Origin of the sequence: Bradyrhizobium sp. Mp27 (assembly GCF_029953005.1) — a bacterium.
Taxonomy (GTDB): domain Bacteria; phylum Pseudomonadota; class Alphaproteobacteria; order Rhizobiales; family Xanthobacteraceae; genus Bradyrhizobium; species Bradyrhizobium barranii.
In genome coordinates this window covers 1-53130 of sequence record NZ_JASAUS010000056.1, presented here as the reverse complement: position 1 = coordinate 53130, position 53130 = coordinate 1, and the positions used below count along the sequence as shown (strand labels likewise).

At 64.5% G+C, this 53130-nt stretch carries 60 protein-coding genes, 1 tRNA gene and 5 pseudogenes (1 of these 66 only partly in view); 32 read left to right on the top strand and 34 right to left on the bottom strand.

Features of this window, described 5'->3' with window-relative positions:
- The 3 genes from QJT78_RS25990 to parE all read right to left on the bottom strand — a co-directional run.
- Positions 1-690, bottom strand: partial view of a hypothetical protein gene (locus QJT78_RS25990; protein WP_038943631.1) — the 5' portion only. It extends 129 nt beyond the left edge of the window; 690 of the gene's 819 nt are visible here — the first part of the coding sequence; it begins with the start codon at positions 688-690; its stop codon lies beyond the left edge, outside the window.
- A gap of 281 nt (positions 691-971) precedes the next feature.
- Positions 972-1757 carry a membrane protein gene (locus QJT78_RS25985; RefSeq protein ID WP_038943632.1) on the bottom strand — a complete coding sequence of 262 codons (786 nt, stop codon included), beginning with the start codon at positions 1755-1757 and terminating at the stop codon, positions 972-974.
- 426 nt (positions 1758-2183) lie between these two features.
- Entirely contained in the window at positions 2184-4229 is a 2046-nt protein-coding gene (gene parE / locus QJT78_RS25980; protein ID WP_028153051.1) for a DNA topoisomerase IV subunit B, read from the bottom strand.
- A 271-nt stretch (positions 4230-4500) separates the two neighbouring features.
- On the opposite strand from parE, the gene QJT78_RS25975 reads away from it, so the two are divergent.
- Positions 4501-5031: a DedA family protein gene (locus tag QJT78_RS25975; protein ID WP_028153052.1), complete on the top strand. Its 531-nt coding sequence runs from the start codon at positions 4501-4503 to the stop codon at positions 5029-5031.
- A gap of 40 nt (positions 5032-5071) precedes the next feature.
- Here the strand turns inward: QJT78_RS25975 and QJT78_RS25970 are convergent, their stop codons facing one another.
- Complete coding sequence (locus tag QJT78_RS25970; protein ID WP_028153053.1) at positions 5072-6073, bottom strand: MBL fold metallo-hydrolase; 1002 nt, start codon at positions 6071-6073, stop codon at positions 5072-5074.
- Positions 6074-6482: 409 nt separating this feature from the next.
- On the opposite strand from QJT78_RS25970, the gene QJT78_RS25965 reads away from it, so the two are divergent.
- The 4 genes and pseudogenes from QJT78_RS25965 to QJT78_RS25950 form a co-directional block, all read left to right on the top strand.
- Entirely contained in the window at positions 6483-7151 is a 669-nt protein-coding gene (locus QJT78_RS25965) for an FMN-binding negative transcriptional regulator (RefSeq protein WP_038943633.1), read from the top strand.
- Positions 7148-8134 carry an N-acetyl-gamma-glutamyl-phosphate reductase gene (gene argC, locus QJT78_RS25960; protein ID WP_028153055.1) on the top strand — a complete coding sequence of 329 codons (987 nt, stop codon included), beginning with the start codon at positions 7148-7150 and terminating at the stop codon, positions 8132-8134. The genes QJT78_RS25965 and argC (QJT78_RS25960) overlap by 4 nt, the downstream gene beginning before the upstream one ends.
- Before the next feature lie 96 nt (positions 8135-8230).
- A complete protein-coding gene (gene argC, locus QJT78_RS25955; RefSeq protein WP_028153056.1) occupies positions 8231-9277 on the top strand; it encodes an N-acetyl-gamma-glutamyl-phosphate reductase in 1047 nt (348 codons plus the stop codon).
- Between the two features lie 44 nt (positions 9278-9321).
- Positions 9322-9486 (top strand): annotated as a pseudogene (locus tag QJT78_RS25950) (N-acetyl-gamma-glutamyl-phosphate reductase); the annotation flags it as partial.
- Positions 9487-9570: 84 nt separating this feature from the next.
- On the opposite strand, the gene QJT78_RS25945 reads toward QJT78_RS25950, so the two are convergent.
- The 3 genes from QJT78_RS25945 to phaC all read right to left on the bottom strand — a co-directional run bounded on the left by QJT78_RS25945 (position 9571) and on the right by phaC (position 12272).
- On the bottom strand, positions 9571-9921 hold the full coding sequence (locus tag QJT78_RS25945) for a hypothetical protein (RefSeq protein WP_155258067.1): 351 nt from the start codon (positions 9919-9921) through the stop codon (positions 9571-9573).
- Positions 9922-10004: 83 nt separating this feature from the next.
- Positions 10005-10403, bottom strand: a complete 399-nt coding sequence (locus tag QJT78_RS25940; RefSeq protein WP_028153058.1) for an MAPEG family protein — start codon at positions 10401-10403, stop codon at positions 10005-10007.
- Positions 10404-10466: 63 nt separating this feature from the next.
- Positions 10467-12272, bottom strand: a complete 1806-nt coding sequence (gene phaC / locus QJT78_RS25935) for a class I poly(R)-hydroxyalkanoic acid synthase (RefSeq protein ID WP_038943634.1) — start codon at positions 12270-12272, stop codon at positions 10467-10469.
- 253 nt (positions 12273-12525) lie between these two features.
- Between phaC and QJT78_RS25930 the strand changes: the two genes are divergently transcribed.
- From QJT78_RS25930 to QJT78_RS25905, 6 genes and pseudogenes are all read left to right on the top strand, one after another.
- Positions 12526-12801, top strand: a complete 276-nt coding sequence (locus QJT78_RS25930; protein ID WP_038943635.1) for a hypothetical protein — start codon at positions 12526-12528, stop codon at positions 12799-12801.
- Positions 12802-13010: 209 nt separating this feature from the next.
- Positions 13011-14231: an LL-diaminopimelate aminotransferase gene (locus QJT78_RS25925; RefSeq protein ID WP_028153061.1), complete on the top strand. Its 1221-nt coding sequence runs from the start codon at positions 13011-13013 to the stop codon at positions 14229-14231.
- 30 nt (positions 14232-14261) lie between these two features.
- Complete coding sequence (locus tag QJT78_RS25920) at positions 14262-15578, top strand: homoserine dehydrogenase (protein ID WP_028153062.1); 1317 nt, start codon at positions 14262-14264, stop codon at positions 15576-15578.
- 139 nt (positions 15579-15717) lie between these two features.
- Positions 15718-16719, top strand: coding sequence for a class II fructose-bisphosphatase (glpX, locus tag QJT78_RS25915; protein ID WP_028153063.1), 1002 nt, complete (start codon positions 15718-15720; stop codon positions 16717-16719).
- Between the two features lie 142 nt (positions 16720-16861).
- Complete coding sequence (locus QJT78_RS25910; protein ID WP_028153064.1) at positions 16862-17581, top strand: haloacid dehalogenase type II; 720 nt, start codon at positions 16862-16864, stop codon at positions 17579-17581.
- Positions 17580-18142 (top strand): annotated as a pseudogene (locus tag QJT78_RS25905) (sulfite exporter TauE/SafE family protein); the annotation flags it as partial. The gene QJT78_RS25910 and the pseudogene QJT78_RS25905, both read left to right, overlap by 2 nt.
- Before the next feature lie 19 nt (positions 18143-18161).
- On the opposite strand, the gene QJT78_RS25900 reads toward QJT78_RS25905, so the two are convergent.
- Complete coding sequence (locus QJT78_RS25900; RefSeq protein WP_157790312.1) at positions 18162-19037, bottom strand: ABC transporter substrate-binding protein; 876 nt, start codon at positions 19035-19037, stop codon at positions 18162-18164.
- Between the two features lie 97 nt (positions 19038-19134).
- Here QJT78_RS25900 and QJT78_RS25895 point away from each other — a divergent pair, with 97 nt between their 5' ends.
- Both QJT78_RS25895 and QJT78_RS25890 read left to right on the top strand, forming a co-directional pair.
- Positions 19135-20061 (top strand): LysR family transcriptional regulator, encoded by a 927-nt coding sequence (locus tag QJT78_RS25895; protein WP_162136523.1) that lies wholly within the window; start codon positions 19135-19137, stop codon positions 20059-20061.
- Between the two features lie 137 nt (positions 20062-20198).
- Positions 20199-21092 carry a LysR family transcriptional regulator gene (locus QJT78_RS25890; RefSeq protein ID WP_212490729.1) on the top strand — a complete coding sequence of 298 codons (894 nt, stop codon included), beginning with the start codon at positions 20199-20201 and terminating at the stop codon, positions 21090-21092.
- Positions 21093-21110: 18 nt separating this feature from the next.
- Here QJT78_RS25890 and QJT78_RS25885 read toward each other — a convergent pair whose 3' ends face one another.
- The 7 genes and pseudogenes from QJT78_RS25885 to QJT78_RS25855 all read right to left on the bottom strand — a co-directional run bounded on the left by QJT78_RS25885 (position 21111) and on the right by QJT78_RS25855 (position 25159).
- Complete coding sequence (locus QJT78_RS25885; RefSeq protein WP_028153596.1) at positions 21111-21320, bottom strand: hypothetical protein; 210 nt, start codon at positions 21318-21320, stop codon at positions 21111-21113.
- Positions 21321-21327: 7 nt separating this feature from the next.
- Complete coding sequence (locus QJT78_RS25880) at positions 21328-21453, bottom strand: hypothetical protein (RefSeq protein ID WP_014495518.1); 126 nt, start codon at positions 21451-21453, stop codon at positions 21328-21330.
- A gap of 4 nt (positions 21454-21457) precedes the next feature.
- Positions 21458-21616, bottom strand: a complete 159-nt coding sequence (locus QJT78_RS25875) for a hypothetical protein (protein ID WP_157790313.1) — start codon at positions 21614-21616, stop codon at positions 21458-21460.
- 27 nt (positions 21617-21643) lie between these two features.
- Positions 21644-23055: pseudogene (locus QJT78_RS25870) on the bottom strand (OFA family MFS transporter).
- Positions 23056-23286: 231 nt separating this feature from the next.
- The gene (locus QJT78_RS25865; RefSeq protein ID WP_028153595.1) at positions 23287-24258 is read right to left on the bottom strand and encodes an MBL fold metallo-hydrolase; all 972 of its coding nucleotides are present in this window, start codon (positions 24256-24258) and stop codon (positions 23287-23289) included.
- Positions 24259-24385: 127 nt separating this feature from the next.
- Positions 24386-24868, bottom strand: a complete 483-nt coding sequence (locus QJT78_RS25860; RefSeq protein ID WP_080586616.1) for a VOC family protein — start codon at positions 24866-24868, stop codon at positions 24386-24388.
- A 141-nt stretch (positions 24869-25009) separates the two neighbouring features.
- The gene (locus tag QJT78_RS25855; RefSeq protein WP_281460354.1) at positions 25010-25159 is read right to left on the bottom strand and encodes an FCD domain-containing protein; all 150 of its coding nucleotides are present in this window, start codon (positions 25157-25159) and stop codon (positions 25010-25012) included.
- 6 nt (positions 25160-25165) lie between these two features.
- Between QJT78_RS25855 and QJT78_RS25850 the strand changes: the two are divergent.
- Positions 25166-25279 (top strand): annotated as a pseudogene (locus QJT78_RS25850) (4-hydroxythreonine-4-phosphate dehydrogenase); the annotation flags it as partial.
- A gap of 10 nt (positions 25280-25289) precedes the next feature.
- Here QJT78_RS25850 and QJT78_RS25845 read toward each other — a convergent pair.
- Positions 25290-25703, bottom strand: coding sequence for a cupin domain-containing protein (locus QJT78_RS25845; protein ID WP_028153593.1), 414 nt, complete (start codon positions 25701-25703; stop codon positions 25290-25292).
- A gap of 50 nt (positions 25704-25753) precedes the next feature.
- Positions 25754-26497 carry an SDR family oxidoreductase gene (locus QJT78_RS25840; protein ID WP_281460353.1) on the bottom strand — a complete coding sequence of 248 codons (744 nt, stop codon included), beginning with the start codon at positions 26495-26497 and terminating at the stop codon, positions 25754-25756.
- A gap of 369 nt (positions 26498-26866) precedes the next feature.
- Here QJT78_RS25840 and QJT78_RS25835 point away from each other — a divergent pair, with 369 nt between their 5' ends.
- The gene (locus tag QJT78_RS25835) at positions 26867-27040 is read left to right on the top strand and encodes a hypothetical protein (RefSeq protein ID WP_155258127.1); all 174 of its coding nucleotides are present in this window, start codon (positions 26867-26869) and stop codon (positions 27038-27040) included.
- Positions 27041-27113: 73 nt separating this feature from the next.
- A complete protein-coding gene (locus QJT78_RS25830; RefSeq protein WP_028153591.1) occupies positions 27114-27872 on the top strand; it encodes a sulfite exporter TauE/SafE family protein in 759 nt (252 codons plus the stop codon).
- A gap of 76 nt (positions 27873-27948) precedes the next feature.
- On the opposite strand, the gene QJT78_RS25825 is transcribed toward QJT78_RS25830, so the two are convergent.
- The gene (locus tag QJT78_RS25825) at positions 27949-29025 is read right to left on the bottom strand and encodes a methyl-accepting chemotaxis protein (RefSeq protein WP_028153590.1); all 1077 of its coding nucleotides are present in this window, start codon (positions 29023-29025) and stop codon (positions 27949-27951) included.
- Between the two features lie 283 nt (positions 29026-29308).
- On the opposite strand from QJT78_RS25825, the gene recJ reads away from it, so the two are divergent.
- The 3 genes and pseudogenes from recJ (at position 29309) to QJT78_RS25810 (ending at position 32955) form a co-directional block, all read left to right on the top strand.
- Positions 29309-31150, top strand: a complete 1842-nt coding sequence (recJ, locus tag QJT78_RS25820; RefSeq protein WP_028153589.1) for a single-stranded-DNA-specific exonuclease RecJ — start codon at positions 29309-29311, stop codon at positions 31148-31150.
- 91 nt (positions 31151-31241) lie between these two features.
- Positions 31242-32051: a glucose 1-dehydrogenase gene (locus tag QJT78_RS25815; protein WP_038943641.1), complete on the top strand. Its 810-nt coding sequence runs from the start codon at positions 31242-31244 to the stop codon at positions 32049-32051.
- Between the two features lie 108 nt (positions 32052-32159).
- A pseudogene (locus QJT78_RS25810) lies at positions 32160-32955 on the top strand (aldolase).
- Positions 32956-33066: 111 nt separating this feature from the next.
- Here the strand turns inward: QJT78_RS25810 and QJT78_RS25805 are convergent.
- Positions 33067-34296, bottom strand: coding sequence for a lytic murein transglycosylase (locus tag QJT78_RS25805; RefSeq protein WP_281460352.1), 1230 nt, complete (start codon positions 34294-34296; stop codon positions 33067-33069).
- A gap of 133 nt (positions 34297-34429) precedes the next feature.
- Between QJT78_RS25805 and QJT78_RS25800 the strand changes: the two genes are divergently transcribed.
- From QJT78_RS25800 to QJT78_RS25790, 3 genes are all read left to right on the top strand, one after another.
- A complete protein-coding gene (locus QJT78_RS25800) occupies positions 34430-34690 on the top strand; it encodes a hypothetical protein (RefSeq protein WP_028151025.1) in 261 nt (86 codons plus the stop codon).
- A 73-nt stretch (positions 34691-34763) separates the two neighbouring features.
- Positions 34764-35015, top strand: coding sequence for a hypothetical protein (locus QJT78_RS25795; RefSeq protein ID WP_281460351.1), 252 nt, complete (start codon positions 34764-34766; stop codon positions 35013-35015).
- A gap of 84 nt (positions 35016-35099) precedes the next feature.
- Positions 35100-35288, top strand: a complete 189-nt coding sequence (locus QJT78_RS25790) for a hypothetical protein (protein WP_028151023.1) — start codon at positions 35100-35102, stop codon at positions 35286-35288.
- A gap of 6 nt (positions 35289-35294) precedes the next feature.
- On the opposite strand, the gene QJT78_RS25785 is transcribed toward QJT78_RS25790, so the two are convergent.
- A complete protein-coding gene (locus QJT78_RS25785; RefSeq protein WP_028151022.1) occupies positions 35295-35825 on the bottom strand; it encodes a MarR family transcriptional regulator in 531 nt (176 codons plus the stop codon).
- A gap of 53 nt (positions 35826-35878) precedes the next feature.
- Between QJT78_RS25785 and QJT78_RS25780 the strand changes: the two genes are divergently transcribed.
- Positions 35879-36358, top strand: coding sequence for a carboxymuconolactone decarboxylase family protein (locus QJT78_RS25780; RefSeq protein ID WP_028151021.1), 480 nt, complete (start codon positions 35879-35881; stop codon positions 36356-36358).
- Between the two features lie 32 nt (positions 36359-36390).
- Positions 36391-36894, top strand: coding sequence for a cupin domain-containing protein (locus QJT78_RS25775; protein ID WP_028151020.1), 504 nt, complete (start codon positions 36391-36393; stop codon positions 36892-36894).
- A gap of 31 nt (positions 36895-36925) precedes the next feature.
- Here QJT78_RS25775 and QJT78_RS25770 read toward each other — a convergent pair whose 3' ends face one another.
- Positions 36926-38521 (bottom strand): hypothetical protein, encoded by a 1596-nt coding sequence (locus QJT78_RS25770; protein WP_038943642.1) that lies wholly within the window; start codon positions 38519-38521, stop codon positions 36926-36928.
- Positions 38522-38565: 44 nt separating this feature from the next.
- A complete protein-coding gene (gene efp / locus QJT78_RS25765) occupies positions 38566-39132 on the bottom strand; it encodes an elongation factor P (protein WP_028151018.1) in 567 nt (188 codons plus the stop codon).
- A 162-nt stretch (positions 39133-39294) separates the two neighbouring features.
- On the opposite strand from efp, the gene epmA reads away from it, so the two are divergent.
- The 3 genes from epmA to QJT78_RS25750 are packed head-to-tail and all read left to right on the top strand — an operon-like array spanning position 39295 to position 41751.
- A complete protein-coding gene (epmA, locus tag QJT78_RS25760; protein ID WP_028151017.1) occupies positions 39295-40359 on the top strand; it encodes an EF-P lysine aminoacylase EpmA in 1065 nt (354 codons plus the stop codon).
- Positions 40356-41450 carry a lysine-2,3-aminomutase-like protein gene (locus QJT78_RS25755; protein WP_038943643.1) on the top strand — a complete coding sequence of 365 codons (1095 nt, stop codon included), beginning with the start codon at positions 40356-40358 and terminating at the stop codon, positions 41448-41450. The genes epmA and QJT78_RS25755 overlap by 4 nt, the downstream gene beginning before the upstream one ends.
- 43 nt (positions 41451-41493) lie before the next feature.
- On the top strand, positions 41494-41751 hold the full coding sequence (locus QJT78_RS25750; RefSeq protein ID WP_028151015.1) for a hypothetical protein: 258 nt from the start codon (positions 41494-41496) through the stop codon (positions 41749-41751).
- A gap of 71 nt (positions 41752-41822) precedes the next feature.
- On the opposite strand, the gene QJT78_RS25745 is transcribed toward QJT78_RS25750, so the two are convergent.
- From QJT78_RS25745 to QJT78_RS25710, 8 genes are all read right to left on the bottom strand, one after another.
- Positions 41823-42908, bottom strand: coding sequence for a 3-deoxy-7-phosphoheptulonate synthase (locus QJT78_RS25745; protein WP_028151014.1), 1086 nt, complete (start codon positions 42906-42908; stop codon positions 41823-41825).
- 231 nt (positions 42909-43139) lie between these two features.
- Positions 43140-43718 (bottom strand): HdeD family acid-resistance protein, encoded by a 579-nt coding sequence (locus tag QJT78_RS25740; RefSeq protein ID WP_028151013.1) that lies wholly within the window; start codon positions 43716-43718, stop codon positions 43140-43142.
- Positions 43719-43787: 69 nt separating this feature from the next.
- A complete protein-coding gene (locus QJT78_RS25735; protein ID WP_028151012.1) occupies positions 43788-44828 on the bottom strand; it encodes a PrsW family glutamic-type intramembrane protease in 1041 nt (346 codons plus the stop codon).
- A gap of 578 nt (positions 44829-45406) precedes the next feature.
- Positions 45407-45664 carry a hypothetical protein gene (locus QJT78_RS25730; protein WP_028151011.1) on the bottom strand — a complete coding sequence of 86 codons (258 nt, stop codon included), beginning with the start codon at positions 45662-45664 and terminating at the stop codon, positions 45407-45409.
- Positions 45665-45802: 138 nt separating this feature from the next.
- Entirely contained in the window at positions 45803-46810 is a 1008-nt protein-coding gene (locus QJT78_RS25725; protein WP_028151010.1) for an acyl-CoA desaturase, read from the bottom strand.
- 122 nt (positions 46811-46932) lie between these two features.
- Complete coding sequence (locus QJT78_RS25720) at positions 46933-47559, bottom strand: PilZ domain-containing protein (RefSeq protein WP_281460350.1); 627 nt, start codon at positions 47557-47559, stop codon at positions 46933-46935.
- A 141-nt stretch (positions 47560-47700) separates the two neighbouring features.
- A complete protein-coding gene (locus QJT78_RS25715) occupies positions 47701-48357 on the bottom strand; it encodes a hypothetical protein (RefSeq protein ID WP_028151009.1) in 657 nt (218 codons plus the stop codon).
- A gap of 100 nt (positions 48358-48457) precedes the next feature.
- A tRNA-Glu gene (locus QJT78_RS25710) sits at positions 48458-48532 on the bottom strand.
- Positions 48533-48756: 224 nt separating this feature from the next.
- Here QJT78_RS25710 and QJT78_RS25705 point away from each other — a divergent pair.
- The 3 genes from QJT78_RS25705 to QJT78_RS25695 are packed head-to-tail and all read left to right on the top strand — an operon-like array spanning position 48757 to position 49486.
- Positions 48757-49011 (top strand): PilZ domain-containing protein, encoded by a 255-nt coding sequence (locus tag QJT78_RS25705; RefSeq protein ID WP_028151008.1) that lies wholly within the window; start codon positions 48757-48759, stop codon positions 49009-49011.
- A 56-nt stretch (positions 49012-49067) separates the two neighbouring features.
- Positions 49068-49313 carry a hypothetical protein gene (locus tag QJT78_RS25700; protein ID WP_028151007.1) on the top strand — a complete coding sequence of 82 codons (246 nt, stop codon included), beginning with the start codon at positions 49068-49070 and terminating at the stop codon, positions 49311-49313.
- Between the two features lie 5 nt (positions 49314-49318).
- Positions 49319-49486, top strand: coding sequence for a hypothetical protein (locus QJT78_RS25695; protein ID WP_014495480.1), 168 nt, complete (start codon positions 49319-49321; stop codon positions 49484-49486).
- A 132-nt stretch (positions 49487-49618) separates the two neighbouring features.
- Here the strand turns inward: QJT78_RS25695 and QJT78_RS25690 are convergent, their stop codons facing one another.
- Complete coding sequence (locus QJT78_RS25690) at positions 49619-50257, bottom strand: glutathione S-transferase (protein WP_028151006.1); 639 nt, start codon at positions 50255-50257, stop codon at positions 49619-49621.
- 338 nt (positions 50258-50595) lie between these two features.
- Positions 50596-51048 (bottom strand): VOC family protein, encoded by a 453-nt coding sequence (locus tag QJT78_RS25685; protein ID WP_028151005.1) that lies wholly within the window; start codon positions 51046-51048, stop codon positions 50596-50598.
- Between the two features lie 302 nt (positions 51049-51350).
- Between QJT78_RS25685 and QJT78_RS25680 the strand changes: the two genes are divergently transcribed.
- Positions 51351-51557, top strand: a complete 207-nt coding sequence (locus QJT78_RS25680; protein WP_028151003.1) for a hypothetical protein — start codon at positions 51351-51353, stop codon at positions 51555-51557.
- A complete protein-coding gene (locus QJT78_RS25675) occupies positions 51554-52276 on the top strand; it encodes a hypothetical protein (RefSeq protein ID WP_157790314.1) in 723 nt (240 codons plus the stop codon). The genes QJT78_RS25680 and QJT78_RS25675 overlap by 4 nt, the downstream gene beginning before the upstream one ends.
- 222 nt (positions 52277-52498) lie before the next feature.
- Here QJT78_RS25675 and QJT78_RS25670 read toward each other — a convergent pair whose 3' ends face one another.
- Complete coding sequence (locus QJT78_RS25670) at positions 52499-52684, bottom strand: hypothetical protein (RefSeq protein WP_028151001.1); 186 nt, start codon at positions 52682-52684, stop codon at positions 52499-52501.
- 164 nt (positions 52685-52848) lie between these two features.
- A partial coding sequence (locus QJT78_RS25665) for a hypothetical protein (RefSeq protein ID WP_281460349.1) occupies positions 52849-53130 on the bottom strand: 282 nt, incomplete at its 5' end.

The window sequence follows — 53130 nt, the reverse complement described above, 5'->3', positions numbered from 1 at the left end:
AATGCGGTCATAGTACGCCGAACGGTATTCGGTTTTCATGAACCAGCCGGGCGCAGCAATTCCGAAGATGTCGAGGTTGTTCTCGACGCCACCGCCAACGAAAAAGCCATCGCGGTGGAAGGAGCCAGTGGTCGTCTGCGTCGCGGTACTCGCGCCCGGTCCCACACCCAGAAACGTCTGCGACGTGCCTGACCATTCCGAACCAGAGTAACCGGCGTTGATGTAGGACAGGACATTGGGCGCAACGAGATAGCCTAGCCGCGCGCCGGCCGTGTAGCTGGTGCGAAGCTTTTGGCGGCCTTCAGTTTGCCAGAAGGCGGGGTCGGTCAGCGAGCCACTGATGTCACCGAACTGTCCGTCGGCGAACACGCCGGCCACCCAGCGGCCGTTGAATTGCCAATCGTAACCGGCGCCGACGGTTCCAAACCAGCCGCTGCCGCCCAGGCGCGTATCGCGGGTTATCGCGGTGCCAGCAGGTCCGAAGGCACCGAACCCTCCGGCAACACCGGTGCTCTGGATGTTGCTGTCAGCGGACCACAGACCGCCGCCGCCGAAGATGTAGAAGCCGGTCCAGCTCTGGACGGGCGCGGGCGCCGGAGCCTTCACATAGGGGCGAGCCCCAAGGTCAGCCGCCGCGGCCGAACCGGTCATCGCCGCTAGTGCCGTCAGAGCGAGCAAAAACTTCTTCATGATCAAATCCCAACCTTGGTCTGTTCGGCGCGAGCGCGCTGAACTTCGAGTCATCGGATGACCAAGCTATAGGCGGTTCCAGCCAAAAAGCTGTTGCCGGTCAGGTACATATGAATTGGGAACGCAGAGCTTCAGGCGACGCCTCCGGACTGGCACGACCCGCTGGGGCACCGCGCACCGGAGCTCTCGATGTATCGAGCCTTGAACTCCGCAAAACAGAAGCCGCAAACGAAAAAGCCCCGGACAATGCCGGGGCTTTGACGTCCGAATTTCAGATCAGATCAGTACTTCGCGACGACCGGACCGGTCCAGTTGAAGCGGTAGACCAGCGAGGTCGAGATCGTCTGGTTCCAGCTGTTGGCGCGGATGCTGTTCCCGGTCGGGAGGTGAACGCCATCGATAAGCTCGTCCTGGGTCTTGGCGTTGTAGAAGGCCGAGCGATATTCGGTCTTCATGAACCAGCCGGGCGAAGAGATGCCGAAGATGTTCAGGCTGTTCTCGACGCCGCCGCCGACGAACCAGCCATTGCGGTTATAGCTGTTGAGGTGGGCACCAGCGGGAACGCCGGCCAGCGTCATGAAGTTGGTCTGGCCGAAGTGAGCGCCGGAATAACCGCCGTTGACGTAGGAGAGAACGTTCGGAGCAACCAGATAGCCGAGGCGCACGCCAGCGGCCCAGGAGTCTTCCAGCTTCTGCGAGCCGGTGATGCCGAAGAAGGGATCCTGAACCGTGCCGCGGATGCTGCCGAACTGACCGTCAGCGAACACGCCGGCGACCCAGGTGCTGTTGAACTGCCAGTCGTAGCCGAGACCGACAGTGCCGAACCAGCCCGAGCCACCCTGGCGCTGGCCGATCGTCAGCGGAACCGCGCCGACTGTGGTCTGGACGGACTGATCGGAGTTCGAGAGGCCACCACCACCACCACCACCGAAGATGTAGAAGCCGGTCCAGTTGGCGACGGGCGCCGGAACCGGGGCCTTCACGTAGGGACGGGCGGCCAGATCGGCCGCCGACGCCGAACCGGTCATCGCGGCAACCGCGGTCAGTGCGAGCAAAATCTTCTTCATTTCAAAATCCCCAAGCTTTGGTCTGTCCGGCAGGCGCGAGCGCACTGAAGTCCGATTGATCTGATGCCCGGACTATAGCTGCTTTCCGCCGAAATGCTGTTGCCGGACAGGCACAGTCGCCGGGAAACGCCGCCTGGCAGCGATTTCGGGCGCGATCTTCGAAATCAGAAATAGCTCTATCATTGCAATGTGTTGCGTCATTTTCCGAAGATCGAATTCCGGTAACTTCTCGTTAGCAAATTCGGCTCTGTCCGAAATGGTAGCAATCCTGCCTCAGCCTTGGCGCCGGTGAGGCGTTGGCCGAGTCGTTCCGCCTCGAGATGAGTCGGGTAGCGGACGCGGTCTGGTCGGGCGCCTCCGCGAGCAGCCGCAAACAAAAAGCCCCGGCAGAGGCCGGGGCTTTGTGCGTGACGTCGGAAGACTGCCTCAGACGTCCAGCAGCTCCTCGCTCGCAAACTCCGCCTTGTCCGAGATGAACGCGAAGCGCGCCTCGGCCTTGGTGCCCATCAGGCGCTCCACCGAATCCGCCGTGGTGTCGCGGTCGTCGGCGAGCAGGACCACCTTGAGCAGCGTCCGCTTGCGCGGATCCATGGTGGTTTCCTTGAGCTGCGCCGGCATCATCTCACCGAGGCCTTTGAAGCGGTTCACCTCTACCTTGGCGTTGGCGTTGAACTCGCTCTTGATCAACGCCTCCTTGTGCGCGTCGTCGCGGGCGTAGATCGACTTCGTGCCATGGGTCAGCTTGTAGAGCGGCGGCACCGCGAGGAAGAGGTGGCCCTCGTCGATCAGCCGCGGCATCTGCCGGTAGAAGAAGGTGATCAGGAGCGAGGCGATGTGGGCGCCGTCGACGTCGGCGTCGGTCATGATGATGATGCGCTGATAGCGCAGATCCTCTTCGCGATATTGCAAAAGCTGGCCGCAGCCGATCGCCTGCACGAGGTCGGAGAGCTGCGCGTTCGCCGTCAGCTTGTCCTTGCCGGCCGAGGCGACGTTGAGGATCTTGCCGCGCAGCGGCAGCACCGCTTGCGTCTTGCGATCACGGGCCTGCTTGGCGCTGCCACCTGCCGAGTCACCCTCGACGATGAAGAGCTCGGAGCCCTCGGTGCCGGCATCGGTGCAGTCGGCGAGCTTGCCGGGCAGGCGCAGTTTCTTGCCGGCGGTCTTGCGTGCCGTTTCCTTTTCCTGGCGGCGGCGCAACCGCTCCTCGGCGCGGTCGATCACGAAGTCGAGCAGCCGGTTGGCCATGTTCGGATTGCCCGACAGCCAGTGGTCGAACGGATCCTTCATCGCCTGTTCGACGATGCGCTGCGCTTCGGCGGTGGCGAGACGATCCTTGGTTTGGCCCTGGAATTCAGGCTCGCGCACGAACACCGACAGCATCACGGCCGCGCCCACCATCACGTCTTCCGACGTAATGGATGACGCGCGCTTGCCCTGGCCGACGCGCTCGGCGTGATCCTTCAGGCCGCGCAGCAGCGCGCTGCGCAGGCCGGATTCGTGCGTGCCGCCATCGGGTGTCGGCACGGTGTTGGTGTAGGAGGACAGGAAGCCGTCGGCATCCGCGGTCCAGGCGACAGCCCATTCGCAGGCGCCATGGGCGCCGTTGCGGCCCGATTTGCCCGAGAAGATGTCCGGATGCACCAGCGTGTCGGCGTGGATCGCAGCGGCGAGGTAATCCTTGAGGCCGCCGGGGAAGTGGAAGGTCGCTTCCGCCGGCACGTCCTCGACGCCCTTCAGGAGCTCGGGTGCGCAATTCCAGCGGATCTCGACGCCGCCGAACAGATAGGCCTTCGAGCGCGTCATCTTGAACAGGCGCTGCGGCTTGAACGCGGCCTTGGCGCCGAAGATGTCGGTGTCGGGCTTGAACCGCACGCGGGTGCCGCGGCGGTTGTTGACCTTGCCGAGATCCTCGAGCTTGCCCTTCGGGTGCCCGCGCTCGAACGTCATGCGGTAGAGTTTCTGGCTGCGTGCGACCTCGACCTCGAGCAGCGAGGAGAGGGCGTTCACCACGGAGATGCCGACACCGTGCAGACCGCCGGAAGTCTCGTAGACCTTGCTGTCGAACTTGCCGCCCGAATGCAGCGTGCACATGATGACTTCGAGCGCCGACTTCTTCGGGAATTTCGGATGCGGATCGATCGGGATGCCGCGGCCGTTGTCGGTGACGGTCAGGAACCCGTCGGCGCTGAGCTCGACTCCGATGAAGGTCGCGTGCCCGGCCAGCGCCTCGTCCATCGAGTTGTCGATGACTTCGGCGAAAAGGTGATGCAGCGCCTTCTCGTCGGTGCCGCCGATATACATGCCCGGCCGGCGGCGCACCGGTTCCAGGCCTTCGAGCACCTCGATATCGGCCGCAGTGTAGTCGGCTTCGCCGCCGGTCCCGCGCGAGGCCGCCTTGGCGGGCGCGCGCGACTTCGGCTCATCGCCGCCGAAAAAATCGTCTTTTGCTTTTGGCTTCAACTGCTTGGACATATATTTTGATGCACTTTGATGGCCGCGATGGCGGCGAATCGGTTCGGCCGACTATGCCACGGCTGGCCTGCAAAGGTCACCGCAGGTCCGCCCGGCGGGTGTGGGTGGGAGCCAATCCCGGCGATTTTACGCCGCAGGCCCCACCAATTCCCGGCAATTTGACTCTGGTCCCGGCTCAGGCCCGGCTTTGTGACTTGATGTCACACAAGTCCTTGGCTTACCAGTCCTTTTATCTGAGAGGACCGTGACGGGGCGGGGAAGGCAATCTGGAATGGAGCAGTACGCGCACGCACTGGCCGATTTCGTGCGTGCTCACCAGGCTTGGGCGGCCCCGATCGTGTTCCTGCTCGCCTTCGGGGAGTCGCTGGCCTTCATCTCGCTGCTGATCCCCGCCTGGGGGGCGCTGGTTGCGATCGGCGCGCTGATCGGGGCGAGCGGCATCAGCTTCTACCCGGTCTGGATCGCCGGCGGCATCGGTGCTGCGCTCGGCGACTGGGTCTCATACTGGTTCGGCTATCGCTACAAGGAGCAGGTCGCGCAGATGTGGCCGCTCTCACGCTATCCGGAACTGCTGCCTAGGGGCGAAGCCTTCGTGCGGAGCTGGGGCGTGCCCAGCATCTTCATCGGTCGTTTCTTCGGCCCCTTGCGCGCCTCGGTGCCGCTCGCAGCCGGCATTTTCGAGATGCCCTATTGGAGTTTTCAGATCGCCAATTTCGTCTCGGCGCTGGTCTGGTCCGCGGCGCTGCTCCTGTTCGGCGACGTGATCGCGACGGTCATGGAATGGATCTGGCACCTGATCTGACCGGGCAGCTCGGCGGCCCGGTCAGCGCATATGGCAGAGCCTAAAGCGAGGCGTTCCAGATCGATGGAATCCAGCGATAGCCCGAACCATCCTTCTCCTTCTCGACGCGGACGAGACCGGGGAAGGCGGCATGGAAGGCCTGGATCGGCATCTTCTCGGCAATCGCCATGTCGTAGAGCTTCCGCCGCGTCTCTTGCGCCAACGGCTTGTCGACGTCGGAGGCGATGTTCCATTCAGGATGTTTCACGAACAGGAACGCTGCGCCTGCGGTGATGTCGACCTGCACAAGTACCTTTTCCGCGCCGGACGCGACGATGAAGGAGTTGTGTCCCGGCGTGTGGCCCGGGCTCGCCACCGAGGTGATGCCGGGCGCGACTTCCTTGCCGGACTCGTATTGCGTGACCTTGCGGCCGAGCGCATCGAACACGCGGCGGATGTTCTTGAAGTTGCTCTCAAGGATCGGATTGCCGGTCCCCTTGCTCATCTCGCCGTCATCCATCCAGAACTTCCATTCCACTGCCGGAACCATGATCTCGGCGTTGGGGAAGGCCGGCTTGTTCTCGGCCGCGAGCAGGCCGTTGATGTGGTCGCCGTGGAAGTGCGAGATGATGACGGTGTCGACTGCCGCGCGGTCGATGCTGGCCGCCGCAAGGTTGTTGTGGAACTGGCCGACCTTGCCCTTGGTCTGCGTGAACTGGTCGGGCCCGAGACCGGTATCGATCACGACGAGCTTCGGCCCGGTGTTGACGACGACCGGATTGAAGGTGTGGGTGACCTTGTCGGTCGGCAGATGGTTCTCGGCGAAGATCTTGTTGATGTCGTCCTTGCTGGCGCCGGCCGCGTAATTGTCCGTCAGGTTGACGGTCGCGACGCCGTCGCAGACCACAGTGATCTGGTGGGTGCCGACATTGTAGCGGTAGAAGCTCGCATTCTGGGTTGCGGCCGGGGGCGCGGCGGCGCTCGCGGGCGAGGTCTTCACGAAGGGCAGGAGCGCCGAGGCGGCGGCGCCGGCTAGCGTTGCGCGACGGGTGATCTCGGTCATGGCGATGTCCTGGGGCTGGGTTGCGAACGAAAGGCACGAACCGGCGGGGTTGTGGCGCCTTTCTTTCTCGGGAACCCCCAAGCTTAGGGGAAATTCCGCTGCGCCCCGATGACATCCGTGCGGCATCCTGCCGTCACCCGTGCGGCATCCTGCCGTTACGAGTGCGGCAGCCGTCACGCCCCATCGATTTGGACTTGACCCTGGAACCCTCTGGCCTTATAGCCGCGCGCCATGATCAACGCCGCGACCATCCTGTTCGCCCGTCGCCGCCGCCGCTCTTTAGCGGTTTGGGCGGTCGATCGCGTTTGAGATCATCGTCTTTGCCGCTGGATCCGATCCGCGGCATTCTCTCTCCTGTCAGCGCGATCTGATCCGGCGGCCCCCCGAGGAGGCCCAGCAGGAGACCACGATGTACACGCCACCCTTTTTCAAGCAGGACCGCGCCGCGAGCCTGAATTTCGCGAGCGAGCGCGGCTTCGGCACGATGTGCGCCTTTGACGGCCACAAGCCGGTCGCCTCGCCGCTGCCGTTCTACCTGACTTACGCCGCTGACGGCACGCCGCAGGCCGCCTTTCATGTCGCCCGTCACAATCCGCTGCTAAAGCTGGCGGACGGCGCGACCTCCTGGCTGCTCGCGGTCAACGGCCCCGATGCCTATGTATCGCCCGACTGGTACGTCTCGCCGGATCAGGTGCCGACCTGGCTCTACCAGTCGGTGCATCTGAGCGGGCCGGTGCGCCTCTTGTCGGACGATCAGCTGGCGGTGCAGATCGACACGCTGAGCGACAAGTTCGAGAGCTGGCTGTTGCCGAAAGCGCCGTGGACATCGGCGAAGATGACGGCAGGCCGGCTGGAAGCGTTGAAGAAGGGAATCGTGGGCCTGGTCATGACGGTTGAAGAGGTCGAAGGCAGCTTCAAGCTCAACCAGCACAAATCGGACGCCGACTATACCGCGATCGCCAACGCGCTCGGTGCGCAACCCGCGGCCGACGCCAGAGAGATTGCACAACTGATGCAGGACGTGAGGCCGGAGGCCTTCGCGAACGAAACCAACATGCTCGAAAGGAGCGCGCCATGAGCCTCACCGAAACCACCAAGGCCCCGACCACCGGCGCGGCCAAGAAGCCCGCCACCGTCTTCGTCGACGGCGGCTCCGGCACCACCGGGCTCGGCATCAACGAGCGGCTGAAGCTCCAGAGCGACGTCACCGTGAAGACGATCGCCGACGACAAGCGCAAGGACCCCGCGGCCAAGAAGGCGCTGATGGAGGAGGTCGATCTCGTGATCCTCTGCCTGCCTGACGATGCCGCGAAGGAAACAGTCGCGCTGGTAGACAGCATGGGCGCTTCAGCGCCGAAGGTGCTGGACGCTTCCACCGCCTACCGGGTCGCGCCCGACTGGGCCTACGGCTTTCCGGAGCTGACGCCGGACCAGGCCGGCAAGATCAAGGCCGCGAAGAAGGTCTCCAATCCCGGCTGCTATCCGACCGGTGCGATCGCGCTGCTGCGGCCGATCGTCGATGCCGGTCTGTTGCCGCCCGATTATCCCGTCACCGTCAACGCGGTGAGCGGCTATTCCGGCGGCGGCAAGTCGATGATCGCGAGCTTCGAAGACGGCAGCGCGCCGTCCTTCGAGCTCTATGGCCTCGGCTTCGAGCACAAGCATTTGCCGGAGATGCAGCTCTATTCGAAACTGACGCGGCGGCCGATCTTCATTCCCTCGGTCGCCAATTACCGGCAGGGCATGCTGGTCTCGGTGCCGCTCCAACTCGACGCGCTGCCGGGCAAGCCCGGCGGTGCGGACCTTCAGGCCGCGCTGGCCGAGCGTTACGCCGGCTCGAAATATGTTTCGGTGATGCCGCTCCAGAACGAGGCGACCAAGGGCGGCAAGCTCGAGCCGGAGGCGCTCAACGAGACCAACACGCTCGAGCTCCACGTCTTCGCCAGCGACAAATATCACCAGGCGGTACTGGTCGCGCGGCTCGACAATCTGGGCAAGGGCGCGTCAGGCGCAGCCGTGCAGAACATGCGGCTGATGTTGGGCCTTGCCGACAATAGCTGATCGAACGTTGCTCGGGAGGCCAGCCCGGTGGACGAAGCGACGCTGCGACTTTCGACCCCGGCAAGACGATCAAATGACGCCTGAAAGGTACGCGTGATGAGCTCGAAGAAGATCGGCATTCTCGGCGCCTCCGGTTACACCGGGGCCGATGCGGTGCGCCTGTTGGCCCGGCATCCGAATGCCGAGATCGTCGCGCTCACCGCCAACACCCATGCCGGCAAGTCGATGGGCGACGTGTTTCCACATTTTTTCATGCTGGAACTGCCGAAACTCGTGGAATGGGAAAAGGTCGACTGGAGCAAGCTCGATGCGGTGTTCTGCGGACTGCCGCACGGCACCACGCAGGAAATCATCGCCGCGGTCCTCAAGGCAAATCCCAAAATCAAGGTCCTCGACATGTCCGCCGATTTCAGGCTGCGGGACAAGAGCACCTATGCGCAATGGTACGGCCATGAGCACCGGGCGCTCGAACTGCAGGGCGAAGCGGTCTACGGTCTCACCGAATTCTATCGCGAGAAGATCACGTCGGCGCGGCTGGTCGCCTGTCCCGGCTGCTATCCCACGGCGGCGCTGCTCGCGCTGGTGCCGCTTGCGAAAGCCAAGCTGATCGATGTCGACGACATCGTCATCGACGCGAAATCGGGCGTCACCGGCGCCGGCCGCGGGCTGAAACAGAACACGTTGTTCAGCGAGGCGGGCGAGGGGCTGTCGCCCTATTCAGTCGGCACCCACCGGCACGCGCCCGAGATCGAGCAGGAGATCGGGGTTGCCGCTGGCCACGCTGTGACCGTCAACTTCACCCCACATCTCATTCCGATGGCGCGGGGCGAGCTTTGTACGTCCTACGTCAAGCTCAACGGCGCGACGCCGGACGATTTGCGAACAGCGTTGGAGAAGGCCTACAGCAACGAGCCGTTCGTCCATGTCGCGAACAAGGGCGTGATGCCACAGACCCAGAACGTGCGCGGTTCGAACTACGTGCAGATCGGCGTATTCCCCGACCGCATCAAGAACCGGGCGATCGTGATCTCGGTGCTCGACAATCTGGTGAAGGGGTCGGCGGGGCAGGCGATCCAGAACATGAACCTGATGTTCGGCTTCCCCGAGACCGCGGGCCTGGAGCAGATCGCGCTGTTTCCGTAAGCGGGATGTAGTTGTGGACGAGGTGACCAAGGGCGGCAAGCTCCGAGCCGGAGGCGCTCAACGAGACCAACATGCTCGAGCTCTACGTCTTCGCCAGCGACAAATATCACCAGGCGGTGCTGGTCGCCCGGCTCGATAATCTGGGCAAGGGCGCCTCGGGTGCGGCCGTGCAGAACATGCGGCTGATGCTGGGGCTGCCGGAGGAGTAGGGCAGCCTCGTGCCCCCGGGCGCAGCGCAACGCTCCTTCAGAGCGATGCGCTGCAGGCCGGCGCCTGGCGCAACGCGCCGTCACTCACTGCGAAATAATGTCGGCTGGAAACGGTCGTACCGGGCGGCCGGCGCAAACATTCTTGCGGGCCGCCACGGCCTCGCGGCGATATGTCTCGAGGTCGCCGAGCAAGCGGTCGGAGATTTCGCAGACGTCGCGATGGTCGTTCGCATAATCGACCACGGCGCTCCAAGCGCGCGAGGCCCGGATGTAGGCGTCGCAGCGGTCCGACATCAAGGCGCGCGCCGTCGGTTTGGAGGCTTCGACAGCCTCGCTGCGCAGGCGTGGCAGTTCAGGACATGGCGCCTGCGCGCCGGCGTCGCGACATGATCCGGCGAGCGCGAGCACCGCGAGGACTGGCAAAAGGATCCGCACCGGGATTTCCCCCGCTTCGGTTGTTGCCGTGCGAAGGTATCTTTGGATTGCAATAGCGTCCAGCGACCCTGGACGCTGCGACTTCAAAACACCTTGAAGATCGCCAGTGCCAGCACGGCCTGGGCGAGGAAGCCGACGGTGAAGGCCAGCGTGCGGAACACCGGGATGCCGAGTGCGTAGACGATCAGATGCGCGACGCGTGACCAGAAATACACCGCGCAGGCGAGCACGGTCCATTTCGAGGAATAGTCGATCGCGTTCAGGATCAGCACCAGCGGCGCGAACAGCACGAGGTTCTCGACCGCGTTGTCATGCGCGAACATCAGGCGGTTCGCCCACTCCGCTTGCGGCTTGTCGGCGCGCGAGGGATTGGCCAAGGCGCCACTGAGCCCCCGAACCTGGCAGCGGTTGATGGTGTAGGGAATCCAGAGGATTCCGGTCAGGATCACCGTCAGTGTCAGCCAGAACAATTCGCGCGTCATGGTCCGTCCCCTGTGTCTTCGCTGCGTTGAGAGCGAGTCTATACGAAAGCGCGGGCGAGTCCGCTATGCGCGAACCCTGACATAGCTGCCGGGCGCGTCCTCGAGCGGGGGCAGGGCCTCGCTGCCGACCACGCGCGCCGGGACTTCCTCCGGATCGAGTTCGCCTAGCCATTGCCGCCAGTCCGGCCACCACGAGCCCTTGTGCTCCACCGCGCCCTTCATCCATTCGGCGACGTTGACGTCCTTGACGTTGTCGTTGGTCCAGTACTGGTACTTGTTCGAGGCGGGCGGGTTGACCACGCCGGCGATGTGGCCCGAGCCGGACAGGACGTATTTCACCGGGCCGCCGAAGAACTGCGAGCCGTACAGCACCGATTCCGCCGGCGCGATGTGGTCCTCGCGGGTGGCGAGGTTGTAGACGGGCACCTTGACCTTGGAGAGGTCGAGCAGCGTGTTGTCGAGCACCATCGTGCCGGTGGAGAGCCGATTCTCCAGGTAGCAATTGCGCAGGTAATAGGAATGGTTCGACGCGGTCATGCGCGTCGCATCCGAATTCCAGTGCAAGAGGTCGAACGCGCTCGGCTGCTGGCCCTTCAGGTAGTTGCTGACGACATAGGACCAGATCAGATCGTTGGAGCGCAGCATGTTGAAGGCCATCGCCATCTTCGAGCCTTCGAGCACGCCGGCCGCCCTCATGTCCTGCTCGAGGGCCGCGATCTGGTCCTCGTCGACGAACACCAGGAGATCGCCGGCATGGGTGAAGTCGACCTGCGCCGCGAAGAGCGTCGCCGACGCCACGCGCTGGCGGCGCTTCTCGGCGAGCCAGGCCAGCGTGGTCGCGAGCATGGTGCCGCCGACGCAATAGCCGGCGGTGTGCACCTTCAACTCGCCGGTGACCTTCTCGATCACGTCCATCGCCGTGAGCGGGCCTTCCTTCATGTAGTCTTCCCAGCTCTTGTTGCCGAGCCGCTTGTCGGGATTGACCCATGAGATCACGAACACGGTGATGCCCTGGTCGACGCACCACTTGATGTAGGATTTCTCCGGCTTGAGATCGAGGATGTAGAACTTGTTGATCCAGGGCGGCACGATCAGGAGCGGCGTGCGCAGCACGTTCTCCGTGGTCGGCGAATACTGGATCAGCTGCATCATCTCGTTCTGGTAGATCACCTTGCCCGGCGTCGTCGCCATGTTGACGCCGACGACGAGATTGTCCGGATTGGACTGGCGGATCTTCAGCATGCCCTTGCCGGCCGCGATGTCCTCGGCCAGCATCTTCAGGCCGCGTGCGAGATTTTCGCCGCTACTCGCCACCGTCTCGCGCAGCACTTCCGGATTGGTCAGGACGAAGTTCGACGGCGAGATCGCATTGGTGACCTGCTGGACGTAGAACTCCGCCTTGCGGCGGGTCTGCGGATCGAGCTCGGCGTCGTGCACCAGCTCTTGCGCCCATTTGGCCGTGAGCAGATAGAGCTGCATCATGAAGTCGAAGAACTGGTTCGACTTCCATTCCGGATCGGCAAAGCGCTTGTCGCGCGGCGAGGGCGCGATCGCGGGTGAAGCGTCCTGGCCAGCCATGCGGCGCGCCGCCGAGCCCCAGAGGTCGAGATAATCCTTGGCGAGCTTGGTCTGCAGATCGGACGCGCGGGACGTATCCGACAGCCAGTATTCGGCGACCGACGTGAAGGTCTTGACCACTTCCGTCAGCTCGGCCGGCGGGCGATCCTGCACCTCGCCGCTCTCGCGTGGCTTCAGATACGCGGCGAGCGCCTTGCCGCCGCTCTCCATCGCCCGCGCGACATTCATCGCGAAAGCTTCCGCATCGAACTTCGTTTCGGATCTGGGTGTGTCGGTCGTGGCGCTACTCATGAGCAGAACAGTAACGATTCATTCCGTATTCGTCACCGCGAAGCTCGCATGTTTGGCGTTAAACAAGCTCCAACATGTGCTGCACTGCGACAAAGCCCCTTGGTTTTGTCACAATCAGCGTGCACCTCTTCCGCAGTGGGCCTTGGAAGTATTCTCGCTCGTACCATTTGTGGGCAGCAATGGTTTGAGCTTGGGCAGGTTGTCGGGTTAAGCTCCGGCAGCCCTGCGTTGGGACGAGTAGGGGATTTCCCAAGTGTTGGCGTTGAGGGACCTGCAAAAGTCGCTGCCGATCTGTGGCGCGCTGCTGATGGCGGCGCTTGCCTTGAGCGGCTGCTCGAGTCAGCTGGCTGACTATACCCCCACCGACGCGGTGGCCCATCCCAGGGAGCCCGGCTCCTACCTTCCGGTGCATGATCTGCCGCCGGATCGTGATCAGGCGATCATCCCGCCGGACCAGCGCGCCAAGATCGAAGCTGAGCTCGCCGCCGCGCGCGACCGCCAATCCGTTGCCGCAAAAGACGCCAAGTAACGTGGCGTAATCGCTGGCGCCCCCGCCATGCCGTGCTAAAAGACCTCAGTTCAGCCGAGAGTCAGGGCGAACGACTTCAGCTCCTGCCGTCGAATATTACTCTAAGCGTTTGATTTTGAGTGATTTTTGCGAGGGGGCGAGAGCTTTCCCGAGCGGCTGTCATGGCCGGTCGATTCTGTCCTGACCGGTTGCCCGGAGCCCAGAGAGCCATGGAAGAGTTTTACCGCATCCGCCGCCTTCCGCCTTACGTGTTCGAGCAGGTCAACCGGGCCAAGGCAGCCGCGCGGAATGCCGGCGCCGACATCATCGACCTCGGCATGGGCAATCCGGACCTGCCGGCGCCGGCGCATGTGCTGGAGAAGCTGAAGGAGACGCTGGGCAAGCCGCGCACCGACCGCTACTCGGCCTCCCGCGGCATCCCCGGGCTGCGCCGGGCCCAAGCCGCTTATTACGCCCGCCGCTTCGGCGTGAAGCTCAACCCCGACACCCAGGTCGTGGCGACACTCGGTTCGAAGGAGGGCTTTGCCAATGTGGCGCAGGCGATCACCGCGCCCGGCGACGTCATTCTCTGCCCGAACCCGAGCTACCCGATTCACGCCTTCGGCTTCCTGATGGCGGGCGGCGTGATCCGTTCGGTGCCCTCGGAGCCGACGCCGCAATTCTTCGAGGCGGTGGAACGGGCGATCGTGCATTCGATCCCGAAGCCGCTCGCGCTCGTCGTCTGCTACCCCTCGAACCCGACCGCCTATGTCGCGAGCCTCGACTTCTACAAGGACCTTGTCGCGTTCGCGAAGAAGCACGAGATCCTGATCCTGTCCGATCTCGCCTATGCCGAAGTCTATTTCGACGAGAACAACCCGCCGCCCTCGGTGCTCCAGGTGCCCGGCGCGATCGACGTCACCGTCGAGTTCACCTCGATGTCGAAGACCTATTCGATGGCCGGTTGGCGCATGGGCTTTGCGGTCGGCAACGACCGCGTGATCGCCGCGCTCGCCCGCGTCAAATCCTACCTCGACTACGGCGCCTTCACGCCGGTGCAGGTCGCCGCCACCGCCGCGCTGAACGGCCCCGACGAGTGCATCAAGGAGATGCGCGACACCTACCGCAAGCGCCGCGACGCGCTGGTGGAGTCATTCGGCCGCGCCGGCTGGGAGATCCCGCCGCCGGAAGCCTCGATGTTCGCATGGGTGCCGCTGCCGGAGGCCTTCCGCAGCGTCGGCAGCATGCAGTTCGCAACCCTGATGGTAGAGAAATCCGGCGTCGCGGTCTCGCCCGGCGTCGGCTTCGGCGAGCACGGTGAAGGATATGTCCGCATCGCCATGGTGGAAAACGAGCAACGGATCAGGCAGGCCGCGCGCGGCGTGCGCCGCTTCCTTGAAAGCGGCATCGAAACGTTGCACAACGTCGTTCCGCTCGCCAATCGGCGTTAAGTTTCTCTTCGGCAGGTTTTCTAAAGCATCATGGTTGCACCCCTGAAAGTGGGCATAGCGGGGCTCGGCACCGTGGGCGCCGAAGTTGTCCGTTTGATCGAGACCCAGGCCCGCGTGCTCGCGGGCCGCAGCGGCCGCGGCATTCGCGTCGTCGCCGTCACCGCGCGCTCGAAGGCGAAGAAGCGCGGCGTCGATCTGCGCGGCGTCGAATGGGCCAGGGACCCCATGGCACTGGCCACGCATCCCGGCATCGACTGCTTCGTCGAGCTGATGGGCGGCGCCGGTGATCCCGCTCTCTCTGCGGTCGAAGCGGCATTGAATGCGGGCAAGTCGGTCGTCACCGCCAACAAGGCGCTGCTCGCCAAGCACGGCCTGAAGCTTGCCAAGGCCGCCGAAAAGCACGGCGGCGCGCTGAATTTCGAGGCAGCGGTCGGCGCTGCGATCCCTGTCATCAAAACGTTACGCGAAGGGCTTGCCGGAACCGGCGTCACGCGCGTCTACGGCATCCTCAACGGCACCTGCAATTACATACTGACGCGGATGGAGCAGGAGGGCCTGTCCTTCGCCGAATGTCTCAAGGATGCGCAGCGGCTCGGCTACGCCGAGGCCAATCCGTCCTTCGACGTCGATGGCCACGACACCGCGCAAAAACTTGCCATTCTCGCCAGCCTCGCTTTCGGCACGAAAGTTGCTCAAAGCGCGGTGTATGTCGAAGGTATCTCATCCATCGCGCCGGAAGATCTGCGTGCGGCCGACGATCTCGGTTACCGGCTCAAGCTGCTCGGTGTTGCCGTTCGCACCGCCAAGGGCATCGAGCAGCGCGTGCATCCGACCATGGTTCCAAAATCCTCCTCGATCGCGCAGGTGATGGGTGTCACCAATGCGGTCACGATCGATGGCGAGGGCATCCCTCCGATCACGCTGGTCGGCCCCGGCGCCGGCGGTGCTGCGACCGCATCCGCCGTCGTCGCCGACATCGCCGACGTTGCGCGCGGCATCCGTGCCAATCCGTTCGGCCGGCCGATCTCGCATCTGCGCGACACCAAGAAGGCGCCGATGGAGCGGCACGAGGGCGGCTACTATATCCGCCTGCTGGCGCGGGATTTCCCGGGCACTGCGGCCGCGATCGCGACCCGGCTCGCGGAGCAGAAGATTTCGATCGAGTCGATCGTGCAGCGTCATCCCAATGGCGGCGCTGCGCCGGCGAACGGCAAGGCGGTGCCCGTGCCCGTCATCCTGATCACCTATGCAACGCATGAGGACGCCGTGCGCCGTGCGCTCGCGGCCGTGCAGAAGGACAAGGTGATCAGCGGACGGCCACAGGTGATCCGGATCGAGAAGAACTGAGCATGACCCGGAAAAGTGTGAAGAGGTTTTCCGGAAAGGCCATGCTCAAACAATAGGACACGGTTCGAACGAACTGTGGGTGTTACGAGTTGATGTGGACGGAGATTTCCGTCCAAAACTGTTCCGAAGGAGTTAGCCGATGTCGACCCATATTTCAGTCCCGCCGCACGCGTTGCTCGAGCGCATCCTCACGCTGGAGATCGTGCGGGTGACGGAGCGGGCGGCGGTGTCTTCGGCGCGGCTGCGCGGGCACGGCAACGAGAAGGCGGCCGACCAGGCCGCCGTGGACGCCATGCGGCGCGAGCTCAATAAGCTGCCGATCGAGGGCACCATCGTGATCGGCGAGGGCGAGCGCGACGAGGCGCCGATGCTGTTCATCGGCGAGAAGGTTGGCATGAACGCCGGCCCGCAGGTCGACATCGCGGTCGACCCGCTCGAAGGCACCACGCTGTGCGCCAAGAACATGCCGGGCTCGATTGCCACCATGGCGATGGCCGACGGCGGCACGCTGCTGCACGCGCCCGACGTCTACATGCAGAAGCTTGCGATCGGGCCGGGCTACGACAAGGGCGTCGTCGATCTCGATGCGACGCCGGCTGACAACGTCCGCCGCCTCGCCAAGGCCAAGGGCGTCCAGCCGGAAGGCATCACCGTTCTCGTGCTCGACCGCCCGCGCCATGCCAGCATCATCGAGAGCGTGCGCTCGACCGGCGCCGCCGTCCGCCTCATCACCGACGGCGACGTTGCCGGCGTGATCCACTGCGCCGACCCCGATAACACCGGCGTCGACATGTATCTCGGCACCGGCGGGGCGCCGGAAGGCGTGCTCGCGGCCGTGGCGCTGCGCTGCATCGGTGGCCAGATGCAGTGCCGCCTGATCCTGGATTCCGACGAGAAGCGCGAGCGCGCCGCCAAGATGGGCGTCAACGATCCCAAGATGATCTACGGCATCGAGGATATGGCGCGCGGCGACTGCCTGTTCGCCGCCACCGGCGTCACCACGGGCTCGCTGCTGTCGGGCGTCAAGTTCCGCAAGGACGGCGTGATCGAGACCGAGACGGTCGTGATGCGCTCCGTCACCGGCACCGTACGTTACATCAAGGCCGAGCACCGGCAGTTGGAGAAGTTTTACCTGGGCTGACGCGCTTCGTCATTCCGGGGCGACGGGACCGCGCAAAGCGCGCGGCCCGGAGAAACCGGAATCTCGCGCCATAACTTCTGGATTCCGGGTTGGCGCTGACGCGCCCCCCGGAATGACAAGAACAACAAAAGGGGAAGCGCCCATGTCCGATCTCTCCTCCGTCAAAGCCCTGGTCTTCGACGTGTTCGGCACGGTCGTGGACTGGCGCACCAGCCTCATCACCGACTTCATGTGGTGGAGCAAGCAGCGCGGCATCAGCGCCGACTGGACCGCTCTGGTCGACGGCTGGCGCGGCATGTACATGGCCTCGATGGACGACGTGCGCAAACATCCCGAGCGCGGCTACGTCATGCTCGACGATCTGCACCGCCGCTCGCTGGAAAAGCTGGTCGCGCAATTCTCGATCAAGGGCCTCACCGAAGCCGATCTCGACTATCTCACCAAGGGCTGGCATCGCCTCAATCCCTGGCCCGACAGCGTCGCCGGCCTGACGCGCCTCAAGACCAGATTCGTGATCTCGCCGCTGTCGAACGGCAACGTCGCGCTGCTCACCAACATGGCGAAGTTCGCAGGCCTGCCGTGGGACCTCATCATGTCGGCCGAGCTGTTCGAGCACTACAAGCCCGATCCCGAGACCTATCTCGGCGCCGCGCGCCTGCTCGGCCTCAAGCCGGAGCAGGTGATGATGGTCGCCGCCCACAACGGCGATCTCGCCGCCGCGCAGAAGAACGGACTGAGGACCGCGTTCGTGGCGCGGCCGACCGAATACGGGCCGCTCCAGAAGGTCGATTTCGAGGCGACCGGCAACTGGGACATCGTCGGGAAGGACTTTGGCGGGGTCGCCGACAAGCTCGGCTGCTAAGCCCTCGACCTGGTCGAAGCCCGACCTCGTGCTGTTGCTGCCCGGTCTCCTGATCGGCATTGCGCTCGGCTATCTCTTGTTTCGCGTGCTCGACCACCGCGCCGTCGCGATCGTGATGGCGGTCGTCACCTTGATCTTCGTCGGCCTGTGGCTCCTGAGCGACCCCAAGGTGACCATTCGCCCGCGTTCGACGCCGAAAGCCGTTGCGGCCGGTCTCGCCTCGGGCGTGACCATCTTGGTCGCGCATTCCGGCGGACCGCCGCTGGCGATGTATCTGCTGCCGCTCGGCTGACCAAGGAAGTCTATGCCGGCACGACCAGCCTGTTCTTCACCGTCGGCAATGCGACCAAGGCGGTGCCGTGGCTGCTGCTGGTGCGGCCATCAGGCAACGTCTGGATCGTGATGGCCGCGGGCCTGCTCGCCATTCCCACCGGCGTCTGGGTCGGCTGGCGGCTGCATGGAAAGCTGGACGAGCGGCAGATCTACCGGGCCTGCTACGGACTGCTGGTCGCGACGGCGCTGAAGCTGGTATGGGACGGTGTGTCCGGCTATCTCGCCTGAAACACTCCGGCGCCGACGTTCAGATCCTGCCGAAGGCGACGGTCGCCTTGTCGTAAGCGCCGTCACCCATCGTCCCATCGCTGAAGATGCCGTGCTTCTCGATCCAGTCGAACGACTGCTCGTAGATCTCGCGCGAATAGGGTTCGAACACGATGCGCTCGCCGGGCCCCCAGCGGCGCGTGTCCATGGCCGCGTGAAAACGCTCCGGAAATTCGTTTCTGTAGTAGCGGGTGTAGAGCTCTGGCCGCAGATCGATGTCGCGCTGGGCCTTCTTCAGAGCCCGGAAATAGCGCTTGATGTCCTCGGGCGCTGGATCGCCGTTGATCATGGACGCGATCATGAAGGTCGTGTCGATGATCTTGCGATAGCCAAGCTGCTCGGCGAAGTAATAAGGGCCGTTGAAGAGCGCAGCCGCCTCGCTCTTGCCCTCGAACAGCAGCTCCATCCTGCGGAACAACATGCCGTCCTCGAAGGTGAGGTTGATGTCATCAGGCGCGAGATAGGGCTCGAGCGCCTGGATGGTCGAATAATGGCTGCCGGACTGAAAGCCGACCGAGATCGGCACGCCGGCGAGGTCGGAAGGGGTACGGATCTTCGAATCCGCGGGAACGAAGATGCCCGAGGGCGCGACCGAATAGACGTCCGCGTAGAGTTTGGCATGGCCGTTCGAGGCGGCGACGTTGACGGTCCAGTGGCAGGCGCAGCTGACGTCGGCCTTGCGTCCCTTCTCGATGCTCTGGAAGGCGCCTTCATTGACCTTGTTGTGGTGCTGGCCTTCGGTCGAGCGGATCAACTCGCGGAACTCGTAGTCGAGCCCTTCGTCGCGGAAATAGCCCCTCTCCTCGGCCACCCATTCCTGAAGACGGAAATGAGACTCGATCACGAATGTGGTCATGGCGTCCTCCGTGTTCGCCGCAGCCATTCGGCGGCTCGATTGACTGGAGGATAGCAAAGGGCGAAGCTTGATCCATGGCCAGAAGGGAATGTTTTATATGTCAAAAAGGGAATCTTCCGGCATCGACTTCCGCGATCTGCGCGTGCTCGACGCGCTGATCCGCGAGGGCAGTATCACGCGTGCTGCCGCGAGTCTCGACACCACGCAGCCGGCCGTCAGCAAGCTGCTGGCACGATTGCGGCTGCGCTTCGACGATCCCCTGTTCGTGCGGCGCGGCAGCGGCGTGCAGCCGACGGCGCGGACCGTCGCGATGGCCTCGCAGGTCCGCTCCTTGCTCGATATGGCCGACACGCTGTGGCAGGAGCGGTTGCCGTTCGATCCGCGCAAATCGGAGAAGACCTTCAGCCTGCTCTTGACCGACGTCGGCATGGTGCGATTCCTGCCGCCGCTGGTCGCACGCCTTGCCGTACTCGCACCGCGCATTCAGGTGCGCGCGATGCCGCTGGACTCCCGGCACTTTGCGCTCAAGCTGGAGTCGGGGGAGGCGGACCTCGCGCTCGGCGCCTTGCCGCGGGCGGCGGGGCATCTCCGCTCGCAGCGGCTTTATTCCGACGGCTATGCGAGCGTGGTGCGGCGCGGGCATCCGCGGCAGGCGCAGGCGCGGACGCGCCGCGGTTTTCTCGACGAGCAGCATATCCTGATCACCGCCTCCGAGACCGGGCATGCGGCTCATCTCGAAACGCAGCGCGTGCTGACACGGGCGATCGCCCGCGCCAACATCCTGTTGCAGGTGCCGAGCTTCATCGCCGGCGCGATCGTGGCCTCGCAGACCGACGGTGTCGCGACCCTGCCGGCCAATCTGGCCGCCATCGTCGCCGAGCCGCTCGGCATGACCGTGTTCAGGACGCCGGTTGCGTTGCCGCGGATCGAGATCGCGCAGTACTGGCATGAGCGTTACCATCGCGACCCCGCCCACCGCTGGCTGCGATCGATCACGCTCGCATTGTTCGGCAATCGCGCCTAGCGGGTAGGGCAGTCGGACCGCCTCGTGAGATCCGCAGCGTTGATTCGCGCGCTTCCGCTGCTATAGGCCCATCGGCTAGTTTGACATCTCTCAAGAGAGCGCCCTTCATATCGACAATATCGATGTGAGGTGCGCCCTTGGATACCGAGCTCGCGCGTACATTCCTGACCGTGGTCGCGACCGGCAATTTCATCACCGCCGCCGACCGGCTTCACGTCAGCCAGTCCACCGTCAGCACGCGGATCCATTCGCTCGAGGAGCTGCTCGGCTGCACGCTGTTCGTGCGCAACAAGGCAGGCGCGACGCTTACGGTGGCGGGGCGGCAATTTCAACGCCATGCCTCGACGCTTGTTCGCACCGTCGAGCAGGCCCGCCACGACGTCGGCCTCCCCAAGGGCTTTAGCGGGGCGCTGGTGGTCGGCGGCCGCATCGGCCTGTGGGAGGAGTTCCTGCTGCTTTGGGTGCCGCGCATGCAGGAGGCCAATCCGCAGATCTCCATCCGGGCCGAGAGTGCCCTTGAGCCCGAATTGATGCAGGGGCTGGTCGAGGGGCGCATCGACATCGGCGTGATGTACACCCCGCAAAGCCGCCCCGGCCTCAAGGTCGAGTTGCTGATCGAGGAGCAGCTCGTGCTGGTGTCGACCAATCCCAGGAGCGATCCGGAGCCGCAGGATGGCTACGTCTATGTCGACTGGGGGCCCGAATTCTACGCCCGCCATAGCGCCGTCTTTCCCAATTTCGCGGGGCCGGCGCTGACCGCCAACATCGGCTGGCTCGGGCTGCAGCACGTTCTCGCCAACGGTGGCTCCGGCTATTTTGCGCACCGGATCGTCGAGCCGCTGCTGAAGGCGCGGCGGCTGCACCTGGTGGCGGGAGCACCGAAATTCTCGATGCCGGCCTATGTCGTCTATTCGGTCGACCAGCCCGACGACCACGTGCAGAGCGCGATAGCGATCATGCGCGACCTCGCCGCCGAGCAGACCCGGCGCGTGACGGAAACGCCGGCGCGTGGCGCGCGCAAGCGCCGCTGACGGCTCGTTTGACTGGATCTATCCGCGCCGGTGCAGGCGGGTCTCGGCCAACGCCGTCACCGCGCCAAGTGCGAGCGTCGCGACGACGATGTCCGCAGTCGCGTCGAATCCGACGGCGAGAACTGCAGCGGCGATCACTGCGGCCAGCACGGTGATGGCGAAGCCTTCATCGGTGATCAACCGTCGCGCGCCGCTGAGAAGCGTTGCACGCTTGTTCGTGGGACGCATTCGCCGCCTACTGAAACAGCTTCATGGCGTTGAGCAGGGTCTGGATCACGCCCGCGAGCAGGGGGATGCCCGCAAAGCTCCACGCCAGCGCCAATTGCAACGGCGTGGTCTTCGCCGTCTGAGCGGTCTGCATGATGTCAGGCCCCCGAGGGATTGTTGCTCGCCGCGGCTGCGGCCGCGATCTCGGTGGCACGATGTACCGGCCGCATCGCCGCCATCGTCCGGGACACCCGCCAGGCGATCCAGCTCAGCAGCGATTGGGAGAATGACGCTTCGCTCCGTGATGTCGTGGTCATGGTCGCCTCCTTGTGTTCGTCCGAAAGTCAGGCAGCACGCGCCGCCTCGAGACCTGAACTGTCCTCGTCTGTCATGTGATGACGCTTGTCGACGGCACGGACGCAGAGGTTGGCGAGGAAGCCGACCACGAGCAGTCCGGCCATGATGTACATGGTCGTGTTGTAGGCCTGCGCCTTCGGCACGCCGTGTGTGACGTTGTATTCGCGGATGTAGCACAGGCCCGGCGATGCCGGCCATCGACCAGGCCGTCAGCAGGATGCCGTGGATGGCGCCGACATAGCGCGTGCCGAACATGTCGCGCAGATAGCGGCACGGTGGAAAAGCCGCCGCCATACATGCTGACGATGATCAGGAAGCACAGCACGAACAGCACGACATTGCCGCTCGCGCCGGCATAGGGCACGGTCACGTAGAGGGCGATTCCGAGCACCATGTAGACGAAATAGGTGTTCTTGCGTCCGATGAAGTCGGATAGCGAAGCCCAGCTGAAGCGTCCGCCCATGTTGAACAGGCTCATCAGGCCGACGAGGCCTGCGGCCGCGACTGCGGTGATGTGGCCGGGGAACATCTCCTGGCTCATCGCCGAGGCCTGGCCGAGCACGCCGATGCCGGCTGTGGTGTTGCAGAATAGCACGATCCAGATCAGCCAGAACTGCGGCGTCTTGACCGCCTGATAGACGAACACGTCGTTCCTGGTCATCAGCTTGGTGGCGGCCGCAGGCGGCACGTAACCCTCCGGCTTCCAGCCCTGCGCCGGCACGCGCACGATGGCGGAGCCGACCATCATGAAGACGAAGTAGACACAGCCGAGCGTGATGAAGGCGCCGAGCACGCCGACGTCGCTCGTGGTCGCAAACTTGCTCATCAGCCAGACGGAGAGGGGGGAGGCGATCAGCGCGCCGCCGCCAAAGCCCATGATCGCCATGCCGGTGGCCATGCCCGGCCGGTCGGGAAACCACTTCATGAGCGTCGAAACCGGGGAGATGTAGCCGATGCCGAGCGCGCAGCCGCCGATCACGCCGTAGCCGAGATAGATGATCCAGAGATTGTGGAGATAGACGCCGAGGGCCGAGATCAGGAACGCGCTCGCCCAGGCAACGCCGGCGGTGAACATCGCCTTGCGCGGGCCGCCTTCCTCGACCCAGCGTCCGAACACTGCGGCCGACAGTCCGAGGAACACCATCGCGATGGAGAAAATCCAGCCGAGCTCGGTGAGCTTCCAGTCGCCGGATGCCGATTGGGTGACTCCGATCAGCTTGGTCATCGGCAGGTTGAAGACGCTGAAGGCGTACGCCTGCCCGATGCACAAATGCACGCAAAGCGCCGCGGGCGGCACCATCCATCGGCTGTAGCCCGGCCTTGCGATTGTGTGCTCGCGATCAAGGAAGGGCAGCAGCGAACGTGCAGGCATTCCCGATGCGTCGAGCGTCGTCGTCATCCAATCCTCCTCGTGCTTCGCCATTTTGGTGGCGGCCTCTGCGGGCCGCCGGCGAGAGCGCGCTGCTCAGGCTACGCAGGAGAATGGTTTTGACAAACGAATAATATGAGCCGTTATAATCGGAGTTGTAGATAATACGAAAAACAGAAAAATCAGCGACGAGGCCGCGGCGATAAAAAAGGTCCGGGAAGCGTGTGCTGCCCGGACCCGGCATGACGACGACTTGGTGACCTACAACGTCATCTGCATCGGTTCGGGATAGTAATGGAAGCCGTCACCGGCCTTGGCGACATGGCCGTAGCCCGGCCAGGCGAAGTGATAGGACATCACCGGGGTCTTGTTGGCCGCCAGCATCGTCAGCAGCTTGACGCGCGACTCGGCCGCCTGTTTCGGGTCGGTGTCGTAGGAGAACTCCATCCGCGGCCGCTCCAGCAGCAACACGGAATGGTGCGAGAGGTCGCCGAGGAAGGCAAAGGACTTGCCGGCCGACGAGACCAGGAAGATGGTGTGGCCGACGGTATGACCGGGCGCGGCGATCGCCTGTACGCCCGGCAAAAATTCCTGGCCATCCTTGAAGAACACGATGCGGTCGCGGACCGGCAGCAGGTTCTTGCGGGCGTGAACGACGAAGTCCTTGGCCGCGCTGCCGAGCTTGCCTTCGTCGGTCCAGAAGTCGAAATCGGTCTGGGAGATGTAGATCTGCGCGTTCGGAAACAGCGGCTTGCCACCATCGTCCACAATGCCCCCGATGTGGTCGATATGGGCATGCGAGCAGACCACGGCATCGATGTCGGCCGGCTTGATGCCGGCCTCGGTCATGCTCTTCTGCTGCCGGCCGGTGGTGGCGCCGAACATCTTGGAGCTGCCCATGCCGGTATCGAACAGGATGAGCTTGTCGCCGGTGTTGACGATCGGGGAGTTCTGCTCGAGCACGACGTTGTCCGGCGACAGGAAATTGTCCGCCAGCATCTTCTTCACCTCTTCCTTGGGAACGCCGGTGAAGGTCCCGGAGGGATCGCCGAGCGGCAGCGGTCCGTCGGACACGACGGTGACTTCGGCATCGCCGAGAACGAAGCGGTGCCAGTAGGGAGTCTGGGTGCCGAGTTTGGGAGCGCGGGCAAGCGCGCTGCCGCCGAGCATCGCGCTGGCGCCAAGGCCAGCCCCCAATGCGAACAGGGATCGACGTGAGACATCGATAGTCATGCGTTTCCTCCGCCTTTGTCTTTTGTTTTGCGCAACTGTTCGCGCGCTATCGCAATGCAATCAATGATTGTGTCGCGATTGTGTCTCCTGATCGCGCGATGCGGCAGGACGGCACGAATTTTTTGCGTCAGGATGGCGTGCGCATGCCCAGGCGTTCGACGAAGCGCACGAGGTAACCGTCCGGATCCTGGACAAGGAATTCACGCTGGCCGAATTCCTGGTCGCCGACCCGATACCAGGCTTCGTTCGGCTGCTCGTAGAGCGGCCATTTGGCATCGCCGAGAGCCCGTAGCATGGGATCAATGCGATCGACGACCATCTGGAAATTGACGCCGCGTCCGAATGGCCGCTGCATCTCGGCCGTCTCCCAGCGTCCATTCAATTCGCAGAGCATGACCTGCAAACGGCCCCTGACGAGATACGCAAATCGCGCATCGGGGCGATCGTAAGCGAGCTCGAAGCCGAGCAAGTCGCGCCAGAACGGCAGGCTGGCTTGAATGCTGGAAACGCTGAGTTCGGGAACGAGATCGGCAAGGCCGCCTTGCGGTGCGCTTCCCGTGCTGTCGGAGGTCGCACGCGCGACGGGGTCTGAGGACAGCGGTTTGTTCATTGCGGCGTCGCCTGATCTTATGACCGATCTTCGAGGCGGTTATCGCAGCGAAGCGGCGTGAAGGCCAGACGCGAAATGAACGAATGCTCGCCGGGCAAGCCCGCCTCACGCGATCCGCAGCGCGAGGTCGTTTCCTTCCGTCTAGGCAAAGCCCGCCTGCAAGACCTCTTCGCGCTTGTGGCGCAGATGCGCGCGCAGGATGTGGGAGAGGCCGGCGCCATCGCGCCGCTGCAGCGCGTTCAGGATCGCCTTGTGCTTCTTCACGGCGAATGCCCAGCGCTGCGGTGTCATCGGCGTACGCCCGCGCACGGCACCGCCTACGACGTCGCAGGGCAAGGCATCGCGTCGATCGGCGCCAGCCGCGCCGCGTTGCTGCTGGCCGCGGAGATGGCCGCGCGCCGCGCTGCGTGACGAGCCGGCGCTACTTCGTGATCGGCGTGACCAGCTCCTTGTCTGCTGAATCCACGACGAAGACAGCCAGCAGCTTCGCAGGTTCGGTATCGCTTGCATTCGCGCTTATGGCGTGACGGTCGCCCGGCTTTTCGAAGAAATTCTCTCCTTTGCGATAGACTTTGGCGGGCTCGTCATTGACCTGACTGCGGATCGCGCCTTCCAGGATGGTCGCATAGATGAATGCGGAGCGCGGATGCATGTGGGCCGGCGAGGAGCCTCCGGGACCGTACTCGACCAGCACGCCCTTCATGCTCTTGCCCGGGATGTTCGGCAGCGCCTGGTCGAACACGACCGTCACTTTTGCCAGAGGTGCCGGTTCGGCCGCATGGCCCGTCAGGACTGATGCGGCATAAACCGCCGTTGCGATCAGCAATCTGCGCATGGGATTTCCTTCATTGCGTTGGTTGTCGTGATGGAAGGTCTGGCGGATCCTCAGAGCCTTGCGAGCCACGTTGCGAGCGGCGTTTTTCCAAGCCGCGCCTCGCCGAGCGGGTTCAGTGATGTGTCGTCAATGGGGGCGCCGTAGTACGGTGCCTTCGGGTCTCCCACCACCGGTCGGGCGTCGCCGGACGCCTTCAGGCGCCGCGCAATGAATTCATTGAAGGGGGCCTTCTCGGGTCCTGCGATATCGATGGTGCCGTTGAGCGGCCGGCCCATGGCGACCTCCGCGAGGCGATCAGCCACGTCTTCGGCGGCGATCGGCTGAAACAGTGCGGACGGGACGACAATCTTTCCTTCGACCACAGCCGTTTCGGCAATGGCGCCGAGGAATTCGAAGAACTGGGTGGCACGAACGATGGAGTAGGGGACCGACGAGGATTTGATGATGGTCTCCTGGGCGAGCTTGGCCCGAAAATAGGAATTGTCGGGCGACCGTTCGGTCCCCACGATTGACAGCGCCACGTGATGCTTCACGCCCGCGACCGCCTCTGCCGCGACGAGGTTCGTGCTCGAGCGCTGGAAGAAATCGAGCACGGCGGCGGGCTCCCAGGACGGCGCGTTGGCAACGTCGACGACGACATCCGCGCCAGCCAGCGCTGCTGCGAGGCCTTCCCCTGTCACGGCGTTCCCGCCTGATTTCGGCGAGGCCGCAACAGCCTCGTGGCCGTGTTGTTTCAACTTCGTCACGAGCTTGGATCCGATCAATCCGGTCCCGCCGATCACGACGATCTTCATGGCATGTCTCCTCGGCATGGGACGAGCGTGAGTGATCCAGGTCCGTGGGCCGATCACGTCACGTCCGCCCAACGTGATGCGAAGCGCAGCGTAGCCGAGCAATGCGGCAAGCTCTTGCCTGTAACCGGCCTGCCTTGCCGGAAAATGCTCAGAAATCTCATTGCGACGGGGTGGGCGCCGCGCCCGCCGTAGTCGGATCGAAGTCCAACGCAAAGGGTTTGCTGCGTCTGCTCTGCTCGTGCGGAGGCGGCGAAATTGAACCGAGAGCAATGTTCTTATTGTACTGATATTTGTACCGGTTCATATTGCAGCACATCGACCCTCAAATGCACCGAGAGGTGGTCGCGCCCGACAAAGCGGAGCAACAGAATGAGCGTGAGTTGTCTTGATGTGTTTCTGGCATTCCTCGGAATGACCTTTGGCCTGCCTTCAGTGCTGCCCGGTCTCTTTTTCCAGCCGAAGGCCGAGGCGCCTCGAACCTCGCAAGCGACGTCGACCGACGCCGGCCCAACAGCAACCGATGACGACGTCACGGCGACCTGAGCCGGGTCTCGCCCGCGATGTTTCGGCGTGACGCGCGCCGAGGCGCGAGCGTGCCGGTCATGGAGATGCGCAGATGGATTTGACGGTCGCCACGGTGATCATCGCCTTTTCCGGCGTCTTCCTGATCTGCTTCATGAAGGGCGCATTCGGCGGCGGCTTCTCCATTGTCGGCATTCCGTTGCTGTCGTGTGTGATGGATCCGGTCACGGCCGGCGGCCTGCTCGCGCCGCTCTTCATCGCTATGGACCTGTTCGCGTTGCGCTACTGGAAGCCCTCGACGCGGTCGAAGCCGGACCTGGTGCTGCTGTTGCCCGGGCTCGTGATCGGCATTGCCCTCGGCTATCTCTTGTTCCGCGTATTGGACCATCGCGCCGTCGCGATCGTGATGGCGGTCGTGACGTTGAGCTTCGTTGGCATATGGCTCGTGCGTGATCCGAAGGTGGTCATTCGTCCGCGCTCCTCGCCGAAGGCGGTTGCTGCCGGTCTTGCCTCGGGTGTCACGACCATGGTCGCGCATTCCGGCGGACCACCGCTCGCGATGTACCTGCTGCCGCTTGGCCTCAGCAAGGAGGTCTACGCGGGAACGACCAGCCTGTTCTTCACCGTCGGCAACGCGATCAAGGCGGTACCTTGGCTGTTGCTGGTGCGGCCGGCGGGCAACGTCTGGATCGTGATGGCGGTGTGCCTCTTTGCCATTCCCAGCGGCGTCTGGCTCGGCTGGCGGCTGCACGGAAAGCTGGACCAGCGGCAGATCTACCGGGCGTGCCATGGCCTGCTGGCCGTGACAGCGTTGAAGCTGTTGTGGGACGGAGTGTCTGGCTATCTCGGATAGGCTGCAAGTCGCGCCGCATGCGCGACCATCGTTCGACGGTCACGCCGCCGCGCTCACGGATCTCGCGATGATGTCGTCACGCCCCGCAGACGATCACGCCGTACCAGCCGAGGCCGCGATAGGTCTCGTAGCCTGGCGTCGCATGGAACGCGACCAGTGCGCCCGTGCGGTCGTGGTAGAAGCCGGAGCGCTGGCCGTTCAGCGAGATCGAGATGCGCTCGCTCAAAATACCCTGGCCGTCGGAAGCTGCGATGACACGCAGATTGGAATCGACCAGCAGCACGCGCGCCTTGTCGCTGTCGCCGACGCGCACGCCCTGCACGATGGCGCGGGCCTGCGCCTCCCAGTCGAAATGGATGGCGAGCACGCCGATCGGCGCGCCGTTGGCCTGGCCGCCGGCGCGGACGCTGGCACAATAGGTCGCGACCTGCGCATTGCCGAGCAGCGGCTGGTTCTCGACGTCACCGGCGACATAGTCGTCGCCGGAGCGCAAGGTTCGCGCCTCGCGAAACCACTTTGTGTGGGCGACGTTCTGGCCGACGACGCGAAAGCGGTCGGCGCGGCCGTTGGCGATGACGTTGCCGTCGAGGTCGCAGAGCCAGAGGTCGAGATAGACGGTGTAGGCGCCGAGGATCACGCCGAGGCGCTGCGAGGCATGGGAGACGGCTGCGGCGTTGGGCGAGGCCGCGCAATCGACCACGGCGGAGTCGGTCGCCCACCAGCGCACGTCGCAGGTGCGTTCGTAGAGGTTGCGATCGATCAGCTCGATGGCGTTGAGCGACAGGTCGACCATGCGCTCGCCGCGCGAGCGCTGGCTCATGCGGTCGATCGAGGCGACGAGATCGCCGGTGCGCTTCGTCAGCTGGGTTTCGAGCTCGCGCGCGATGGTTTCGACCTGCTGGCCGACGCCGCGCACCTCCTGCGCCACCACCGCGAAGCCGGCGCCTTGCGCGCCGGCGCGCGAACTCTCGATCAGCGCGTTCAGCGCCAGCATCTTCATCTGGTTGGTGATCTGCTGGATCGCCTTGGTCTTGTCGACCGCGATCTGGTTGACCTCCGCGGTCAGGCGATTGATCAGCGCGGAGATATCGGAATCGTCATCAGCGGGTTCGGTGGTGATTGGCTTGGCTTTCAGACCCAGCGCAGCAGACATCGGGGAGCTTCCCTTGGCAATGAGGCCTGATCTGCAACGAACCCGGAACAACTAATTACAGATCGAATACGAGTCTTTTTCGAAGATTCCGCCTAACGCCCGCTTAATTTGCTGTTCCACGGAATGCCCAAATGATAGTCAGTCCGCGCAGCAAAGTGGCAATCCACCGCTTTGTGCGGCGCGGACATTGCAAATCCCGGGGGATTCCAGGTCAATCGTCATTGCCGGCCGATCGCCGCAACGCCTAGTCCGATTCCCGGGTTCCTCAAGCCAGTCTCGACTCATGACGCCGCCCGCAACCGCCTTGCCCGTCGAAGTGCCCCAGGAGTTTTTGGGCGTCGCGCGCTCGCTCACCGACAAGCTTTGGCTCGACCGGCTGGATGCGCGCGGGGCGGCCAAGGCGCTCGCCATCGTGCAGCGGCACCAGCTGCCGGAGCTGTTGGCGCGGGTGCTGGCGGGCCGCGGCATCGACATCGATGGCGTCAGCGACTTCCTGGATCCGACCATCCGCAAGCTGTTGCCGGACCCGTATACTGTGACCGAGATGGAGGCCGCCGCGAAGCGGATCGCGGATGCGGCGGTGCGCGGCGAGAAGGTCGCGATCTTCGGCGACTACGACGTCGACGGCGCGACCTCGGCGGCGCTGCTCGCCTGGCATCTGCGCCATTGCGGGCTCGATCCGCTGATCCATATTCCCGACCGGATTTTCGAAGGCTACGGCCCGAACACCGAAGCGATCCGCGCGCTGGCCGCCAAGGGCGCCACGCTGCTCGTCACCGTCGATTGCGGCACCACCAGCATCGAGCCGCTCGCGGAAGCCAAGCGCCTCGGCATGTCCGTGGTCGTGATCGATCATCACCAGGCCGGCACGGAGCTGCCGGAGGTCGATGCGCTGGTCAATCCGAACCGGCTCGACGATCTCTCGGGCCTTGGCCATCTCGCCGCCGTCGGCCTCGTGCTGGTGACACTGGTCGCCGTCAACCGCGAGCTGCGCCAGCGCGGCTTCTGGACGAGCGAGATGCCCGAGCCCGATCTGCTCGGCATGCTGCATCACGTCGCGCTCGGCACGGTTGCGGATGTCGCGCCGCTGATCGGGCTCAATCGTGCTTTCGTCGCCAAAGGCCTGATCGCGATGCGGCGGCGCGACCATGTCGGCCACACCGCGCTGATGGACGTGGCGCGGCTCAACGGCCCGCCGGAGGCCTGGCATCTCGGCTTCATGCTGGGGCCGCGCGTCAATGCCGGCGGCCGCATCGGCCGCGCCGATCTCGGTGTCCGGCTCTTGCTCGAAGGCGACAGCGTCGAGGCGGCGCGGATCGCGGCTGAGCTCGACCGCCTCAACAGCGAGCGCCGCGTCATCGAGCAGGCGGCCGAAGCGCAGGCCGAAGCCGAGGCGCTGGCCTCGATCGGGCTCGAGGACAAGATTGGCGTGATCGTCACGGCCTCCGAAGGCTGGCATCCCGGCGTGGTCGGCCTCGTCGCGTCCCGCCTGAAGGAGAAGTTTTCGCGGCCGGCCTTCGCGATTGCGTTGGAGCCCGGCGGCATCGGCACCGGCTCGGGCCGTTCGATCGCCGGGGTCGATCTCGGCAAGGCGGTGCGGCAGGCGGTGACCGACGGCATCTTGCTGAAGGGCGGCGGCCACGCGATGGCCGCGGGCGTGACGTTGCGGAAAGAGAAGCTCGCCGAATTCCGCGCCTATCTCGAAAATGCGCTGGCGCAGGACGTCGCCGAGGCGCGCCATGTCAACGAGCTCTATGTCGACGGCGCGGTGTCCGCGCGCGCCGTGACGACGGAGCTCGCGACCACGCTCAACCGCGCCGGTCCCTTCGGCAGCGGCAATCCAGAAGTCGTGTTGGCGCTGCCATCGCATCAGCTCGTCTATGCCGATGAGGTCGGACAGGCGCATTTGAGGCTACGCTTCAAGTCTGGCGACGGCTCGATCGTCAACGGCATTGCGTTCCGTTCGGTCGGCCAGAAGCTCGGCAATGCACTTCTTGCCAATCGCGGTCAGCAATTGCATGTCGCGGGATCGTTGTCGGTCGACCGGTACCAGGGCGCCGAGCGCGTGCAATTCCGCGTCGTCGATGTCGCGCTACCGGACCAGGGGCCATCCGTGATTAGATAACGCAAGATCCCTCGCGACAAACGCGGTACGCGTTTGCGCGGAGATCATGCGTCAAAAATAAGCCGCTCAAACAACAAAAAAGGGAGTGAACATGGCAGGGCAGGTTGAGGGCAAGGTCGCGCTGGTGACGGGCGGCGCCTCGGGCATTGGCGAGGCTATCGTCGAGCTGTTCGCGCGCGAAGGCGCTACCGTCGTCATCACCGACATCGATGAGCTGCGCGGCCCCGAGCTCGCCAAGCGCGTGACCAAAGCCGGCGGCAAGGCGATCTTCCTGGAGCAGGACGTCACCAGCGAGGAGCGCTGGATCGAGATCGTCGCCGAGATCGCCAAGCGCTATGGCCGGCTCGACATCATGGTCTCCAATGCCGGCATCGGCATTGCCGTGCCCTCGATCGTCGACATGACGCTCAGCGACTGGCGCAAGCAGAACGCGATCAACCTCGACGGCGTGTTTCTGTCCGTGAAGCATTGCCTGCCGCTGATGCGCAAGATCGGCGGCGGCTCCATCGTCATGATGTCCTCGCTCGCGGGACTCCGCGGCGCGCCGGGCCTCTCTGCCTATTCGCTGACCACGGGCGGCGTGCGGCTGTTCGCTAAATCGATCGCGATGGAGTGCGCGGCGGCCGGCGACGGCATTCGTGTCAACTCCGTGCACCCCGGCATCATCGACACCCCGATCTGGGGCAAGATCCCGACGGGGGCGACGGGCGCCGGCCAGAACGCCCCGATCGACCCCGAGGAGCGGGCCAAGGTCGCAACCCCGCTCGGTCGCGCCGGGCAGGCCGCGGAGATCGCTTCCGGTGTGCTGTATCTGGCCTCCGATGCCTCGCGCTACGTCACCGGCAGCGAGCTCGTCATCGACGGCGGCATGAACGCCGGCGGCGTGCCACGGCGGCAATAAGCCGCCGCGCGAGACGCGAAGGGCAGGGTGGCGCCCGCAGGGGCTGACGCAGGGGCGTCGGCCCTGTACAACGCGGGCCTCTTCCGACCGATAGAGGTTTCCTTCGCCATGGCGCACAGCCTTCAATCTTCGTCATCCGCACCTGCGCCGTTCCGCTCGAACCGGCCTGATCTCGCCACCGACGCGATCCGCACCGCGCGCGAGGACCTCGCGGCCTGCTTCCGCATGGCCGCGCGCAATGGTTTTGAGGAGGGCATCTGCAACCATTTCTCGGCCGTGGTGCCCGGCCATGACGATCTCTTCCTGGTCAATCCATACGGCTACGCCTTCCGCGAACTGACGGCGTCCAAGCTCCTGATCTGCGATTTCCACGGCAACGTGCTCGACGGCGAGGGCGCGCCCGAGGCGACCGCTTTCTACATCCATGCCGAGATGCACAAGCGCCTGCCGCGCGCCAAGGTCGCCTTCCACACCCACATGCCCTACGCCACGGCGTTGTCGATGACCGAGGGCGATCCCCTGATCTGGGCTGGCCAGACCGCTGAAGTTTTATGGCCGCACGGCAGTGGACCGCGATTACAACGGCCTCGCGCTCGACAACCGCGAAGGCGCGCGCATCGCATCCGCCGTCGGTGATGCCGACATCGTCTTCATGAAGCATCATGGCGTGATGGTGCTGGCGCCGACCATCGCGGAGGCCTGGGACGATCTCTATTATCTCGAGCGCGCCGCCGAGGCGCAGGTGCTGGCGATGTCGACGGGACGAAAGGTGCTGCCGGTCGATCCCGCGATCGCGGCGGAAACCTACAGGCAGATGCGCGAGGGCGATTCCGAATCCGCGCGATTGCATCTCGCCGCGATCCGCCGCCAGCTGGATGCGGAGGAGCCGCAGTACAGGCACTAGGGACGATCGCGTAGCCCGGATGGAGCGAAGCGCAATCCGGGGCCGTCAACCACGGACGCTGTGTTCCCGGATTACGCTGCGCTCCATCCGGGCTACGGGAGAGATCAGGGCCTACGACCCCTGCCGCAACTTCGCCAGCACCTTCAGCCCGCCATAGCCATCGGCGGGCGTGATCCCCGCGCGCTGCTGAAAATCCTTGATCGCCTTCATCGTGTCGTTGCCGACGCGGCCGTCGGTGCCGCCGGTGTCGAACCCGGCCTTGGTCAGGCGCGTCTGCATCTCCTGCACCTCGGCGAGCGTCAGCGCGCGCTCTGAGCCGGGGAAGGGCTGGATGAAGGGCGGCGCGCCGAGGCAGCGGTCGCCCAGATGGCAGATTGCGAGCGCATAGTTCATCGAGGGATTGTAGCTCTTCACCGAATAGAAATTCGGTCCCAGCAGGAATGTCGGCCCGCCCGCAACCGGCGTCCACATCTGCGCGGATGCATTCGGTTGCGGAAACGGCTGGCCATCGGCGCGGGTGACGCCGGCCGCCTGCCACGCCGCATAGGTCCGGTTGCCGCTCGCCTCGCCGGATGCGCGCACCTCGTAGCCCCAGTGCTCGCCGCGATGCCATTTGCCGCAATTGACGAGATACTTTGCCGTCGATCCCAGCGCGTCGTCGGGCTTGCCGAACGGCGAGACCTTGCCGTCGCCGTCATAGTCGATGCCGACATTGAGCCAGACTTCCGGCATCCATTGCGAATGCCCCATCGCGCCGGCCCAGGACCCCTGCATCTGCTCCGGCGTGCTCCAGCCCTTGTCGACGATGCGCAGCGCGTTGATCAGCTCGGTTTCCCAATAGGCTTTTCGGCGCGGCTCGTTCCAGGCGAGCGCGGCGAGCGAGGGGAATACCGGCGTCATGTGGTTCTGCTGTACCAGCGGATCGCCATAGGCGGACTCCACGCCCCACAGCGCCAGCAGCGTGCCGCGCTCGACGCCGAAATCGCGCTCGATGCGCGCGAGCAGCGCCTCGTTGTTCTTCAGCGCGATCTTGCCGTTGATGATGCGCCAGTCCGAGACGCGGCGGTTGATGTATTGCCAGACCTGCTCGTGGAATTCGGGCTGGTTGCGCATCTGCTTGAACACGCTCATGTCGGGCTCGACCCGCGCCATCGCGCGTTGCCAGGTCGCGGCCGAAATGCCCTTCGCCATGGCGCGCGCACGAAAACCCTCGCGCCATTCGTCGAAGCCCGGAGGCGCGGCGAGAAGCTGCGTGGGGAATGTGATGAGTGCGGCTACGCCGAGCGTGGATCGAAGCAGGGCGCGGCGGCTGTGATGGGCCGAGGAATCAGCTTGTTTCATGGACCCATTCTAGCGGGAATCACGGCTGCTGTGGGCCGGTTCCTGGAACACCGGGAACAGGCCATCGCGCCGCGTTCCGCCGGAACAAAGTGTCGCAGTCCCGCATTCCCTCCGCATACACTGGAGGATGAAGATGAAACGATATCTGTTTGCCGCCGCCATGGTCACGGCCATCGCCGCCCCTGCATTCGCCGACGAAGTCGGCGTTCACGTCGGCCCGGTCGGTGCCGGCGTGACGGTCGGACAGTCCCACGAATATCGTGAGCGGGACCGCGATCGCGACCGCACCACGGTCATCAGGGAGCGCGAGCCTGCCAACCGCACCACGGTGATCAAGAAGGAAGATGAATTCGGCAATCGCAGCAAGACCGTGATTCATCACGACAACGACTGACGGAGCAGGGCCCCGGCCGAGCGCCGGGGCCCGCCATCTGCACGTAGTCGGCTCATCGAGAATTCGGGGTGGAATGAAGATACGGGCACATGCGGAAAGCCATGTCGTCGAACTCGACGACGGATCGCGATGGCGGATCTATCCCGGCGATCTCGCGACCACGTTGAGCTGGAAGCCCGAAACCGATTTGCGTCTCGAGCCGAGCGGGGATCGGACGAGTTCGCATGTGCTGGTGAATGCCGCCGATCAGAGCCGCGTGCGCGTGAGCGCGGCGGGCGATGCCTGGTCCGACGGCGAGGTTAAGAAAGCGTTGAAGGGCGGCTGAGCGTCCTTGCGCTCGCGCGGATATCCCCGATTTCAAGCCTGTCGCTTTACGGTCGGTTTGCTTCCGTCTGCCCAGAATGCGCGCATGCGGGAGCTGTTCGACATCATCCGTACCAATCCCTGGCCGTTCGGCGCCGGGCTGTTGGTCGTGATCCTGATGATCATCGCCGAGAACTTTGGCCGTGGCATTCAGGGCGACGGCGCCGTCAGCGATTTCTCGGATGCCGATGGAGGCGACGGCGGCTGCGGTGGTGACGGAGGCGGCGGCGACTAGAGCCGGTTAGTCCGCCTGCAAATCGGCGGCGATGCCGGCGAGCCAGCGCCGGATCGCGGTCTCTGCCTTGGCGTCCAGACTTGCCGCAAGGCGCTTCTCCAGCGCGATGACGCGCTCCCTGCATGCCTTCAACAGCGTCGTTCCCCGCTGCGTCAGCGTCCATTGTTGGATCCGGCCGTGGACCGGATGAGGCGTCATTGCGATCGCACCGTCGCGATCGAGGTTGCGAATGATCACGCCGACCGTCTGCGGGGTCAGGAAGGTGAGCCGGGCGACGTCGGCGCCGGAGAGACCCGGATAGGCGTTCAGCATGGTCAGCACGGCAAATTGCGGCGACGTCACGCCGAGGTCGGCGAGCGTCCGTTCCATCGTCAGGCGGACCGCGGCGTGGGCCTGTCGCAGCAGATAGCCGAGATAACCTTGCTCGCCGCGCTTGCCTTCGCCGGGCGCGGGCACGCGAACGGCAGCGATTTCGGCAGGTGCGGTCGGCTTCCGCGAGGCCTTCGATTTCGTGATGGCAGCGGTCTTGCGTGTCATATAAGAGCTCTTATAAGATGTAAGCAGTCTTACAATACACGAGGTGAACGCCAATGTCACACGCCCGCGGCGAGTACGAGGATTTCAAGAAGATCGCGCCCGATGCGTATGAGCTGGTGCTGGCGCTCGGCCAGGTGGCGGCCAAGGCTGGCATCGACAAGCAGCTGCTCGAGCTGGTCAAGCTGCGCGCCTCGCAGATCAACGGCTGCGCCTTCTGCGTGCAGCACCACGTCCTGTTGTCGGAGCGGATCGGCGTGCCCGTGGACAAGCTCAATCTGGTCGCGGTCTGGCGCGAGGCGCCGGTCTTTTCCGCGCGTGAGCGCGCCGCGCTGGCCTGGGCGGAGGCGCTGACCTTCCTGCCCGATGGCGTCAGTGAAGAGGTCTATTCGGACGCTTCCGGCGAATTCTCCGAGACCGAGCTGATGTACCTGACCTCGGCGGTCGCCTCGATCAACGTCTGGAACCGCTTTGGCGCCGCGTATCGCTGGACGCCGGCGAAGCGGCCGGTCGCAGCGAGCGCTGCGGCATCTTGATTGCAACAACGAGAAAACAAGGGGAGGTTATCATGACTGCAATGAGTTTGGCCCATGCGCAGCGTCCGGTGCCATCGCGCTCGATGGCGCTGGCCGTCGTCGGCGGGCTCGCCTGCGCGCTTGCGATCGGCAAGGCGTTGCCGGTAACGATGGACGCCGTATCCGGCGCGTTGGCGCCGCTCTGCGCGACCGCGGCGGAGAGCTCGCCGCTCGACAAGGTCGAGCCGATCGGCTCCTACGCGCTGCCGAACGTCCCGGGCAAGCGCGTCACCATCGTGCGTGTGTTCTACGGTCCCGGCGGATTCTCGCGGCCGCATCGTCACGCGGGTTCGGTGACCGCCTACATCACCAAGGGTGAAATCCGTTCCCAGCTTGGCGGTGGTCCTGTCGAGACATTTGGTGTCGGCCAGTCCTTCTTCGAGCCGCCGGGATCGACGCATCTGGTCTCGGCCAATGCCAGCACGACCGAGCCGGCGGAATTGATCGCGGTGTTCGTGGCGGACGAGGGCGCGCAGCTGACGACGCTGTTGGAGTAGTCCGTAGCGGCCGCATGAGCGAGCTCGCCCCTCAATTCTCCTCGCCGCTCGATCCCTCGCGCAGGTCCGGCTTGATCACGTCCTCCGGCAACGCATGCGCTACCGGCTGCGGCGTGCCGGCGATCTCCGGGCCGACTTCGCGGCCGCGGGCGTGGATCAGGCGTTCATAGGCGGAGACCAGCGTGGCGTAAGGACTGACCCAGATCCACCCGTCGCGGGTAAATACCTGCACGTCGAAATGCAAATGCATCGATGTGCCGGCGGGATGGTCGAGATAGTTGGAGACCACGCCGATCTTCTCGCCTTCGGCGACGATGCGGCCGTTGAGCATGCCGTCGGCGGTCAGCGCCTGCGGGTTCATGTGCATATAGCGGAAGCGGATATGCTCGGTGCGGCTGTTGACCTCGAGCGTCGCGGCCTGATCCTTGGCGCCACGGATCACGATGGCGTCGCGCACCGCGACGACGCCGCGCTGCTTGGGATCGCAGGGTTCGTGGCCTTCGCCGGGCGGTGGGCACTCGGCGGCGCGGATATCCTCGCCCTGGTGGCCATAACCGCCGCCGCACTGCCAGACCTCGAAACTGCGGGACTCGCAGAAATTGTCGCGCCAGGGATAGGCCGTCGGGCCGTCGCCCTTGTCGCGCTTGCCGTAGGATTGCGAACGCACGAAGGCGGGCGCCTTTTCGAGGGGGAAACGGATCTGCGCATAGGCCATCACATCCGGATGGCCGGCCTTGTTGCGATAGCCGGTGTTCGGGATGATGTCGCCGCTCGGCCGATAAGTGAAATCCGGCGACCGCGCTGAAGGACGATCGATGATGCTGGAGGCCATGTCCGTGAGCGGCCGCATGCGCTGGCCGCCGGCGACGCGGAGCCCCTTCAAGAAGCGCTCGGCAACCGGATAGGCTTCCTTGCAGGCGAGCCTCCGCGGCTTTGCGATGCTGTCCAGGCACTGGATGGAGACGACATAGGCAACGCCGAAGCGGGTGAAGGCGTAGCGCACATAGCCTTCTCGGATGAACCTGCGCAGGTCCGGATAGATTGCCGCAAGCGGCTTGACCTGCTCGCCCTTGCCGCCGGTGGGATCGGCGACGTCGTAAACGAGTGCCGAGCCGGTGATCTGCACCTCGACCGGCCTTGCGTAGACGCGGCTCGGCATGCCGGCGCCGGGTTCGAGCGAGAAGCTGGCGCTGTAGCCCGAGGGGCCGGCATCGAACATGTCGACGGGGTTGAAATCGGCCTGGTAGTGCGAGAGCGGGAGCGTCCCCGGCGCGCGGTTGCGTTGCGCCTCGAGATATGCGGCAGCATCGAACGGCAGAAGCACGGGCACGGAGCTGCGGGCGATACCGGTGAAGAATTGCGATGAGACCGCGTTGAGCTGCACCAGCGCGGGCATCGCGCGCGGATCGTAGCGTGGCACCGAACGGCGGGGTGCGAAGATGAAGTCGCCCGCGATCTGGGGACGGCTGGTGACCTCGGTGCGGAGCTGGTCGAGCGCTGCGCGCCAATCGACGCGCAGCGCCGTGAGCGAAGGGCTGCGGATCTCATCCGCAGCGAGCGGCGTGGCAGTGAGGAGCGAAAGCGACGCCAGCAGAAGCGAGACGAAGCGGAAACTCTTCCCAACCACTGTCTCGCCCCCCGGCGGCGCCTGTCCGATCGTCCCGCTCTCCGTTAGTCCTTGGCGCGCTCGGAGTAGGAGCCGTCTTCGGTCATGACCACGATGCGGGTGCCGACCGCGATGTGCGGCGGAACGGTGGTGCGGATGCCGTTGGAGAGCACCGCCGGCTTGTAGGACGACGAAGCGGTCTGGCCCTTGGTCACCGGCTCGGTCTCGACCACTTCCAGCGTCACGCGCTGCGGCAGCGCGAGCGAGACCACGTTGACGTCGTGGGTCGACAGCTTGACGGTCATGTCTGGCTGAAGATAGGAGGCCGCGTCGCCGACCACGTCCTTGGAGACCTGGACCTGATCATAGGTTTCGGGGTTCATGAAGTGGTAGCCGTCGCCATCTTCATACAGGAACGTGAAGTTGCGCTCTTCGATCGTGGCCTTTTCGACCTGGTCGGTGGTCTTGTAGCGCTCGGAGATCTTTACCCCGTCCGAGATTCGGCGCATTTCGATCTGGCTGACCGGGGTGCCCTTGCCGGGATGGATGTTCTCGGCGCTCACGACGACATAAAGCTTGCCGTCTTGCTCGATCACGTTGCCCTTGCGAATAGAACTGGCGATGACTCTCAAAGCTATATTTCCTGCTTGCTTGGCCCGGCTCGGGCCAGGACGTGGTCAAATCTCGGGGGGACTCGGGGTCTCAAATCGGACCGCAGCGCCCGTTTCGGGGCGCAACATACTGATTTTGCCGTTGGATGCCAGCACTTTGCTGGGCCGGGGAGCGGTCGGTTGATGGCTGGGGACAAGCCGATTTCACCGTTCTGGTCGCCCGGGCGGCACCTCGACCGGCGGCCGTTCCTTCAGGCCAGGGGGGCCATTACCGGGTCTCTTAGGGGCTTTTTCGCCGAGCAGGGGTTCCTCGAGGTCGAAACCTCGGTCCTCCAGGTCTCCCCGGGTAACGAAACCCATCTGCACGCCCCCCGGACCGAGATCATTCGGCCAGATGGCAGCCGTGCCAGCCGGTACTTGCGGACCTCGCCGGAATTCGCCTGCAAGAAGCTGCTGGCGGCCGGCGAGGAGCGGATTTTCGAATTCGCACGGGTGTTCCGGGATCGCGAGCGCGGCGACCTGCATCTGCCCGAATTCACCATGCTGGAATGGTACCGGGCTCGCGCCCCCTACGATGCCATCATGGCGGACACCGTCGTCGTCATCGCCCGCGCCGCGCAGGCGACCGGAATTGGGAATTTCTCGTTCCGCGGCCGGACCGCCGACCCCTTCGCCGAGCCGGAGCTGGTGACGGTCGCTGACGCCTTCGAGCGGTTTGCGGACATTGACCTGCTGTCGACAATCTCGGGCGGCGAGGGTAACCGTGCTGCGCTCGCGCAGGCCGCCGGTGGCAAGGTCCGGGTGGCGGAGGACGACACCTGGTCCGACATCTTCAGCAAGGTCCTGGTCGAGCATGTCGAGCCGAATCTGGGGCAGGGGCGTTTGACCATTCTGTTCGAATACCCATCTCCAGAGGCGGCGTTGGCGCTCGTGAAAGCCGATGACCCACGGGTCGCCGAGCGGTTCGAGGTCTATGCCTGCGGCGTCGAGCTCGCCAACGGCTTTGGCGAGTTGACCGACGCCGAGGAACAGCGAAAGCGCTTCACGGAGTCGATGGCGGAGAAGCAGCGCCGCTATGGCGAGGCCTATCCGCTGGACGAGGATTTTCTGGCCGCGGTCGCCCAAATGCCGGAGGCGAGCGGTGTCGCGCTCGGCTTCGACCGGCTGGTGATGCTGGCGAGCGGCGCAGCGCGGATCGATCAGGTAGTGTGGACACCGCCTGCAAATGAAACGTTAAGTGAGACATGACGAAGACCAACCTTGCACGCACCCTGCGTGAGCCGGCCGAACTTGTGGCCGCGCAGCTTGCACCTGCCGAAGCGCTGCCCGCGCTCGAACGTGTCGCCGCGCGCTATGCGGTGGCGATCACGCCGGCGCTGGTCGAACTGATCGACACGTCCGATCCCGACGATCCGATCGCGCGGCAATTCGTACCGACCGTCGCGGAACTGGAGATGCAGCCAGGCGAGAGCGCCGATCCGATCGGCGATCACCCGCACTCGCCGGTTCCGGGCATCGTCCATCGCTATCCCGACCGCGTGCTGTTCAAGCTCGTTCACGTCTGCGCGGTCTATTGCCGTTTCTGCTTCCGCCGCGAGATGGTCGGGCCCGGCAAGGAGAACGCGCTCTCGGACGGCGCATATCGCGCGGCGATCGACTACATCCGTTCGCACAGCGAGATCTGGGAAGTGATCCTGACCGGCGGCGATCCCTTGATGCTGTCGCCGCGCCGGATGAGCGAGATCATGGCCGATCTGGCGGGAATCGATCACGTCAAGATCATCCGCCTTCACACCCGCGTGCCGGTCGCCGATCCCGCGCGGATCAGCGACGAGATGGTGGCTGCGTTGAAGGTCGAAGGCGCGACCACCTGGGTGGCGGTGCACGCCAACCATGCGCGCGAGTTGACGGGGCCTGCGCGCGCGGCCTGCGCACGGCTTGCCGCTGCCGGAATTCCCATGGTGAGCCAGTCCGTGCTTTTGCGCGGCGTCAACGACAGCATTGCCGCTTTGTCGGATTTGATGCGAGCTTTCGTCGAATGCCGGATCAAGCCCTACTATCTGCATCACGGCGATCTCGCGCCGGGCACCGTGCATTTGCGAACGACGCTGGCCCAGGGGCAGGATTTGATGTGGCAGTTGCGCGGACGGGTGTCAGGGCTGTGTCAGCCCGACTATGTCATCGACATTCCCGGCGGCGCCGGCAAATCCCCGGTGGGGCCGAATTATGTGTTGGCGGTGCAAAATACCGCAGCCGACGCGCGTGAAGCGGAGACGGAAACGCGCTATCGTATCGTGGATTATTGCGGCGACGTTCATCTCTATCCGCCCGAGACGTGAGCGGCGATGCAGAGAACGCGGGTTTGAGAATGGAGGAACGGACATGAAGAAGATCATGGTGGTGGCAGCGTCGCTCGTGGTCTTGCTTGGCGGCGCGGCGGTTGCGCAGACCGGCGGCTCCAAGGGTGCGACATCCGGCGGCGCCACGTCGGGATCGGTGCCGCAGGCACCCATCGGCCACCGCCAGCCGCGCGCCAGCGATGTGCCGAACGAGAAGAATCTGAGCGATCCGAACAATCCCGTGAACAAGGAAGACGCTCTGCTCGACAAGAAGATCAAGAGCATCTGCCGCGGCTGCTAGAAAGATCATGCTCAAACAATAAGCCGCTAGCGGCGGGCAGGGCGCGACAGCTCGCCCCGCCCGCTTTGGCCTTAGGCCGAACGCTCGTGCAGCCCCGCGCGCTTCGTGTTGCGCCGGATCTCGACCGCGTCAGCGAGCCGCTCTAGCGCGGTTGCCGTGGTCGCCCAGTCGATGCATCCGTCCGTGATGCTCTGGCCGTAGATCAGCGGCTTGCCCGGCACCACGTCCTGGCGGCCGGCGACGAGATTGCTCTCGATCATCACGCCCATGATGCGGTTCTCGCCGCCCGAGATCTGGCCGGCGATGTCGGCCATGACCAGCGGCTGGTTTTCCGGCTTCTTGCTCGAATTTGCGTGGCTCGCATCCACCATCACCAGCGGCGCGACGCCGGATTTGGCCAGATCGTTGCAGGCGGCCGCGACGCTTGCCGCATCGTAGTTCGGCTGGCTACCGCCACGCAGGATGATGTGGCAATCCTCGTTGCCCGCGGTCGAAGCGATCGCCGAGCGGCCGAGCTTGGTCACCGCCATGAAATGATGCGGATGCGAGGCCGACTTCACCGCGTCCGCCGCGATGCGCACATTGCCGTCGGTGCCGTTCTTGAACCCGACCGGGCAGGACAGCCCCGAGGCCAGCTCGCGATGGATCTGGCTCTCGGTCGTGCGCGCGCCGATCGCGGCCCAGGACACGAGGTCCGCAATGTATTGCGGCGTCGTCATGTCCAAAAATTCTGCGCCGGCGGGCAGGCCGAGATTGTTCACCGCGGACAGCACGTTGCGCGCTAGCCGCAGGCCCTTGTTGATGTCGAAGCTGCCGTCCAGGTCAGGATCGTTGATCAGGCCCTTCCAGCCGACGGTGGTGCGCGGCTTCTCGAAATAGACCCGCATCACGATCTCGAGCTGGTCGGCAAGGTCTTCGCGCAGGTTCGCGAGGCGCTCGGCATATTCGAGCGCGGCCTTGGGATCGTGCACCGAGCAGGGGCCGACCACGACCAGCAGGCGGTCGTCCTGGCCGTTCAGGATGGCATGGATGGCGTTGCGCGCCGCCATCACCACACGCGTTGCGGTGAGCGTGCGCGGGACTTCCCGCATCACCTCTTCCGGCGTGCTCAGCTCTTTCAGTTCGCGGATACGAAGATCGTCGGTCGTGCTCAGCACGGCGGGCTCCTGTTTGGTTGAACCTGCCGGCAATAAAAAAGCCGCCAGGTCTGGCGGCTTGTTCGGACGTTTGCTTCAATATTCAGATTGAGCGCGATCCTCCTGCCGCCAGCGAGCTGTCGTAGCTAAAGTACCAAAAATAGCTGGTGACGAGGGTGATCATGGCCGCTCATATAACGCGCGATAGACGGGTTGTCACCCCCCAATCGGCGCGAGGGGCCACGAGGCGCCTCAACTGTTGCTATTGCGTGCCGCCAGCGCCATGCCGATCAGCGTGGCGCCGCCGAACAGCAAATTGATACCGACGAGGATGCCGATCGCCCATTCCGCCGAGCTCGGCAGCCCCGTGATCACCATGAACGCGATCGCGATGTCGACGAGGCCCGAGATCAGGAGCCAGGACCACCGGCTGCTCAGCTCGCGGCGGTGCTCCAGCGCATACATGATGGTGGCGACGCCCTCGGCGAGGAAGTAGGCGCCGAGCACGATGGTCAGCGTCAGCACGGCCTGCATCGGCCGGGCCAGCAGGAGCATGCCGGCGAACACGGCGAGCGCGGCCGAGATCAGCGACCACCAGAATCCCGGTGAGCTGCGCGCCCAATAGGTCACGATCAGTCCGCCGATGCCGCTGATCAAAAACATCCAGCCGAGGAAAATCGCGATCGCAAGGCTCGCGAGCGGCGGCACGATCAGCGCGGCGATGCCGAGTACGGCAAGCAGGATGCCTTCGAACAGGAAGGCCTTCCAATGGGCCTTGACCGTTTCGCTCATGGCGGATTTCAGCCGGGAAAAATCCTCAGGCGATGTCATCAGCAGGCTCCAGATCGAAAGATGTGCGCTCAATCTAATATGCACACACCGCGCTTGCCATCCCGGGGCTCAACCGCCGCCGTGCGCTGACGAAAAACCTTCGCCGCTGGTGCGAACACGGTTGCGGCCGAGAATGTAGATCGCGATCGTGACGATCAGAAGCGCAAGGCCGAGCAGGATCGAGACGAAGCCGATCGGGATCAGGGCCAATGTCAGATTGCGCTCCGGATTGATCAGCCAGTGATGGATCGAGGTCAGCACGAAGGCGAGGCCGAGAAAGCCGACGCCGCCGCCGGCGAGCAGCAGCGCCCACATCCGGCGCAGCTGGCTAAGCCGCTCCCGCGCGATATCGGTCCGCGGCGCGTGATGGCGCGCGACCCGCCGCACCAGGCGGATGGCGAAGGCGATCGAGCTGAAGCCGATCAGCAGGCTCGCTCCGCCCAGCCACATCCGCAGCGTCGGATCGAGATCGGGCATCCGCTGTAAGGTCAGCAGCGGGAAGTCGAAGGCGGAATGCAGCGCGAGCGGACCGGCGAAGATCAGCAGGCGGCTGGACAGGCGGGCCCAGTCGCGATGGTGGCGGTTGGCACCCAGCGCCGTGCCGGCCCGCGCGATCGTCAGGTAGGCGCCGGCGATGATGCCGAGCGCGCCGTGGAACGGCACGGTCAGCACGCTGCGCAGCGCGGCCAGCGAGCGCCACATCTCGGCATGCTGGACGAGGTAGGCGAGGTTCTCGTAGGCGGCGAAGCCGAGGCCAACCGCGGCGCCATAGACCACGGTGTCCATCGGATTGGCGAAGGTCCGCCGCTTGGTCGAGGAGACCAGCACGATGGCGATCACCTTGACGGCTTCCTCGGGCAGCGCGACCCCGAAGACCGAATGCATGGCGAGCGCCGCCCAGGGGTTGTCAGGGGCTGCAACCATCTTGGCGAAGGGCGCGCGGGCAAGGCCCAGCAGCGAAATGCTGGCGGCCCCGAGCAGGAACGCAGTCCAGACCTGGGCCGGCGGTCCCGGGCGTTCCTCGGCGGCAATGACGAGCCACAGCATCAGCAGCGCCGGGGCGATGGCGGCAGTTCCGATGACGGTGGGCAAAGCTTCAATCAGGTACATCGGCGCCGAAAATAGGTTCCCTTGATCTGCTTATCTACGTCTACCGATGCGACCATGTGTCATGCATTTGCTGTCGCGTCACTTAACAGGCGCGACAGCCAGCGTTCATCGGGATCGGCACCGAACGTGTAGAAGACGAGCGCAATCAAGCGCATGACAGAACCAATTCGTCATTGATGGGAGCGGTCCGCACTCGTCACCGGATCGCGATTGGCAAGTCAGATCAAGGCACTGCGCAGGTTTCTTCGATTCACGATGCACGTGGCTGAGCGGCGAGTCCAGAGGCGGCGTGGCTGCCGCCTGGACAACGCTGGGCCGGGCCAACCGGCCTAGTCACGCTTCGTTGTGCGCCCGCGGGGCGGCGCAGCGGCCCGGCGTGTCCGCACCTGCTCCAGCTCCCAGAAGGCGCGTACGAGGCACGTGCCAAGGCAGAAGACGATGAGCAGCAGCAGGAAGGCCTGGTCGACGGCGGGGATGTGCATCATGACGTTGATTAAGCAACGAGCATGCCATGCGTTCCCGCAGTCGCCTGCGCCGCGCGCAGCCCGCACGGCGATTGGGTCGGCGTTTCCCGCCCTTCAATGCGTGGTGAACGGCGGCGGTGTGTCCGGCGCGATGTCGAAGGCGCCGAGATAAAACTCCTCGCCGACGGCCTCGTCCGGCTCGGCGTGGTGCGCGAGCAGCGTGAAGGCGGCTTGCGGATATTGCTTCCAGATATCGAGGTCGCCGGCCGTGATCGTCAGCCAACCAAAGGTGTACATGTAGCGTCCGGGCTCGGTGACCCGGCCAACCCTGTCCCAAGTGATCTTATCGACCGTAGTCTTGTTGACTGCCATTCGGTCCCCCGATCGCAAGTCTGCAAATGAGGTCCGGCACGAGGCACAGACCCTCAAAAGCTGATCCCGCAATGGGGCCGCGATAGGGCAGCGGAGCGGAGGCAAGGCGGCCGGAGGAACGGACGCCGCCTGCCGCCTTTAGCGCGCCGTCGTGGCCGCCTGCGCTTCCGCTTCGGACGCCAGCTCGAGCTGACGGTGCGAGGCGTGGAAGACGTCGTGGACGAGGCCGATCTTCTCCATGCCCAGAATGATCAGGCCGTTGAGATCGATCTCCCACCAGGCGTGCGAGATATAGGCGTCCCGCGGGAAGCGGTGATGGTTGTTGTGCAGACCCTCGCCGAAGGTGAGGATCGTGGTCACGAACTCGTTGGTCGAGGCGTCCTCGACCTCGAAGCGGCGGTAGCCGTAGGCGTGGCAGACCGAGCCGGTGAGCTGGCTGGTGAGGATCAGCAGGTAGCAGCGGAGCAGGCCGGAGAACAGCACGCAGCCGATCATGGTGTGCACGCCGCCGAAAGTGTAGCCGATTACGCCGGGAATGAAGACGCCGGACATCCCGTACCAGACCCAGCGCGTGCGCACGAAGAACATCGCGATCGGATCGGCGAGGATGTCCTTGGCGTAGTATTCGTTGTCGGTGGTCGCCTGGTCGAACACCCAGCTGCCCTGGGCGTGCAAAAAGCCCTTCAACGCGCTGACATAGCGATTGCCGAAGCCGTCGAATTGCGGGCTGTGGGGATCGCCGACGTCGTCGGCATAGAGGTGGTGGCGGCGGTGGTTGGCGACCCATTTCGCGATCGAGCCCTGCACCGCCATCTGGGCGATGGCGCAGAAGAAGACGCGCATGATCGGGCCGGTGCGGAAGCTGCGATGGACGAACAGGCGGTGCATGCCGGCGCCGATGCCGAACGTTGTCAGCGCGAACATCCAGGCGAAGGTAAACAGCTCCACCTTGCCGACGCCTTGCGTGATGGCCCAGATGATGCCCGCAACAGCGCCGACGTAGAGAATACCGAGGAGGAGGTAGCTTTCGCGCAACTTGGCCTGGACGAGCGGGCCTTCAGTGATGACGCCGGGCGGGAGCTGCGGCTTTGCGACGGCGGGCGCGTTTTGGGCGGTCTCTGCCGGGGCGAACTCAGCGATGGACATTCCGGGACTTCCAATAACTCGGGGCCCGCAGTGATTGCGGACATGCTGGGTCACACCCTACCGCGCGGGGATCGGTACCTCCAGTATTTAGTTAAAGTTGAGTTAAAATCGATCGGGCCGATTCAGGCCGATTGCAGCATGGGCGTACGAACGACCAGGCGGACGAGGTCGTCCCGCTGCTGCTTCTCGGCGAACTTGACCGCAAAGCCGTTGTCGAATTTGCGAATGACGCGCCCGACGCAGGCGCCGACCGCAAGCGGGGTTCCGATCTGCGGGTCGTATTCGCAGGATATCGCGACGCCGGCCGTGGACACGTCGATGATGAAGCAGGCATGGGTGCTGCCGTCGGCGAGCGTCAGAAAGGTGTGCGAGACCTGGGGAACGAAGCGCGCCTCATTGCGCAGTTCCTGAATGCTGGCGTCCTTCTGCTTCTTCTCCAGCCAGGTCAGCTTTTCCGACATCCAGGCGCGCCGCTCCCGCGTCATGTCGAGTTCCATCAGAAAGCCCGCCTTCAGCGTCGCGCTGATGGTGCACTGGAATTCGCCAACGTCCTGGAAATAGGAGGTCACGCGCTCGCCGACCTTTCCGACAACAGGCACGTCGACGATCATGCGGAACGGGGAGACACGCTTGGTGCGGCAGGCGAAGGTGCGCAGCTGGCCCTCACAATCGTACCAGCGCGGCAGCGAGTAGCTGCCGCTCACGCTGACTTCCACCGCGCGCTGCCTGAGGAACTCTGAGACGGACATGAACGCCAATCGTGTTTCGGAGTGTTTCCGTAGATTCACGGTAGGGCGCAACGTCTAAGCAAACGATACGCCGATCAAATAGCAGGGGTAAATTTCCGGTAAACGACCCGGCCGTCTCACGACATCGTCATTGTGTGCCGCTCAGAGAGATCCGAGCAGCACCAGCAAGGCGAGCAGGCCAAGGGCCATGAGGAGCTTGATCGTCGTCGCGGTCAGGCTGTCCGGTCTGATCTGGAATCCGAACCACGGCAATACGTGCCGCATCGCCAGCCCCGCAGACGCTTCGACGGTCGCGAACACGACGGCGATGCCGGCAATGGCGGACCAGGATGCGGCCGGCGGCATCCATGCCGCAAGCCAGGCCGGCACAGAGCCTTGCAGGGACGCGAGCAGCGCGAACCATCCGAACAGGGATGCGAAGCCCTTGATGATGTCGGGACCGACCGTATCCGGCTCGAACCGGATGCCGATCGTTCCAAGCGCGCGTTCGATGCGCTCGCCGTCGGTGAGGAACAGGAAGGCGCCGAGATAGAGCGGAACGCGCGACTGGAAGAGCAGGGCGATGATGCCGAACAGGACCGTGTAGCCGAAGGCATCGCCGAAAATGTCCATGCCGCTCGTGCGCGGCGGCGTCGCGGTCGCGGCCTGGGGCTGCGGAAGCGATCGGGCGCGTGCCATGTGCTCCAGCATTCTGGCGCGCCGCTCCGGCGCGTAGGGCGCGGTCCGGTGCATCCAGGACAGCGGTGCCGGCGAGGCGGCGCCGGTCTGGCGGTCCGAGGGGGATTTGCGCTGCGCCATGGGCCTGCACCGGTTCCAACGGGACATTGGTCGTCGGTCAGGGGCGGGGAGGTTCATGCGGGGGCAGCGGATTTCGCCGCATCACCCGATGGCCGGATGATGGCGCTCCCTAGCGGAATCGAACCGCTCTCTCCACCGTGAAAGGGTGGCGTCCTAACCGATAGACGAAGGGAGCAAACAAAAGGCCCCGCCGCTTTTCACGGCATGGCCGCCGGCCACCCGAGTCGAGCCCGGCGGCTGCAGCGGGCGAACGTATAGTGGCCTTTGGCGCCGTGGGCAAGCCGTTCGGGAACGGTCTTTTGGCACCGGTGGATAGCGTCCCCCCTGCTGCATTCGGGGGCGATTTCAACGGTTTCTTAGGGGCCCCTGAGCTAGCGCTGGAACCGGAGAAATTTGTCCATGCCCCAGCCCAAGAAGCGCGCAGCCCGCAAATCGCTGTCGCGGCACGCCTGGATCACGCTCGACGGCGGATTCGCGGCGCGGCATTGCCTGGTCGAGGACATCTCCGATACCGGCGCGAAGATCATGCTGGACGAGGACGCGAGCCAGCTCCCGGGCGTGATCCGGATGGCGTTCGCGCGTGACGCCCGCACCGGGCGGAGCTGCCAGGTGATCTGGCGCCGCGGCAAATCGGCGGGCGTCAAGTTCATCTGATCCCGGGCGAGGCGACCCGGATGGCGCGCGGCGCCGGTCCGGGCTAGAACGGTTGCATGCGCGCGCCGCTCCTCATCCTCATCCCGTTGCTGGCCACCTCCGCGGCCGCGGCTGAGGCCCTGCGCCTTCCGCCTGCCGAGAGGCCGCAGGCCGGCAAGGCTCTGCCGCTGAAGGGGACGGGTAGCACGGCGAAGGCCGGTTCCTGCGCCTCCTACGGCCCGCGCTTCGTCATGGTGGAGGGCACCGGCACCTGCGTGAAGATCGGCGGCTCGGTCAGCGTCGAGACCACGGTCAGGCGCTGAAGCCGATGCCGCCGGATCTCATGCGGCCCGACATCATCGTCCCCTTCGTGATGTATTGCGCGCTGCTGTTGTGGGTCGGCCGCGGCCTGAGCTGGACGGCCAAGCTCGCTACCGCCGCCGTGACGCTGGTGCTGATCATCTGCGTGCTGCTGGTCGAGCGCGGCTGGCGCTAGGCACCGGCCCAGAACAAAAACGCGAAAACAACCCCATGCACAGTAGCCGTCAAGTCCCGGTGCGACGCTTGATGCGTGCGCCATGACGACGATTCATCGCGCGCTCAGCGCAGCTTACGCCGCGCCGCCGGCTCACGACATCGGCGGTGCGACAAACTGTGCAAATCCGGGCCGCTTGCCGAGCTCGGCGAGCCAGCGGGTCAAATGGGGTTGCGCCGGGCGGGTGATGCCTTCGACGCCCAGCCAGCGCCGCGCATAGGCGCCGATCGCGATGTCGGCTAGCGTAAACTGGTCGCCGTCGATGAAGCGGCGCGTTGAGAGCAGGCGGTCGGCGATGGCCCAGACCTCGGCGGCGGCATCGGCATCCCGCTGCACCTGGATCATGTCGCGCTCGGCGGGTGCCGTGCGCACGATGCCCCAGAACACCGGCCGGTCGACCGGCTGCACCATCGACAGCGTCCAGTCGAGCCAACGGTCGACGCTGGTGCGCAGCTTCGCTGCCTCGGGATAGATCGGCGTGCCGCGGCCATGCGCGAGGCAGAGATAGCGCATGATGGAGTTCGATTCCCACAGCACGAAGTCGCCCTCGACCAGTGTCGGGATCCGCGCATTGGGATTCATCGCGAGATAGTCGGCCTCGCGGGTCCTGCCGAAACTCATGCCGGCGTCGATGCGCTCATAGGGCAGGTCGAGCTCGGCGAGGCACCACAGCACCTTCTGCACGTTGACCGAGTTGGCGCGGCCCCAGATCGTCCGCTTGGTGTCCGGCATGAAGTCCTCCCGCGTTTCGCTTTGGCGCGCGTGATAGCGGAATTCCTCAGGCGGAGCGACGGCGATTGCGGCGCCCCTCATGCAAAAAGCTCTGCCGTCGGCGGAGCTTTCATTGCAAGCCAAACTTGGCAAATCGAACTTGGTAAACCGAGCTTGGCGAATCGAACCTGGCAGATCGAGCCCGAGGATCAGTGGCCAAAGAACAGCCACAACAGAATGATCACCGGGATCGGCACGCCAAGCATCCACAGCAACAGTCCTCGTCCCATTACGTCTTCCTCCAATCGTTATGTCGGAGGGACAACACGGGTAGCGAAGGCTGGTTCCTGCGGCGCGGCCTACCAGTGGCCGGTATTCGGCATCGACGACCAGGGCTCGGCCGGCGCCTTCGGCTCGCCCTTCTGCAGCAGCTCGATCGAGTGCAGATCCGGCGAGCGGACGAAGGCCATGTTGCCGTCGCGCGGCGGACGGTTGATGGTGACGCCGGCCTTCATCAGCTGCGCGCAGGTGGCGTAGATGTCATCGACCTCATAGGCGAGATGGCCGAAGAAGCGGTCTTCGCCATAGGTCTCCTCGTCCCAATTGTAAGTGAGCTCGACCAGCGGCGCGCCGCGCGTTTGCGGCTGCTTCTTCAGCGCCTCGAGATCGTCCGCCGAGCACAGGAAGACGAGCGTGAAGCGCCCCTTGTCATTCTCGATCCGCCGCACTTCCTTCAGCCCCAGCGCATCCTGGTAAAACTTCAGCGCGACATCGAGATTGCGCACGCGCAGCATGGTGTGGAGGTATCGCATGGTTGTTGCTCCCTGATACGGAGGTGTTTTGGTTTGGGCCGGAACGGCGGGGACAGGAGATAGCAGGAAAGTGGGAGGAGGGGCAGGGGGCGCAGGCACATGTGCGTGAGGGAGAGACGGTGGGTGCGGTCAGCCAACTCAGCATGGACGGACAAGCCGTAGCGTCAGCCGGGACACGCAGATGAGTTCAATGCGCTGTCAGCGGAATTCAGCGCTTCTCGTCAATGAGCAAGCCCGGTCCTGCCGATGAACCATCCTCAATGTCACGGTCACTAATGCCCATATCTGGAAGGTATTTCGCCGTGAAATGGTTCAAGCGATATGCAATTGGCTGCCTGATCTGGTTGATCCTCGGCGGCATCAACGATGGCTACAGACGGCCCGGCGAAGACATGCGTTGGGGCGCTATCGTCATGGTGGCGGGTTTTTGGCCAATCGTGACCGCCGTCATCGTTGGCAGCTCTGTTGGCGAGGTTGCGCACAAGATCAATGAAGGGAAGCTGGGGTGACTGACGTGTCCGACACCCAGAAACCGATGCCCGCACTCTCGACGCCTAGGCGCGACCTGCTGAGGCGAGAAAGATATAGGCAATTCGGAGTTGATGGTCGAAAGACGCTCTTCTTGCTCCTTCTCCTTTTCGCGATCCCCGCGGACGACTGCTCCGCGCAGACACCGCCGCCCCCAGTCGACGAACATGCGTTCGAGCGCGTGCCGCCGACAGTCGTGAAGAGATTGGCGACCCGCTTTTCGCTAGGCGCATTCGCCGGCCGCTTCGAAGCGACGCGGCTCGGCGCGGTTCGCGAAGCCGTGGGCGAAGGGACCATCCGACACCAAGGCGACGCTGGAGATAGCATCTATTGGCTGTGTTATCGGCGCGCGCAGCATCGATTATGGGTGGTGTCCAGCGGAGAGATGGGCGGCCCGGACCATCTCGTCACGGAGATCGTTGAAGAGCTCACCGAGAAAGACGCCGGGGCCTCGGCCGATTGCGCCATCATCCCGGAAAAGTTCTCGCCCGTCGTCCTCGACAGCAAGCTGCATTTAGGTATGTCGCGTCAGGAGGTAATCACGGCGTTGGGACCGCCGTCGAAGTCGGAAGCTGCTCAGATCGTGTATTCTCACGAGGGAAAGCTCGCAGACGGTTTCGATGAGACCGCTTGGCTCATTCTCGGATTTGGTGAGGACAAGCTCGTGTCCATGCGCGGCGGCAAGACCACGACGAATTGAAGTGGCTGCGAGCAGCGTTCGCGCTTCGCGACGGATGCGAACGAGTCACGCTCGCTCCCGCACCAGCCCCATCACATACCCCAGCTTCTCCACCACCTTCGGCGAAAGCAAGCCAATGGCACTTGGTCATCCACTTTGGCTTCGATGCCCCCGAAGCAGCGGCCTGCAATATCAAAAAGGGGGATCGCGGTATGCGCGCGACAGCTACGTCACTTGGCTAGCTCACTTGGCGTAACCCTGGGAACGGAGCCATGCGATCTTGCGATCGCCGTTGATCCAGTCGTCGGCATCTGCCTTGCTTGCGAATCCGGTGATTTCGCGCTGTTCGTGGTCGGGGTAGTCCGCCAGTATCTTCCAGTCGCTGTCTGAGAGGCGGACGGTTTTGAAGGTCACTTTTGCTTTGGCCATGCCGCACTATGCAGGGAATTCTCTCAAAAGTGAACCCGCTTGCGGCTGGCTCGGCGATGATGGCTGTTTATGAGTGTCGAGCAGTGACCTTGCCAGCAACCTATCGAACCGGCGCCCGCAATGGTCAAACCCTCGGCAGTTGAACCCCGCCAGAGGTAGGGCGACTAAACTCCATGGCCGCACTCGTTGCAGAACTCCTGTTTGATCTCGTCAGAATCCTCGTCGGCAACTGGCTGAGACAGGCTGCGGTGGCGGTTTGTGCGTGGCTCGATACGAAGATTCACGGCCGCGCTGCACGCCTTGTCGTGGGCGGCCTTCTCGGGCTTGCCGCCTATAGAGCTGGCCCCGCAAATTCGGACAGTAGCTTGAGTGGATTTTCTGCCTGACAGCGGCGAGGATTCTTGCTGCGAATCAGGAGCGAAGATGACGAAGAAGAGCCGCCGGAC

Excerpts from the sequence above, each read along its gene's own strand:
- QJT78_RS25985 (WP_038943632.1), bottom strand. The coding sequence starts at position 1,757 with ATGAAGAAGATTTTGCTCGCACTGACCGCGGTTGCCGCGATGACCGGT.
- parE (WP_028153051.1), bottom strand. The coding sequence starts at position 4,229 with ATGTCCAAGCAGTTGAAGCCAAAAGCAAAAGACGATTTTTTCGGCGGC.
- QJT78_RS25975 (WP_028153052.1), top strand. The coding sequence starts at position 4,501 with ATGGAGCAGTACGCGCACGCACTGGCCGATTTCGTGCGTGCTCACCAG.
- QJT78_RS25970 (WP_028153053.1), bottom strand. The coding sequence starts at position 6,073 with ATGACCGAGATCACCCGTCGCGCAACGCTAGCCGGCGCCGCCGCCTCG.
- QJT78_RS25965 (WP_038943633.1), top strand. The coding sequence starts at position 6,483 with ATGTACACGCCACCCTTTTTCAAGCAGGACCGCGCCGCGAGCCTGAAT.
- argC (WP_028153055.1), top strand. The coding sequence starts at position 7,148 with ATGAGCCTCACCGAAACCACCAAGGCCCCGACCACCGGCGCGGCCAAG.
- argC (WP_028153056.1), top strand. The coding sequence starts at position 8,231 with ATGAGCTCGAAGAAGATCGGCATTCTCGGCGCCTCCGGTTACACCGGG.
- QJT78_RS25940 (WP_028153058.1), bottom strand. The coding sequence starts at position 10,403 with ATGACGCGCGAATTGTTCTGGCTGACACTGACGGTGATCCTGACCGGA.
- phaC (WP_038943634.1), bottom strand. The coding sequence starts at position 12,272 with ATGAGTAGCGCCACGACCGACACACCCAGATCCGAAACGAAGTTCGAT.
- QJT78_RS25925 (WP_028153061.1), top strand. The coding sequence starts at position 13,011 with ATGGAAGAGTTTTACCGCATCCGCCGCCTTCCGCCTTACGTGTTCGAG.
- QJT78_RS25920 (WP_028153062.1), top strand. The coding sequence starts at position 14,262 with ATGGTTGCACCCCTGAAAGTGGGCATAGCGGGGCTCGGCACCGTGGGC.
- glpX (WP_028153063.1), top strand. The coding sequence starts at position 15,718 with ATGTCGACCCATATTTCAGTCCCGCCGCACGCGTTGCTCGAGCGCATC.
- QJT78_RS25910 (WP_028153064.1), top strand. The coding sequence starts at position 16,862 with ATGTCCGATCTCTCCTCCGTCAAAGCCCTGGTCTTCGACGTGTTCGGC.
- QJT78_RS25900 (WP_157790312.1), bottom strand. The coding sequence starts at position 19,037 with ATGACCACATTCGTGATCGAGTCTCATTTCCGTCTTCAGGAATGGGTG.
- QJT78_RS25895 (WP_162136523.1), top strand. The coding sequence starts at position 19,135 with ATGTCAAAAAGGGAATCTTCCGGCATCGACTTCCGCGATCTGCGCGTG.
- QJT78_RS25885 (WP_028153596.1), bottom strand. The coding sequence starts at position 21,320 with ATGCGTCCCACGAACAAGCGTGCAACGCTTCTCAGCGGCGCGCGACGG.
- QJT78_RS25880 (WP_014495518.1), bottom strand. The coding sequence starts at position 21,453 with ATGCAGACCGCTCAGACGGCGAAGACCACGCCGTTGCAATTGGCGCTG.
- QJT78_RS25875 (WP_157790313.1), bottom strand. The coding sequence starts at position 21,616 with ATGACCACGACATCACGGAGCGAAGCGTCATTCTCCCAATCGCTGCTG.
- QJT78_RS25865 (WP_028153595.1), bottom strand. The coding sequence starts at position 24,258 with ATGACTATCGATGTCTCACGTCGATCCCTGTTCGCATTGGGGGCTGGC.
- QJT78_RS25860 (WP_080586616.1), bottom strand. The coding sequence starts at position 24,868 with ATGAACAAACCGCTGTCCTCAGACCCCGTCGCGCGTGCGACCTCCGAC.
- QJT78_RS25855 (WP_281460354.1), bottom strand. The coding sequence starts at position 25,159 with ATGACACCGCAGCGCTGGGCATTCGCCGTGAAGAAGCACAAGGCGATC.
- QJT78_RS25845 (WP_028153593.1), bottom strand. The coding sequence starts at position 25,703 with ATGCGCAGATTGCTGATCGCAACGGCGGTTTATGCCGCATCAGTCCTG.
- QJT78_RS25840 (WP_281460353.1), bottom strand. The coding sequence starts at position 26,497 with ATGAAGATCGTCGTGATCGGCGGGACCGGATTGATCGGATCCAAGCTC.
- QJT78_RS25835 (WP_155258127.1), top strand. The coding sequence starts at position 26,867 with ATGAGCGTGAGTTGTCTTGATGTGTTTCTGGCATTCCTCGGAATGACC.
- QJT78_RS25830 (WP_028153591.1), top strand. The coding sequence starts at position 27,114 with ATGGATTTGACGGTCGCCACGGTGATCATCGCCTTTTCCGGCGTCTTC.
- QJT78_RS25825 (WP_028153590.1), bottom strand. The coding sequence starts at position 29,025 with ATGTCTGCTGCGCTGGGTCTGAAAGCCAAGCCAATCACCACCGAACCC.
- recJ (WP_028153589.1), top strand. The coding sequence starts at position 29,309 with ATGACGCCGCCCGCAACCGCCTTGCCCGTCGAAGTGCCCCAGGAGTTT.
- QJT78_RS25815 (WP_038943641.1), top strand. The coding sequence starts at position 31,242 with ATGGCAGGGCAGGTTGAGGGCAAGGTCGCGCTGGTGACGGGCGGCGCC.
- QJT78_RS25805 (WP_281460352.1), bottom strand. The coding sequence starts at position 34,296 with ATGAAACAAGCTGATTCCTCGGCCCATCACAGCCGCCGCGCCCTGCTT.
- QJT78_RS25800 (WP_028151025.1), top strand. The coding sequence starts at position 34,430 with ATGAAACGATATCTGTTTGCCGCCGCCATGGTCACGGCCATCGCCGCC.
- QJT78_RS25795 (WP_281460351.1), top strand. The coding sequence starts at position 34,764 with ATGAAGATACGGGCACATGCGGAAAGCCATGTCGTCGAACTCGACGAC.
- QJT78_RS25790 (WP_028151023.1), top strand. The coding sequence starts at position 35,100 with ATGCGGGAGCTGTTCGACATCATCCGTACCAATCCCTGGCCGTTCGGC.
- QJT78_RS25785 (WP_028151022.1), bottom strand. The coding sequence starts at position 35,825 with ATGACACGCAAGACCGCTGCCATCACGAAATCGAAGGCCTCGCGGAAG.
- QJT78_RS25780 (WP_028151021.1), top strand. The coding sequence starts at position 35,879 with ATGTCACACGCCCGCGGCGAGTACGAGGATTTCAAGAAGATCGCGCCC.
- QJT78_RS25775 (WP_028151020.1), top strand. The coding sequence starts at position 36,391 with ATGACTGCAATGAGTTTGGCCCATGCGCAGCGTCCGGTGCCATCGCGC.
- epmA (WP_028151017.1), top strand. The coding sequence starts at position 39,295 with ATGGCTGGGGACAAGCCGATTTCACCGTTCTGGTCGCCCGGGCGGCAC.
- QJT78_RS25755 (WP_038943643.1), top strand. The coding sequence starts at position 40,356 with ATGACGAAGACCAACCTTGCACGCACCCTGCGTGAGCCGGCCGAACTT.
- QJT78_RS25750 (WP_028151015.1), top strand. The coding sequence starts at position 41,494 with ATGAAGAAGATCATGGTGGTGGCAGCGTCGCTCGTGGTCTTGCTTGGC.
- QJT78_RS25740 (WP_028151013.1), bottom strand. The coding sequence starts at position 43,718 with ATGACATCGCCTGAGGATTTTTCCCGGCTGAAATCCGCCATGAGCGAA.
- QJT78_RS25735 (WP_028151012.1), bottom strand. The coding sequence starts at position 44,828 with ATGTACCTGATTGAAGCTTTGCCCACCGTCATCGGAACTGCCGCCATC.
- QJT78_RS25730 (WP_028151011.1), bottom strand. The coding sequence starts at position 45,664 with ATGGCAGTCAACAAGACTACGGTCGATAAGATCACTTGGGACAGGGTT.
- QJT78_RS25725 (WP_028151010.1), bottom strand. The coding sequence starts at position 46,810 with ATGTCCATCGCTGAGTTCGCCCCGGCAGAGACCGCCCAAAACGCGCCC.
- QJT78_RS25720 (WP_281460350.1), bottom strand. The coding sequence starts at position 47,559 with ATGTCCGTCTCAGAGTTCCTCAGGCAGCGCGCGGTGGAAGTCAGCGTG.
- QJT78_RS25715 (WP_028151009.1), bottom strand. The coding sequence starts at position 48,357 with ATGGCGCAGCGCAAATCCCCCTCGGACCGCCAGACCGGCGCCGCCTCG.
- QJT78_RS25705 (WP_028151008.1), top strand. The coding sequence starts at position 48,757 with ATGCCCCAGCCCAAGAAGCGCGCAGCCCGCAAATCGCTGTCGCGGCAC.
- QJT78_RS25700 (WP_028151007.1), top strand. The coding sequence starts at position 49,068 with ATGCGCGCGCCGCTCCTCATCCTCATCCCGTTGCTGGCCACCTCCGCG.
- QJT78_RS25695 (WP_014495480.1), top strand. The coding sequence starts at position 49,319 with ATGCCGCCGGATCTCATGCGGCCCGACATCATCGTCCCCTTCGTGATG.
- QJT78_RS25690 (WP_028151006.1), bottom strand. The coding sequence starts at position 50,257 with ATGCCGGACACCAAGCGGACGATCTGGGGCCGCGCCAACTCGGTCAAC.
- QJT78_RS25685 (WP_028151005.1), bottom strand. The coding sequence starts at position 51,048 with ATGCGATACCTCCACACCATGCTGCGCGTGCGCAATCTCGATGTCGCG.
- QJT78_RS25670 (WP_028151001.1), bottom strand. The coding sequence starts at position 52,684 with ATGGCCAAAGCAAAAGTGACCTTCAAAACCGTCCGCCTCTCAGACAGC.